This is a genomic window from Pseudomonas sp. IAC-BECa141, assembly GCF_020544405.1.
Classification (GTDB): domain Bacteria; phylum Pseudomonadota; class Gammaproteobacteria; order Pseudomonadales; family Pseudomonadaceae; genus Aquipseudomonas.
On the sequence record NZ_CP065410.1, the window covers coordinates 5272877 to 5329851 of the forward strand.

Below are 56975 nucleotides of genomic sequence, written 5' to 3' on the forward strand. Positions count from 1 at the left end.
CCACTCCCAACGCATGAACCGAGTCATCGAAAACGTCCTGCAACTGTCCCGCCGCCAGCAGAGCGCACCGCAACGGCTGGATCTCAAGCCGTGGCTGGAGCAGTTCGTCAACGAGAGCCGCGAACAGGCCGGCGAGCGCCAGCACATTCACCTGCACATCGGTCCGGGGGACTTTCGCACGCTGATGGATCCTGGCCAGCTCACACAGATTCTCGACAATCTGTTACGCAACGGCTGGCGCCATAGCGCCCTTTTGCACGATCCGGCCGAGGTCTGGCTGACGCTGCTGATCGACCCCGAAAGCACGCTGGCCGTGCTCGAGGTGCAGGACAATGGCCCTGGCGTGCCGCTGGATCAGCAGGCTCACCTGTTCGAACCGTTTTTTACCACCAGCAGCCAGGGCACCGGCCTTGGGCTTTATCTGTCCCGTGAGCTGTGCGAAAGCAATCAAGCGCGCCTAGACTTCAAATCACGCCAAGGCGGCGGCTGCTTTCGCATCACCTTTGCTCACGGACGGAAACAAAGTTGAACACGAGCCCACGGCAAAAAATCCTCATCGTCGACGACGAGCCGGATATCCGCGAACTCCTGGAAATCACCCTGGGACGGATGAAACTCGACACCTTCAGCGCACGCAATCTCGCAGAAGCTCAGGCGCTGCTGCATCGCGAAACCTTCGCTCTGTGCCTGACCGACATGCGCCTGCCCGACGGCACCGGCCTGGAGCTGGTGCAGCACATTCAGCAACGTTATCCACAACTGCCGGTCGCGATGATCACCGCCTACGGCAGCCTGGAAACGGCGATCAACGCTCTGAAGGCCGGGGCCTTCGACTTCCTGACCAAACCGGTGGACCTGACGCGCCTGCGCGAGCTGGTCGGCTCGGCGTTGCGCATGCCGGCGCCGGGCAATGTCTGCACTTCGATCGACCGGCGGTTGCTTGGCGACTCACCGCCGATGCGCAACTTGCGCAAACAGATCGACAAACTGGCCCGCAGCCAGGCACCGGTCTATATCAGCGGCGAGTCCGGCAGCGGCAAGGAGCTGGTGGCCCGTCTGATTCATGAACAGGGCCCGCGCGCCAGCCAGCCGTTTGTGCCGGTGAACTGTGGGGCGATTCCTTCAGAGTTGATGGAAAGCGAATTTTTCGGCCATCGCAAAGGCAGTTTCAGCGGCGCAGTGGAGGATAAACCGGGGCTGTTCCAGGCGGCCCATGGCGGCACGCTGTTTCTCGATGAAGTGGCGGATCTGCCGCTGCCGATGCAGGTCAAGCTGCTGCGGGCGATCCAGGAAAAAGCCGTGCGCAGCGTCGGCGGCCAGCAGGAAACCGTGGTCGATGTGCGCATCCTCTGTGCGACGCACAAGGACCTCGACGCGGAAGTGGCTGCCGAGCGTTTTCGTCAGGACCTGTATTACCGGCTGAACGTGATCGAGTTGCGTGTACCGTCTCTGCGCGAGCGTCGCGAGGACATCGAAGCGCTGGCCGGCCATATGCTCAAGCGCCTGGCCAGTGGCACCGGGCAACCGGCGGCACGGCTCCATCCTCATGCCCTTGAGGCGCTGAAAAACTACCGTTTCCCTGGCAACGTGAGGGAACTGGAGAACGTGCTTGAGCGGGCGCACACCCTGTGTGAAAACCGCATGATCGAGGCCGAAGATCTACGTCTGATCGAAGGCAACGGCACCGCCGAGGGCGGTATTGCCGATCTCACCCAGATCGACAACCTCGAAGACTATCTTGAGAGCGTAGAGCGCAAACTGATTTTGCAGGCGCTGGAGGAAACCCGCTGGAATCGCACGGCGGCGGCGCAGCGGTTGAGTCTGTCGTTTCGGTCGATGCGCTACAGGCTCAAGAAGCTGGGCCTGGACTGAAGCCCGCTCCCACAGGTGTGGGAGCGGGTTTGCCCGCGAAGGCGATTATCAGTCGCCGGAAGAAAAACCGACTAGATCCGTCCGGCCGGTGCATACGGCGCTGGATCAATGATCGGCGCACGGCCCAGCATTACGTCGGCAAACAACTGACAGGACGCCGGCGCCAGCACCAGCCCATTGCGGTAATGCCCGCAGTTCAGCCACAGACCGTCAAACCCCGGAACCCGGCCAATGTATGGAATCCCTTCGGGTGAACCCGGTCGCAGCCCGGCCCAATGCCCCACCACTTCAGCCTCCACCAGCGCCGGCAACAACTCGACTGCCGATGCCTTTAGGCTTTCCAGCGCGTTGTCAGTCGGGGTCTTGTCGAAGCCTTCGTGCTCCAGCGTGCTGCCGATCAGAATGTGTCCGTCACGGCGCGGAATCGCGTAGCGCCCCTTGGCCAGCACCATGCTCGGCAGGAAATCCGCCGCACACTTGTAGAGAATCATCTGGCCCTTGACCGGCTCCACTGGCAGCGAAAGATTCAGAGTCTTGAGCAATTCGCCGCTCCACGCGCCCGCCGTCAACACGATCTGATCGCCAGCGATCACACCGGTGGAAGTCTGCACGCCCACCACCCGTTCGCCTTCACGGACAAACCCGCTGACTTCGCACTGCTCGTGAATCGTTACATTCGGCAGCGCCTGCAACGCCGCTTTCAAAGACTTCACCAGTCGTGGATTGCGCACGTTGGCCACATCGGCCATATAGATCGCCCGGGAAAAACCACCACCGAGCACCGGCACCGCATCATGCGCCGCCGAGATATCCACAGCCCGCAACGGGCGGTTTTCCCGCGCAGCCCACGCCAACGCTTCGGCTTCGTCATCCAGATCCAGCCAGTACAGGCCGGTGGTGTGCACTTCGGGATCGACCCCGGTATCGGCAAAAAGGCGCTCGCCCAGCTGTGGATAAAAATCCTGCGACCAGTGCGCCAGTGCGGTGACGGCCGGGCTGTAGCGCCACGGGTACAGCGGAGACACGATACCGCCGCCGGCCCAGGACGATTCCTGGCCGACGTTCGAACGATCCAGCAGCACCACGCTGCCGACCTCGGAGGCGAGGTTGTACGCAGTGAGCAGGCCAATCACCCCGCCACCGACAATCACCACTTGCTGTTGCCTGGTCATGTTTGATCCAACCGTAAAAAAGACAGTGGGCGCAAAAGGCGCCCGAAATAATGCGGCTCAGCGGCCCCAGCAATCCTTGGTGGTCAGCCCGGTGGTCGCGTTGTTCATGCTTCTGACGCCAGTGTTGGTGAGGGTGAAATCCCCGCACTTGTCAGTGGCCATCGCCGTGCCGGTCTTGCGGGTCGCGGTCAGCAGGAAGGTCTGATCGGTGATCGTCGGCGTGATGGTGTAGAAATCGTTGCCGGTGCTCAACCCGGTGACACCGGTGTAGACGTTGTTCTTCGAATAGAAGCGCTCGAGGATCTGTGCCTGTTCCGACAAGTTGCTGACCACGTCGGCGCGGCGGCCCTTCTTCACATATTCGGTGAGGCTCGGATAGCCGATGGTGATGACGATACCGATGATCGCAATCACGATCATGATTTCGATCAGGGTGAAACCTCGGTTGGATCTGCGCATGCCTCGAACTCTCACTTACTGTATTTGTCGCCACATTATGCGACGGCTGCCGCCGCCGCCCTTTTCCACCAGGGTGGTGATGCCGCCACTGGAGTCGGTCTCGATCTTGCGTGTTGCACCGTTGACGATGGCGTTCAGGGTCGGGATACCGCCGGTGAACACCACGCCACTGGAGATCGTGTCGTTGCTGTCGACCACGCCATCGGCGTTGGTGTCGAGCACGGCGTAGTTGAGCATCTTACCGCTGAACGCATCGAGTTCGATCAGTTTGCCGGTACCGAAACTGGAACACGGGTCATTGGTATCGACACTGGCCGTGGTGAACACAATACGCCCAAGCACCAGACTGGCCTGATTGATCACCCGTTCGCCGGTCAATGCGTTGTTGTACACCAGTGGCAGGTACCAGCCCTTCTCCGCCGGATAAGTCGTGTCGTTCTGGCTGGTAGTGACAAACTGCCCGGAACTGCCGGAGAACACGCCGGTAATCGCCTGAGCCTGCAAACTGCTGACCGTGATCTGGCCCGATCCGCCATCGGCATCCCACACCGAATAGAACGCCTGCAAATCCTTGTTGGTCTTGTCGGCGGTTTCGTTGAATTTACCGGTGCCGACGAAAATCTGTTTGCCGCCCAGAGCGTTGTCCGCCAGCAACGGCTGCGCGGTGATCGGCTGAGTTGCCCCGCCGGCCGTGGTGAACAGCGGCTTGCCGGAAAACGCCACGCCCCAACTGTCGGAAGCAGTGGCGCTCAGGTCGAACTTCCACAACCGTCCCTTCAAGTCACCGCCATACGCGGCTTGCACCACGTTCTGCGAATTGACCCGCAGCTTCACCGAGGACAAGCCATTGTTGGTTTCCGTACTGTCGATGACGATTTTCCTGATCAGCGAACCATCGCGAACATCCAGCACATACAGCGCCGCCACCCCGGAGTTGCTGCCGTAACCGTTGGCAATGAACGCCGCCCAGCGACCATCGGCCAAGCGTGCCACTTCCGGACGGGCATAGGCGTAACCCAGATCATTGAAAGCGTTGGAAGTGCTGGCGGCTGCCGGCGCGCTGACCTCCCACAAGGCGCGGATCACGTTGCCCGCCGAGGCGTCGAACAGCTGAAGCCCGTAGAAAGTCTTGCCACCGGCACCCGTACCGCCTATGGCCAGGGTTTTCCAGACCGTGCCGAATTGGGCATCGAATACACCGAGCTGACCATCCACCAGAAACTTGTGGCTGACGCCGTTGACGTAGTTCGGATCGGCAATCAGACGCAACGAGGGCAATACGCTGGACGGCATGTAGGCATAGCGCCGGGTACCGTTGGCCGAGTTGATGACGCTGACAAAACCGTCGTTGGCGTTCACCACCAGGCTGGCGTTCATGTTCGCAGCCTTGGTGGTCAGATAGGTGCTGTAGGTGGTGTCGCCGGCCAGATCGGAAGCGGTTTTTTCCGTGGGCGAAGCCAGTACAAGTGGCGAGTTGATGATGTCCCCAAGCAACACACTGCGCACTTTGAGCCCGGTCTTGTTGGTGCCCTTGCTCCATTCGACCAGGTCGATACCGCTGATGCCGGTGGGCAAACCCTGACTGAGAACAGTCTGCTGGGCCGGGGAGAAGGTGCCATAGGCCAGCGTTATCGCCGTGTTGCTCAGGGAATTCCACGACTGGTAGGTCGGCGCGGTGGCGCCAGGCACGATGGCGGTATCGGTGGTCCACTGCACGGCCGAGGTATTGACCGCCCCGGCGGAGGTAAAGCCAAACGACTTGATCGTGCCGCGCCAATCCTTCGGGTCATAGGTGGTCTGGTAAAAACTGCTGCTACTGGTCAGCGTGGTGCCGCTGGTCACACCCGCACCGCCGGAACCCGCCTTGGAGGTGATATCACTCAACGCCGAAGACAATGCGGCATTCAAACCGGCGCTGTCGGTCGCCTGGTAGTAGCGGCCCTGTCCGTAATCGGCGGCGTCCGAGAGCATGTCGTTGGAAGCGGTAAAACCCACGGTGTAGGTATTCATGTACTGCCGGGGAAAATCCACCGCATTCCAGCTCTTGCCCGCCGCGTCGGTTCCGGAGAAACGCATATCGATGTCGAAGGCGAACTTGGCGATATCGTCCAGATACAGCGTATCGCCCTCCCCGTCCCCGTTCAGATTGTTCCCGTCATTGTTGATGCCGTCCCAGTTCGGCAGGCGACTGCCGCCGAGCGGGTCGTTGCTCGGAAAGGTGCGGTCGTAAGTCGGCAGGCCGTCGGTGATAACCACCCCGTAGTTTTTCTGGCAGCGGTACTGGATCGGGCTGGTGTAAGTGCTCGGCGTGCTGTTGTAGTACGGCGCCATCCCGCGCATGTAGCGGGTGATTTCGTAATAGGTCTCGGCCAGAGGCGTGTTGGCCACCGCGTTCAGGCCGTTGATCGAGGAAATCAGTGCGTTGTAGTTGGTGTCAGCCTGAGCCTGGGTCACGCTACCGCTGACCGGTGACAGGTCGCTGATGGAGCGCGCAATGAAACCACCATTGCCGGGGTTGTTGCTGGTGGCCGGGTTGAAGGTCGCCAGCCCCATGCGCAGGTTGCGGTTGCTGGTGACCAGTGCAGTGGAAACATTGCGCGCCACGTTGATCCGGTAATCGTTGGGAATCGCCCCGGTGGTGAAGTCGCGCGTGCCGTTGCTGATCGCCAGCCCGACCACATAGGAAATGTAATCGGCCGAATAGCGGGTGTTGCCGCTGCCTACCGGATCCGGCAATTTCAGGCAGAGTGGCGTCAGGCTGTTGTTGTAGAAGGCATAGGCGCCGCCGGAGCAGCCGGAGGTCGGCAGGCTCGACAGGAAGATCGTATCGCCGGTGATGGCAGTTGAGCTCAGGCACAGGCCGATGACCGCGTTGCACTGCCGGGCTGCCGTGCGATCCACGGTCGGATCAAAACCCGTCGCATAGATGATGCTGTTCATGCTGCCCGAGTCGTCGATCATCAACATCACGTTCGGTGGCACAGCCGCCGCGCTCAACAGCGGCGAATCGGACGGTGTAAAGGCATACGCCGGTGCAGTCAGATAAAGCCCGGTCAGCATGCCGAGCAACAGCGACAGCCATTTGAAGCGTCGCTCAGTACTTCGCATAGACACTCTCCACCACACTGCGCGAAGTGCCGGCGATGCCGACGGCCGTGACCCGGTACAAGGTCGCCGAAGTGTTGCTCGGCACGTTTACCGCCGTCAGGGTCGTGCCGATGTTCTGTACTCCGTAAAACCCGCTGCCAGCGGCGATCCAGGTCACGCCCGACGTGGAGTTGAGCCCCGCCGCAGTGACCACCGAGGATTCCGCCGGTGGCGCACATTGGGTGGTGCTGGCGCACACTGCGAGCGTGTAGCCGTCCAGTTGCACCGCACTTTCGCCGATGCGCAGCGCCGCCTCGGCAGTCTGGAACGATTGATTGCGCAGGCTTACGCTGCCGGCCATTTTTTCCTGCAGGTTGGCACTCTGCATCGATGACAGGCCGATCACCGTCAGGAGCAGCAGAAACACCAGGCTGACCAGCAACACCATGCCGTCCTGGGACCGTCGCCGATGGAGAGAAACGTTCATCGCTCGCCCCTCACTGCAACCGGTTGCGCAAGGCGGCAACCACGTTGAAGGTTTGATTGCGGACCCGATTGTTCGGATCAGTGAGGGTCAGGCTCAGGCGCACGCTGCGGATCCGCGCCGGATCACCGGGGTTGGCACTGTAGGTGGACGCCGCGACATCGGTTGCGGAACTTGCCAGACCGAACATCACAGTGAACGCACTGACGTTATTCACCAGCACTTGCTGGGCCGGATTACCGCTGCCGGTGCCCATCAGAATCTGGTTGTTGCTGAAGCTGTAGATCAACCGACGGATCGGAAACGCGATCTGCCCCGTCGCCGCAGCCCGTGCGCCGGTATAAGCGGTGGCGCTGTTGCGGCAATCGGACACCACGGTCCAGGTCGGCGTCCCGCCTGCACTGCCGACATCAGCCGTGACCAGGGTCAGCTTGAGATTGGCGTTGTCCCAGCTGATCGGCGCGATCTGGGCCGCCGTGAAATCCCCCGCCGAGCTGGAATCGGTAATCGTGCCCAGGCAACCGAACATGCCCACCATGCGCAGTTCCTGAATCATCTTGCTCAGCACGAACCGCGCATCTTCCTGCATGGCGGCCGCGCTGTTCTGGCTGACGTAGGTGTTTTTCGCCGCCAGAAAGATCTGCACCACGCCGAGCACCACGATCAGCCCCAGCGCCAGGGCCACCAGCATTTCGATCAGACCGAAACCCAGATTATGACGTTTCATGGCGCGCCCACCGGATCTACCGCGGCGCGACTGGTCAGGACAAAGCTGCGGGGCGCACTCGACGTATTGGCGGCGCGCGCGTCATTCCAGGTGATGGTGATGGTGTACACACGTTGATTGAGGGTGATGCTGCCGGTGGCGGTCGGGCCGCCGAAATTGACGATGTTGGTGGTGAAGTCGTAGAGATCCTGATCCCGGGCGACACTCAGGTTGCCCGTGGTGGGGGGTGTGACGGTGTAGTCGGCGCCCGAGTTGGCGCGGATCCGGTCCATCATGTCGTAGGCGATGAAACTCGCCTGGCTGGTCATCCGCGAGCTGTCGGTGTACTTCAGCGCATTGAGCTGAACCGCTGCCGCGCCCAGCAAACCGACCGTCAGAATCAACAACGCGACCAGCACTTCGATCAGCGTCATGCCCTCCTGTGCGTGCTTGCTCCCTGCCCTCATCCGCAACTTCCACCCAATTGAATTCTTCCGTTCAGACACACGTTCAGCGTCCTGCTTTGCGTTCCCAGCACGTAACTGATGACCACCGCCGTGGACGGCGCCGCCAGCCCGCCCAGATTGTTGAAATCCAGCGCGGTCACTCCAGAGGGTAGCGTCAGAGTCGCGCCGCTGCTCATCGCTGGAACAACCCGCAATACATTGGCCGAAGTGCCAGTACTGTCGTAGACCGCCAGCTCGCTGGTCCAGACGTTGCCGCCGGCACTCGGTCGCAAGCGGGTGGTGGTACCCCGGTTGATCGCCTCGAGCCTCGCGTAATTGAGGGCCCGTTGCAGGTCGCCGACTTCGGTGTCGGCCTTGCTGCCCTGCACCGAACGGGTGAACGCCGGCACCGCCATCGTGATCAGGATTACAAACACCGCGAGCGCCACCAGCAGCTCGATCAGCGTGAAACCTTTTGTACGATGATCCATCGATGCCCTCCGTTGCCGTCGGCTATACCTGTACAAACCTAGAACATTCGACCGGCATGCGCCGGTTGATTTACCGCGAACGACGCACGGATTGCGTCGCTGTGCACAATCCAGGGAGGACGCGCACATGCCGCAACAGGGTTTCAGTCTGGTCGAACTGCTTATGGGACTGGCGATCGGCGCAATTGTTCTGTCGCTGGTCGGTCCGGCGCTGGCGGACTTCACCGAATCAAACCGGCGCCAGCAGGCCGCACAGTCTTTGCTCGACGGCATCCGTAATGCCCGGACAATGGCCATCACGCGCAATCAGAGTGTGGTGATTCACGGCATCAACGGTGATTGGGGCCAGGGCTGGCGGATCATTCTGGATATCAGCGGAAAAGGGGCCGAAGACGCCGATAATCCATTGCTGATCGAGCAGGCGAGTGATGGAAAGATACCGATTGTCGGCAACTGGCTGGTGAGCCGGTACATACGTTTCAGTAGCCTGGGCCAGCCACTGGTGCCGGACCGGAAGTTTCAGGCGGGGACATTGCACCTGTGCTCGGCTCGCGAGCCGGTCAGCCAGCTCCAGGTGGTGCTGGCGGCAACCGGTCGCGTTCGCCTGACCAGCCAAAAGGCCGAACAGGCGCTGTGCCGAAAGGATAAAGCGATCAGATCGAGCGAACGCGCAGCTCTTTAGGCATCGAGAACGTGATGTTCTCCTCACGCCCGGCCAGCTCGTCGGCACCGGTGGCGCCCCAGGCCTGCAACTGCTGGATCACGCCACGCACCAGGACTTCCGGGGCAGAGGCGCCGGCGGTGATGCCGATGCGCTCGACACCGTCGAACCAGCTCTTTTGCAGGTCTTCGGCGCCATCGATCAGATAGGCCGGCGTGGCCATGCGTTCGGCCAGCTCACGCAGGCGGTTGGAGTTGGAGCTGTTCGGGCTGCCCACGACCAACACCACGTCGCATTCGTCAGCCAGTTGCTTGACTGCATCCTGACGGTTTTGAGTGGCGTAGCAGATATCGTCCTTGCGCGGCCCGCCAATGGCAGGGAAACGCGTACGCAATGCGTCGATCACTCGGCTGGTGTCATCCATGGACAGCGTGGTCTGGGTGACAAAGGCGAGTTTTTCGGGATTGCGCACCTGCAATTCGGCGACATCCTTCTCGTCTTCAACGAGGTAGATCGCGCCGCCATTGCTGGCGTCGTACTGGCCCATGGTGCCTTCGACTTCCGGGTGACCGGCGTGGCCGATCAGGATGCATTCACGGCCGTCGCGGCTGTATTTCGCGACTTCGATGTGCACCTTGGTCACCAGCGGACAGGTGGCGTCGAACACTTTCAGGCCACGGCCGGCAGCTTCGCTACGCACGGCTTGCGAGACGCCGTGGGCACTGAAGATCACGATGACGTCGTCCGGTACCTGATCCAGTTCCTCGACGAAGATCGCGCCACGACTGCGCAGGTCCTCGACCACAAACTTGTTGTGCACCACTTCATGACGCACATAGATCGGCGGCCCGAACACCTCAAGGGCGCGGTTGACGATTTCGATCGCCCGGTCCACGCCGGCGCAGAAGCCACGGGGGTTGGCGAGTTTGATTTGCATGCTGTGCCTCGTGTCTTGCGCGCAAGAAATAGCGAAAACGTTGAAAAGCTAATGGGGTAGCGACGATTCGATTTGCTCGCGAAAGCGGTGTTTCAGACAACGTTTATGTTGAATGTCAGTCAGCATTCGCGAGCAAGCCGGCCCCACAGGGATTCTGCTGTGTGACTCAGAGCGCTTTGACGTTGATGATCTCGACGTCAAAGGTCAGCTTCTTGCCAGCCAGCGGATGATTGAAGTCAACGGTCACTTGCGCGTCGTCGAACTCTTTCACCACACCCGGCAGCTCAGTATTGGCCGCATCGTTGAAGATCACCAGCAGCCCCGGCGACAGCTCCATGTCCACGAACTGCGAACGCGGGATGATCTGTACGTTTTGCGGGTTCGGCTGGCCGAAGGCGTTTTCCGGCTCGACGGTCAGCGTACGCTTGTCGCCGGCCTTGAAACCGAACAGCGCCGCCTCGAAGCCCGGCAGCAGGTTGCCATCGCCGACCTTGAAGGTCGCCGGAGCCTTGTCGAAGGTGCTGTCGACCGTGTCGCCGTTCTCCAGGCGCAATGCAAAGTGCAAAGTGACTTCCGTGTTCTGGCCGATGCGTTGCTCAGCCAATACCTGTTCAGTCATGAACGGCTTCTCCGGTTTTTTTACTTTTGAACATGTCCAGTGCCAGCATCACCGCGCCAACGGTAATCGCGCTGTCGGCGAAGTTGAACGCCGGGAAGTACCAGCGGTTCTGCCAATGCACCAGAATGAAGTCGATCACATGGCCCAGGGCAATGCGGTCATACAGGTTGCCCAGGGCGCCGCCCAGCACCAGCGCCAGCGCAATGGCCAGCCAGGTTTCGTTGCGGCCCAGGCGCTTGAGCCAGACCACCAGCACCGCACTGACCACCACCGCGATCAGGGCAAACAACCAGCGCTGCCAGCCGGAGCTGTCAGCCAGAAAGCTGAACGCAGCGCCGGTGTTGTAGGCCAGTGTCCAGCTGAAGTAATCAGGGATGATCACGATCTGCTGGAACATCTCGAGCTTGCCTTCGAAGTAAAACTTGCTGGCCTGGTCGATGACCAGAACCAGCAAGCTCAACCAGAGCCAGCTCAGCCGTCCGAAACGGCCAACGGCATTAGGCATAGTGACGAACCTCGCCGGCGCCATCGATGTTGTCCACGCAACGGCCGCAGATTTCCGGATGCTCCGGGTTCACGCCGACATCTTCACGGCAGTGCCAGCATCGGGCGCATTTCGGGAAGGCGGATTTGACAATCTTCAGTTTCAGGCCGCTGACTTCGGTGGCCACAGCATCGGCCGGAGCCTGCACGAACGGCGCGACAGTGGCCGTCGAGGTGATCAGGACAAAGCGCAGCTCGTTGCTCAGCTTGGCCAGGTCGGCGGTCAGCGCGTCTTCGGCGAACAGCGTCACTTCGGCTTGCAGGTTGCCACCGACGGCCTTGGCCGCGCGCTGGATTTCCATCTCTTTGTTGACCGCCACCTTCACTTCCATGATGCGATCCCAGTACTCGCGACCCAGCTCGAAGCCTTCCGGCAGCTCGGTCAGGCCTTCGTACCAGGTGTTGAGCATCACCGACTCGTTGCGCTCGCCCGGCAGGTATTGCCACAGTTCGTCGGCGGTGAAGGCCAGGATCGGTGCGATCCAGCGCACCAGCGCTTCGGAGATGTGGAACAGCGCGGTCTGGCAAGAACGACGGGCCTTGCTGTCGGCGCCGGTGGTGTACTGGCGGTCCTTGATGATGTCCAGATAGAAACCACCCAGCTCCTGCACGCAGAAGTTGTGGATCTTCGAGTAGACGTTCCAGAAACGGTATTCGCCGTAGTGCTCTTGCAGCTCGCGCTGCAGCAGCAGGGTACGGTCCACGGCCCAGCGATCCAGTGCCAGCATGTCTTCGGCCGGCAGCAGGTCAGTGGCCGGGTTGAACCCGGTCAGGTTGGAAAGCAGGAAACGCGCGGTGTTACGGATACGACGATAGGCGTCCGCGCTGCGCTGCAGGATCTGCTCGGACACGGCCATTTCGCCCGAGTAATCGGTCGAAGCGACCCACAGACGCATGATGTCGGCGCCCAGGGTGTCGTTGACTTTCTGCGGCGCGATCACGTTGCCCAGGGACTTGGACATCTTGCGACCGGACTCGTCCACGGTGAAGCCGTGGGTCAGCAGCTCGCGATACGGCGCGTGGTTGTCGATGGCGCAACCGGTCAGCAGGGACGAGTGGAACCAGCCACGGTGCTGGTCCGAACCTTCCAGATACAGGTCGGCACGCGGGCCGGTCTCGTGGCCCATCGGGTGTGAACCGCGCAGGACGTGCCAGTGCGTGGTGCCCGAGTCGAACCAGACGTCGAGGGTGTCGCTGATCTTGTCGTACTGCGGCGCTTCATCGCCCAGCAGTTCGGCAGCGTCGAGTTTGAACCAGGCTTCGATGCCTTCGACTTCAACGCGCTTGGCGACCTCTTCCATCAGTTCGACGGTGCGTGGGTGCAGCTCGCCGCTTTCCTTGTTCAGGAAGAACGGGATCGGCACACCCCAGTTACGCTGACGGGAGATGCACCAGTCCGGACGGTTGGCGATCATCGAGTGCAGGCGCGCCTGGCCCCAGGCCGGCACGAACTTGGTGTCTTCGATGGCTTTGAGCGAGCGTTGGCGCAGGGTGTCGCCGGACACCGGCTCCTTGTCCATGCCGATGAACCACTGCGCGGTGGCGCGGTAGATCAGCGGGGTCTTGTGACGCCAGCAGTGCATGTAGCTGTGTTCGATGACGGTGGTGTGCATCAGCGCGCCGACTTCGGTCAGTTTGTCGACGATGGCCGGGTTGGCCTTCCAGATGAACTGACCGCCGAAGAACTCCAGCGACGGCACGTAAACGCCGTTGCTCTGTACCGGGTTGAGGATTTCGTCGTTGACCATGCCGTATTTCTTGCAAGTCACGAAGTCGTCCACACCGTAAGCCGGAGCGGAGTGAACCACGCCGGTGCCGGCGCCCAGTTCCACGTAGTCGGCCAGATACACTGGCGACAGACGGTCGTAGAACGGGTGACGGAAGTTGATCAGTTCCAACGCCGAACCCGGCGCAGTGGCCAGAATGGTGCCTTCGACGCCGTAACGGGTCAGGCAGGACTCGACCAGCTCTTCAGCCAGCACCAGCAGCTTGTCGCCGATGTCGACCAGCGCGTAGGTGAATTCCGGGTGAACGTTGAGTGCCTGGTTGGCCGGGATGGTCCACGGGGTGGTGGTCCAGATCACGATCGAGGCAGGTTTGCTCAGCGATGGCAGACCGAATGCGGCGGCCAGCTTGGCTTCGTCAGCGATCGGAAACGCCACGTCGATGGTCGAGGATTTCTTGTTCTCGTACTCGACTTCCGCTTCGGCCAGGGCCGATCCGCAATCGAAGCACCAGTTCACCGGCTTCAGACCCTTGAACACGAAACCGCCCTTGACGATTTCGGCGAGGGCACGGATTTCACCGGCCTCGTTCTTGAAGTCCATGGTCTTGTACGGGTTGGCGAAGTCGCCCAGCACGCCGAGACGGATGAATTCGGACTTTTGCCCTTCGATCTGCTCGGTGGCATAGGCACGGCACAGTTCGCGGGTCTTGTCCGCGCCCAGGTTCTTGCCGTGGGTCACTTCAACCTTGTGCTCGATCGGCAGGCCATGGCAGTCCCAGCCAGGGACATACGGCGCATCGAAGCCCGACAGGGTCTTCGAGCGGATGATCATGTCCTTGAGAATCTTGTTCAGTGCGTGACCGATATGGATCGTACCGTTGGCGTACGGAGGGCCGTCGTGCAGGACGAACTTCGGACGATCCTTGCCAATCTCGCGCAACTTTCCGTACAGGCCAATACTGTCCCAGCGCTGCAGGATCTGCGGTTCGCGCTGTGGCAGGCCGGCCTTCATTGGGAAGGCGGTGTCCGGAAGGTTTAACGTGGCTTTATAGTCGGTCATTTAAGGCTCTTCATTAGCGATGGGCGCTAGGTGCGGCTAGTGCACGGGCGGCGGCGACATCCGCGCTGATCGCCGTTTTCAATGCCTCCAGGGAGGCGAAACGCTGCTCTTCACGCAGCTTCTGGTGGAAAACCACCGTCAGACGCCGGTCATACAGATCGCCGGCAAAATCTAAAAGATGGACTTCAAGGTGGGCCTTGCCATCACCTTGCACCGTGGGCCGTACGCCGATATTGGCGACGCCGGGCCAGGTCTTGCCGTCGATATCCACATCGACCAGGTAAACCCCGGTGATCGGCACGCGACGGCGCTTCAGTTGAATGTTCGCCGTGGGCGTACCCAACTGGCGGGCCAGTTTCTGGCCATGCAGCACGCGACCGGCAATCCGGTACGGGCGGCCAAGCAAGCGTTCGGCCAGAGCAAAATCGGCGGCGGCCAACGCGTTGCGCACCTGGGTGCTGCTGACACGAATCCCGTCCAGCTCGACGGTTTGCGCGGCTTCCACGGTAAAACCGTGAACCTGCCCGGCCTGCAGCAGAAAATCGAAATCGCCGAGGCGGTCGCAACCGAAGCGGAAATCGTCGCCGACTTCCAGATGCTGCACGCCGAGACCATCAACGAGGATGGTGTCGACGAATTCACTGGCGCTGAGCTTGCTCAAGCGCTGGTTGAAAGCCAGGCACAAGACCCGGTCGACACCCTCGGCGGCCAGCAATTGCAGCTTGTCGCGCAACCGGGCCAGACGCGCCGGTGCGGTCTCCGGAGCAAAGAATTCCCGTGGCTGTGGCTCGAAAATCACCACGCAGCTGGGCACGCCCAACTCAAGCGCACGCTCACGCAGTCGGGCCAGAATGGCCTGGTGACCACGGTGAACACCGTCAAAGTTGCCAATAGTGGCGACGCAGCCCCGATGCTGGGGGCGCAGATTGTGGAGGCCTCGAACCAGCTGCATAACGCGCTTCTTGCTCATAAAGTGGCCGATTATAACCACACCCGACGGCCGACGACAGGCAACACCGTAACCCAAAGTGATCGAGCCGACAAAACTGCCGGCTCACGCCCGTCTTTCAAGGGTGCAACCTCAGCTCAACGCCTTGCGATTGAAGTCGCGCAGGCGGAAACCGAGCAGCAGCAACATGCCGAAATAAGCCACCACACCGGCAACCACCAAGGCACCCAGGCGCAGAAAGCGCTCCAGCATGTGGCCCTGATCCCACGCAGGCATGAAATGCATGCCGATCAACAGCACCACCGACATCACTGCCACCGCGACCAACAGCTTGAAACCGAATTTCAGCCAGCCCGGTTGCGGTAGATACATCTGCTGCTTACGCAGTTGATAGAACAGCAGCCCGGCGTTCAGGCAGGCACCGGCGCTGATCGCCAGTGCCAGACCGGCATGGGCCAGCGGACCGATCAGCACCAGGTTGAACAGTTGAGTAACGACCAGGGTGAAGATTGCGATTTTTACCGGGGTACGGATGTTCTGTTGCGCATAAAAGCCCGGCGCCAGAACTTTGATCACGATAATCCCCAACAGACCGACAGAATAGGCAATGAGCGCCCGCTGGGTCATCTCCGCGTCAAACCCGCTGAACTGGCCGTACTGGAACAGCGAAACGGTCAACGGCTCGGCCAGAATCCCCAGCGCCAGCGCGCAAGGCAGCACCAGCACGAAGCACAGGCGCAGGCCCCAGTCGAGAATCCGCGAATATTCGTGGCGATCCTTGCTGGCGTAGGTCTTGGCCAGTGTCGGCAGCAGGATCGTGCCCAGCGCCACACCGAGCACACCGGACGGCAATTCCATCAAACGGTCGGCGTAATACATCCACGATACCGAGCCGGCTACCAGGAAAGAGGCGAAGATGGTGTTGATGATCAGTGAAATCTGGCTGACCGAGACGCCGATGATCGCCGGCAACATCTGTTTCATCACCCGCCAGACGCCGGTATCACGCAGGTTCAGGCGCGGCAGCACCAACATGCCGATTTTTTTCAGGTGCGGCAGTTGATAGAGCAACTGCGCCAGACCACCGACCAGCACCGCCCAGCCAAGGGCCATGACCGGCGGATCGAAATAAGGTGTCAGAAACAGCGAAAACACGATCATGCTGACGTTGAGCAGGGTCGGCACGAACGCCGGCACCGAGAAACGGTTCCAGGTATTGAGGATCGCCCCCGCCAGCGAAGACAGGGAGATCAGCAATATATAAGGGAAGGTCACTCGCAGCAGGTCGGAGGTCAGCTGGAATTTCTCCGGTGTATCGGTGAAACCCGGCGCCGTGGCCCAGATCACCCAGGGCGCGGCAATCATGCCCAGCGCGGTGACCAGCGCCAGTACGAGTGTCAGCAGGCCGGAAACGTAAGCAATAAAGGTGCGGGTCGCCTCTTCGCCCTTCTGGCTTTTGTATTCGGCCAGGATCGGCACAAAAGCCTGGGAAAACGCCCCCTCGGCGAAAATCCTGCGCAGCAGATTGGGCAGTTTGAAGGCGATGAAGAAGGCATCGGTCGCCATTCCGGCGCCGAAGGTGCGGGCGATGAGCGTGTCGCGAACAAACCCGAGAATCCGGGAAAGCATCGTGATAGAGCTGACGGCGGCCAACGATTTGAGCAGATTCATTGAAGGAATGTGTGCCTGTCGATAAACAGCAGGCGAATAACGCGCCCACTTGTGCGATACTCCGCGCCGCAACAGCACAGAGCCAAAGCTCGCGAGTTTACAGGTCACACGCCGGAAAGAAATATCCCGTCGCACCACGCCTACCACTTAGCGGAACGTTTCAAGCGCCCTTGACAAGACTTCAACTCATCGGCATGATTCGCGGCCTATTTTGTTTGCTATTTCCTAAAAAGTCTTTCGAGGAGCTCGACGGTGGCCAACTCACCTTCCGCCAAAAAACGTGCAAAACAGGCTGAGAAGCGTCGCAGCCACAACGCCAGCCTGCGTTCCATGGTTCGTACCTACATCAAGAATGTAGTTAAAGCCATCGACGCAAAAGACGCTGAAAAAGCTCAAGCTGCATACGTTCTGGCTGTGCCAGTTATCGACCGCATGGCCGATAAAGGCATCATCCACAAGAACAAGGCTGCTCGTCATAAGAGCCGTCTGAATGGCCACGTCAAGGCACTGAAAGAAGCTGCCTAAGCGACGTAGTCATTAAAAAACCGACCTCAGGGTCGGTTTTTTATTGCCTGCGATTTGCCCCCACTCCAGCAAAACACAGGCAAAAAAAGAGGAGCCAGCCGGCTCCTCTTTGTTTACGCGCGATTAATGAGCCGCCGCCCACGGCAGAATCGGGATCGCCGTCACCGCATTCTGCGGACTGCCTTCGATCAGACGATCGCTGTAGACCAGATACACCAGCGTGTTGCGCTTCTTGTCGAGGAAACGCACCACCTGCATGGTCTTGAACACCAGCGAAGTGCGCTCCTTGAACACCTCTTCACCATCCTTCAACTCACCCTTGAAGTTGATCGGACCGACCTGACGGCAGGCAATGGACGCCTCGGCACGATCCTCGGCCAGACCCAACCCACCCTTCACACCACCGGTCTTGGCGCGCGACAGGTAGCAGGTCACACCCTCAACCTTCGGATCATCGAATGCCTCGACCACGATCCGGTCGTTCGGCCCGACAAATTTGAACACCGTCGACACCTGACCGATTTCCTCGGCCGAGGCCAGCAATGGCAGCACCATCAACAAGCCCAACAATCCTTTTGCCATGCGCATCGCGTTTTCCTTACACCAGAATCAGATTGTCACGGTGAACCAGTTCCGGCTCAGCCATGTAACCCAGCAAACCGACAATCGCATCCGACGACTGACCGATGATTTTTTGTGCTTCCAGCGCGCTGTAGTTGGCCAGGCCACGGGCAATCTCACGCCCGTCCGGCGCCACGCAAACCACCATTTCGCCACGACGGAAGCTGCCCTGAACCAGCTTGACACCGACCGGCAGCAAACTTTTATTGCCTTGGGACAAAGCGGAAACCGCGCCATCATCCAGCACCAGCGTGCCGCGGGTTTGCAGATGACCGGCCAGCCACTGCTTGCGCGCCGCGAGCATGCCGCGCTCGGGCGACAGCAACGTACCAATCCGCTCACCCGCCTTCAGACGGTCAAGCACACGCTCCAGACGCCCGCCAACAATGATGGTGTGTGCCCCGGAACGCGCCGCCAGCCGCGCCGCACGCAGCTTGGTCTGCATGCCGCCACGACCCAGCGCACCGCCAGTGCCGCCCGCCACTGCATCCAGCGTCGGATCATCGGCGCGCGCTTCGTAGATCAGCTGGGCGTCCGGATTATTGCGCGGATCGGCGTCAAACATGCCGTCGCGATCCGTCAGGATCACCAGCAGATCAGCCTCGACCAGGTTTGCCACCAGCGCTGCGAGCGTGTCGTTATCACCGAAGCGAATTTCATCGGTAACCACGGTGTCGTTCTCGTTGATCACCGGAATGACTTTCAGCTCGACCAGCGCACGCAAGGTGCTGCGGGCGTTCAGGTAGCGCTTGCGATCGGACAGGTCGTCGTGAGTCAGGAGAATCTGCGCAGTGTGCCGACCATGCTCGGCAAAGCTCGACTCCCAGGCCTGCACCAGACCCATCTGACCGATGGCTGCAGCAGCCTGGAGCTCGTGCATCGCACTGGGTCGAGCGGTCCAGCCGAGGCGACTCATGCCCGCCGCCACAGCCCCGGAGGACACCAGCACCAGTTCGACGCCAGCCTCATGCAGAGCCACCATCTGCTCGACCCAGACACCCATTGCTGCGCGATCCAGCCCCTTGCCATCCGCCGTCAGCAAAGCGCTGCCGATCTTCACGACCCAACGCTGCGCACCTGTCACCTTGCTCCGCATCATCTTCAACCTTAGCTTGAGGGCAGCGCGACCTGACACTGCCCGTAACGTTATTCGTGGTTCTTCGTGACCAACAATCGATTTCCGGATACTAAAACGCCGCTCGATTGAGCGGCGCTTAAGTTTACTGCAACGAATCAGTCACGCACGTAAATGATTTCCGGACCGTCTTCGTCATCCACATCTTCTTCGTCCCAATCATCCTCGCCGATGTCATGGACCGACTTCACGCCGCTGCGACGCAGGGCACGCTTGTCATCCAGCGCCTGCAACTGGGCACGGGCCTCGTCTTCGATGCGCTGATCGAGATCAGCCAGCTCTTCCTTGTAGGCCGGGTCATTGGCCAGGCGATCGGCACGATCTTCCAGGTAACGCATGATGTCGCGCGTCAGGCGCTCGGTGCCTTCTTTGGCGATGGCCGAGATCACGTAGACCGGACCTTCCCATTGCAGGCGCTCAACGATTTCCTTGACGCGCTCTTCGTGCTCCTCCTCGAGGATCTGGTCGCACTTGTTCAGCACCAGCCAGCGATCACGCTCCGCCAGGGACGGGCTGAACTTGATCAGCTCGTTGACGATCACTTCAGCAGCGTCCGGCGCACTGCTTTCATCCAGCGGAGCCATGTCCACGAGATGCAGCAACAGACGGGTACGCGCCAGGTGCTTGAGGAAACGGATCCCCAGGCCGGCACCATCGGAAGCGCCTTCGATCAGCCCCGGGATATCGGCGATGACGAAGCTTTTCCAGCGATCGACACTGACCACACCCAGGTTTGGCACCAGCGTAGTGAACGGGTAATCGGCAACTTTCGGCTTGGCAGCCGAAACCGAACGGATAAAGGTACTTTTACCGGCATTCGGCAGACCCAGCAGGCCGACGTCAGCCAGAACTTTCATTTCCAGTTTCAGGTCGCGCTGCTCGCCCGGCTTGCCCGGGGTCGTCTGACGCGGCGCACGGTTGGTACTGGATTTGAAACGGGTATTGCCCAGACCGTGCCAGCCACCCTGAACCACCATCAGCTTCTGACCGGATTTGGTCAGGTCGCCGATGACTTCCTGGGTAGCCGAGTCGATGATCGTGGTGCCAACCGGCACGCGCAGGATCAGGTCTTCGCCCTTCTTGCCGGTGCAGTCGGTGCTGCCACCGTTGGAACCGCGCTCAGCCTCGAAGTGACGGGTGTAACGGTAATCCACCAAGGTGTTGAGGTTTTCGTCGGCCATCATGAAGATGGAACCGCCGTCGCCACCGTCACCACCGTTCGGGCCACCATTTTCAATGAATTTTTCCCGACGGAAACTCATGCAACCATTGCCGCCGTCGCCAGCCTTTACGCGGATCGATACTTCATCAACAAACTTCATAACCAACGCCTCTCGCCGCACGGACGAGCCGAAAAACAATCAAGACATAAGACTCTTGCAAAAATGAGCGCAGCGACCCCAAACCACGACCTGCATCGCACGCCGGCAGCCCATACAAACAGCTTTGCAAGAGACTCACCCCACAAACGAAAAAGCCCCGTCGCAAGACAGGGCTTCTCCAGCACTCTCGCAGTTAGGCTGCGACAACGCTCACGTAACGACGACCGAAGGCGCCTTTTACTTCAAACTTGATCACGCCTTCGATTTTCGCGAAGAGGGTGTGATCTTTACCCATGCCAACGCCGTAGCCAGCGTGGAATTGGGTGCCGCGCTGACGAACGATGATGTTGCCGGCCTTGATGACCTGGCCGCCATACATCTTCACGCCAAGGCGTTTGGCTTCTGAGTCGCGACCGTTACGGGTACTACCACCAGCTTTTTTGTGTGCCATGAGTTCAATTCTCCTAGTGAGGAATTAGGCTGTATTAAGCCTGAATACCGGTGATTTTGATCTCGGTGAACCACTGGCGGTGGCCCATACGCTTCATGTGGTGCTTACGGCGACGGAACTTGATGATGCGGACTTTATCGTGACGACCTTGGGAGATCACTTCAGCCTTGACGGTTGCGCCAGCAACAACAGGTGCGCCGATGTTCACGTCGTCGCCATTGGCGACCAACAGAACGCGGTCAAAAGTCACGGATTCGCCAGTAGCGACTTCCAGTTTTTCGATCTTCAGGTATTCACCTTCAGCGACCTTGTATTGCTTACCGCCGGTAACGATTACTGCGTACATGGTATTTCTCCGATAATCCTGCTCACCCAGCTCTTTATAAGAAGAGGTATTGGCTGGCATGGCTGCATGGGGCTGGAACGGCCCAAGTGCAATTGCGTAAGGCAGGTGCTGCCCAGGAAGTTCAGGGTGCGCGATTGTACGCAAGCCTTCGAAGTCATGCAAGGGGCCGTCCATCGCGCCTTGACAGGCCCGGACGTGGGTCCTAGCATGCCGCGCAACCCTTCTGGAGCACCTGTCGCTGATGCAACCCCAAGCTTTCTACCGCGCGGTGGCGGACGATTTTAGCGCCGTCGACGGCATCATCAAGAAGCAGCTGACTTCCCGAGTGCCGCTGGTATCGAAAATCGGCGATTACATCACGTCGGCCGGCGGCAAACGCCTGCGTCCTTTATTGGTGCTGCTGTGTGGCAAGGCCCTGGGTCGCGAAGGCGACGACATGCGCCTGCTGGCTGCCACCATTGAATTCCTGCACACCGCCACCCTGCTGCATGACGACGTGGTCGACATGTCCGGCATGCGCCGTGGCCGCTCCACCGCCAACGCCATGTGGGGCAACGCCCCGAGCGTACTGGTCGGCGACTTCCTGTACTCGCGCTCGTTCGAAATGATGGTCGAACTGGGCTCGATGCCGGTGATGAAGATCCTGTCCCAGGCCACGCGCATCATCGCCGAAGGCGAAGTGCTGCAGCTGTCCAAGGTTCGCGATGCCAGCACCACCGAAGAAACCTACATGGAAGTCATCCGCGGCAAGACCGCGATGCTCTTCGAAGCCTCGACCCACAGCGCCGCGGCGCTGGCAGGTGCCACCGCCGAGCAGAGCGAAGCCCTGCGCACCTTCGGCGATCACCTGGGCGTGGCGTTCCAGCTGGTAGATGACCTGCTCGACTACAAGGGCGACGCCGAAACCCTGGGCAAGAACGTCGGTGACGATCTGGCGGAAGGCAAGCCGACCCTGCCGCTGATCTACACCATGCGCGAAGGCACGCCAGAGCAAGCCGCACTGGTACGCCAGGCGATCCAGAAAGGTGGGATCGAAGACCTGGAAAGCATCCGCATCGCCGTGGAAGCGTCCGGTTCGCTGGAATACACCGCGCAACTGGCCCGCGATTACGTGGCCCGTGCGATCAAGTGCCTCGACGCGCTGCCGGCCAGCGAATACCGCGATGCACTGGTTGAACTGAGCGAGTTCTCGGTCGCCCGCACGCACTGATCAGCATCGCGTCATCAAAAAACCGCAGCCTCCGATGGAGCCTGCGGTTTTTTGTTGCCTGCCATCGGCGGCTAAAACCCTATACAATGTGCGACTTTTAGCGATCCCCTCTCCAAGGAGCCTTAGTGAGCACGTTGCCACCCTGCCCGAAATGCAATTCCGAATACACCTACGAAGACGGCACCCAACTGGTGTGCCCGGAGTGCGCCCACGAGTGGTCTGCCGGCGGTGAAGCCGAAGTGGCGTCCGATGATGCCGTGAAGAAAGATTCGGTCGGTAACGTCCTGCAGGACGGCGACACCATCACCGTGATCAAGGACCTGAAGGTCAAGGGTACCTCCCTGGTGGTCAAGGTCGGCACCAAGGTCAAGAACATCCGCCTGTGCGATGGCGATCACGACATCGACTGCAAGATCGACGGCATCGGCCCGATGAAACTCAAATCCGAGTTTGTCAGAAAAGTCTGAGTCTGCTGTCTTCCATCCCGCGCCCGCCGTGGGATGGAGCTTCACCCTCCCCCACGATCCCCAACAAATCCTCGCAACAGCCAAACGCCAGCCGTTTTGACCTTACGCAATCTTTACCCGCAAAAAATCACAAACCGCCAATAGGCGCTTGCTATTTGACGAATAAGAATTATTCTCATTGAAACCTTTTCAATGGAGATGAGACCCATGACTTATTTGATCGACGCCTGGCTGGATCGCCCGCACCCGTACCTCAGGATCCTGCATAGGGAAACCGGTGAGGTCTGCGCCGTACTGGAAGAAGAAGCCCTGCACGAATTGCAGGATCAAGGGGATCTGGACGTCAACGGCCTGAGTTCCAGCGAGCCATTGGTGCTCAAGGAGCTGGTGCGCAATCTGTTCCTGTTCTGCTATGCCCGGGCCTTGCGCCCGACCAGTGAACTGCACAACAAGATCGAAGTATGAGAACGGCGAAGCAACCCTGCACAAGCCACGCTTGTGCAGGGTAACGGGGTTACAGAACGTCGAGCAACTCGACGTCGAACACCAGAACGCTGTGCGGCGGGATGCTGCCAACGCCTTGAGCGCCGTAAGCCAGTTCGCTCGGCACGTACAGACGCCATTTGCTGCCGGCATTCATCAGTTGCAGGGCTTCGGTCCAGCCAGCGATAACGCCACCCACCGGAAATTCAGCCGGCTGGCCACGCTCGTAGGAGCTGTCGAATACAGTGCCGTCGATCAGCGTGCCGTGGTAGTGAGTACGTACGGTGTCTTCACGGGATGGCTTGGCGCCTTCGCCCTGAGTCAGCACTTCGAATTGCAGACCGGAAGCCAGCGTGGTGATGCCGTCTTTCTTGGCGTTTTCAGCCAGGAACGCACGGCCTTCACCAGCGGCGGCTTCAGCCTTGGCAGCGGCTTCGGCTTGCATGATCTCGCGGATCACTTTGAAGCTGGCGGACAGCTCTTCCTGACCCACGCGGCTTGGCTTGCCGGCGAATGCGTCAGTCAGACCGGCCAGGATGGCGTCCAGGCTGACACCCGGTGGCGGGTTGTCGCGCAGCTGGTCACCCAGTTGACGGCCGATGCCGTAGCTGACGCGGGTTTCGTCGGTGGACAGATTTACTTCGGACATGACACTGCTCCGCTGTGCGGACGGCCTCAGGACATGCCGTGCGTACACAGCGCGTCCCGGCGCGCCCGGAACCAAAAGGGCGAGCAGACTAGCACAGATGTTCCGGCATTGATCAGGCCCCAGGGCCTACAGCGCGGATCGCCAGGCCAGCGGCACCTTCAGGCTTTCTTCGGCACTGGCGCCAAGACCGCACATTTCATCGTGCACCGAGGTGTGCACCAGGTTGAACGGCAGCACCGGCAAGTCATGCAGCACATCCCGGGCATGCTCGACCGAACGCAGCGTCAGCATTTTCCCCTGTGCATCGCTCAGCGGGTACGCCGCGCCATGCATCCGGGCTTCGAGCAGATAGATTCCGCCTTCCATGGAGATCAGATTCAGTTCGTCGACCTTTCTGGCGACGGCAAACGCATTCAACTCTTGCAGGTTCATGAACGCACCTCATGCGGTGGCGAGCCTTGAGACCTACAGGGATATGCCTCGGCGCCACAAAGCACAAGCCACAAACGACACCGCCCGTCTGTTTCGCAACAAACGGGCGGTTTTGTTACAGCAATCGTCAGCTCATCAGTGCTTGGTGAGCTTGTCCAGGTAACCCATGGCAAACGCCGAGACCACGAAGGTCATGTGGATGATCACGTACCACATCAGGTGCTCGGGATCGACGTTCTTGGCGTCCATGAAGATCCGCAGCAGGTGGATCGAGGAGATTGCCACGATCGACGCCGCCACTTTCATCTTCAGCGACGAGGAGTCCATGGTGCCCAGCCAGCTGAGCTTCTCTTTGCCTTCATCGATGTTCAGTTCGGACACGAAGTTCTCGTAGCCGGAAATCATCACCATCACCAGCAAGCCGCCGACCAGCGCCATGTCGATCAACGACAGCAGCACCAGAATCAGCTCGGACTCGGCCATGGAGAAAACGTTGGGAATGACATGAAACACTTCCTGGAAGAATTTCAATGCCAGCGCCAGCAGCCCGAGGGACAGCCCGATGTAGATCGGCGCCAGCAGCCAGCGCGTGGCGTACATTGCATTTTCGATAAAGCGTTCCATTGACTCTCACACAAGAAGGGTTGAAATCGGCGGCGAGTATACCAGCCGCCCATGACAGCCAGAAACCGCCCGGAAATCCGCCACCTGCGTGTGTGTGTCAAAGTTTTTCTGCTAGTGTCCAAACCATTGACAGCCCAGCGACAGTGGACAGGACGACTGGAAAATGGATGTGCGATTGCCGATAACGACTGCCGGAATTTGCTTCGCCCTGTGGCTTGGCGGATGTTCGCCCGGCGATGAAAAGCATGCCGTCAGCCTTGAAGAAAAGACCGTCCAGTTCGAGCAATCGCTGGACGCCATCACCGATCCGAAACTCAAGGACGCCGTGACCGAACTCGGCGGTTCGCTGTTGCTGCTCGAACGCGCACAACAGAAGCTCGACAACAAACCGCCCCGGACCGAATACGGCGAAGACGCCCTCGGCGTACTCCGGCACTACCCGACACCCCAGGCACTGGTCGACACGTTCATCAATGGCCTGTTTGTGTTGCACAAGGATTCCAGCTCCGATTACCTCACCGATCTGCAACCGGTGTTCCCTTTCGTGCTCAACATCCCCGGCGGCTTTCTGTTCCCCCATGGCGTGGAATGGCAATCGGTAACCCTGAGCAACAAACGGGTCATTGCCTATCAGCCTGAATGGTCGGAAACCGATCCTGGCATTCAGCTGAGCCCGTCCAGCTCCAACGTCACCAATCCCGATGACCTGACCGTTACCTACCCGTTTATCGAAGGGTTGAATGTCGACAAGAAGAATCTGCCGCGCCCGGTCAGCCTGCAAGGCCAGGTGGAAGTCATCGCCCCGAAACGCCTGCACAGTTTCAATCTGGATAAAAAGGACGTCGGCCAGACCCGCTCCGACGGCAACCTCAGCGTGACCTTGCTGAAACTGGACACGCACTACGCCGAACTGGAGTTCAGCAACCAATTGCCGCTCGCCCCGGAAGTCGCCAACACCCGGCTCAATCCGTTGATCGTCCAGGCCCGCGACTCGACGGGCCAGTATCTGGTGCGTGCCGGCGCCATCAACGAAAACCCCGAACAGGTGGCGTTCTACCAAAAGCAGCTGGCTTATCTGCAACAGCAGAAAGCCTGGAGCGAGGCGCTGGAAAAAAAACTGGACGATGAACAACGGGCCTTTGAGCAACAGCACCCGCGCCACTACAACAAGGTGTACTTCAACGGCCCGATCGACACCCTTGAAGTCAGCCTGCTGGATTTTTCCGAAGCGACCGTCACCCGCAAGGCGCTGGATCTGCCCGTGCGCGAGTTCGATCCGCACACCACGGAAAAAACCGTGCAGCCGCTCGACCTGCCGATCACCGTTTACGACGACCAGGCGCCCGACTGGCTCAAGGGCGCATCCCTGACAGAAGAACAGCTGAAAAGCGGCGTTCATATCCGCCAATCGGTCGAAGAACCAAGCGCCGCGCGCATCGAGTTCGACCACCGCAAAACCTTCAATGATGAAATGCTCGGCGACGACTTCAGCCCCGGCGAAAGCCCGGTGACGTTTTTCACTGAAAAACACAACGGCAAACTCGACGAGCCCATCGAACTGCCGCCCGAGGCATACCAGGTCGATCCGCTACAGGCGACCATCACCTACGACCTGAATCTGTTCCCGGAAACCCCGGCGATTGCCGTCGGCTCGATGCCGTTGTTCCTGGCCACAGTGGACAAAAAGGCTTATGAAGCCAAGGCCCTGCCCAAAGGTCTGGAAATCAGGAACAACGCCTTGGTGGTGGATTTGAAGCGATTCCCCGCCAACGAATGGCGATTCTTCGTCAAGGACGACAGCGGACATTACCTGAAGCAGATTCTGTCGGTCAGTCACGACGCGAGCGCGGAAGGGCCGGCGTTATTCGGCGTGCATTATTTCTACGGCCATCCGACGCACGTGGAAACCTACCAGCGAACCGACCTCACCACCGTGCAATACGGCTTCGAGGTCAAACTCGACAAAGCGCAGACCCAGGGCGCAGCGCCCTGATCGGCACCGTTGATCGACGCTAATGGTCGAAAGTGCCGATGCTGCGTCCGCGTCCACCATTGATCTGTCGCAACTGCGCCTGCAGATGCAACGACCAGATCTGTGGATCATTGGCCAGTTCATAGCCGTGCATCGTCAGGCTTTCAACGATGGTGTCGAGAATCGACTCGGCGGCGATCGGCCCGTGAAACGGGCCCTGAGCCTTGATGGCGGAAGGTTGTTCACCGGCCATGCCGGCGGCGAAGAGCAGCGTCCACATGCCGTTATCGCCGGCCAACGGCTTGATGGCGCATTCGATACGGGTCACAAGACCCAGGCATTGACGGGTGAGGCAGAGGTTGCGCGACATGGCGGCGACCCTCGGTAAAGCCGGTGTTCAGCCCTTGCTGAAGAGCTGTTTCGATCCAGTGATACTGTCGATGTCCTTGAGCAGAGAATAGAAGAAAAGTCCGGCGCGCAAGCCGCACAGAACCAGAAGGCGCCGAATGGTCATTGTGTGAATATTGACGCCAGAGTGATGGCACTTTTGCCGACGTTCGCGACAAAACAAAAACGGGAGCACAAGGCTCCCGTTTTATGATCGCCGCCTGACTCAAGCCGGTTTGGCCTCAGCCAGCGCCTCCTGCGCCAGTTCCTTCTCGGCCTCTTTCAAATCGTCTTCGCTGATCATCTCGGCAATCACTCGCAGGCGCTCCACCACCCGCGCATTGACGCTGCCTTCGGGGAATTCGCCTTCCTCGTTCGGCTCACCGGCCGGCTCGCCCACCAGCAGGCTCAACGCTTCATCGGCCTGACGCACCGCGTAAACGTGGAACTGCCCGGCACGCACTGCCGCCAACACCTTCTCGTCGAGCATCAGCGTGGCGACGTTGGCCTGCGGAATGATCGCACCCTGCTCGCCCGTCAAACCGCGCGCTTCGCAGAGACGGAAGAAGCCTTCGATCTTCTCGTTGACCCCGCCCACCGCCTGCACCTCACCGAACTGGTTGATCGACCCGGTGATCGCGAAGCACTGCTTGAGCGGGGTTTTCGACAACGCCGAAATCAGCGTACACGCCTCGCCCAGCGACGCACTGTCGCCATCGACGTAGCCGTAGGATTGCTCCAGCGCGATGCTCGCGGAAATCGCCAGCGGGAATTCCTGTGCATAACGGCTGCCCAGATACCCGGTGAGAATCATCACGCCCTTGGAGTGGATCGGCTGACCGAGGTTGACCTCGCGCTCGATGTCGACGATGCCGCTGCCGCCCGGGTACACCGTGGCGGAAATCCGCGCCGGCACACCGAACGCCGAGTCGCCGACTTCAAGCACAGTCAAACCGTTGCATTTGCCGACCGCCGCGCCGTCGGTGTCGATCAGAATGATCCCCGCCAGCATGTCGTCGAGAATCCGCGCCGAGACACGACCGGTGCGGGTGGCCTTGGCCTTGAGCGCACGCTCGATGTGGCCGGCGTCGGTCATTTCATCGTTGGCCAGATGCCGGATGAAATCCGCCTCGCTGACCAGCTGGAACAGATCGCCGATCCGCGCCGACAAACGCCCCTGATGCTCGGCCAGGCGCGCACTGTAGGTCGCCAGACGCGCCACCGCGTCGGCGGTCAGCGGCGCCATGCCTTCTTCCGAAGTACGGGTTTTCAGCAACTGGGCGAACTGCTCCAGGCTTTCGTCGACCATCGGGATGTCTTCGTCGAAGTCCACCAGAACGCGGAACATCTCCTGGAAGTCCGGATCGAGGTCTTGCAGCGTGTAATACAGCTGGCGCGCACCGATGATGATCACTTTGACCTGCAACGGAATGTGCTGCGGGTTGAGCGTCATGGTGGCGAAACGGCCCATTTCGCCCAGCGGCGACTCCATCTTCAGCTTGCGCGATTGCAGGGCGCGCTTGAGCGCATCCCATACGAACGGCTCGCCGAGCATTTTTTCTGCTTCAAGGATCAGGAAACCGCCATTGGCGCGGTGCAACGCACCCGGACGCAACTGGCGATAGGTGGTGTAGAGCGCGCCCTGATCGGTGGTGTATTCGATGCGACCGAACAGGTTTTCGTAGGTCGGATGCGGTTCGAACACCACCGGCGCACCGCCGCTGGCCGGATGACCGACCACCAGACTCGGCGCGTATTGCTCTTCCAGCAGCTTGCGCGCGACCGCGTCGGTCTTGCTGTCATCGACCAGTTGCTCGACCACGGTTTTCAGCAGATACACCTGCATCGCTTGCAGGTAACCACAGACGGCAGCGTTTTCCGCGTACTTTTCCGACAGCGGTGCGAGCAAGGGCTGCAAGGCCAGGGTGATGGTTTCTTCGTTGAGCTGACGCAGCTGGTTGTTCGACTCGCGCTTCCATTGCGGCAGGCTGGCGAGTTCTTCGTTCAGACGCTCTTCAAGGCTGGAAATATCATCGTGAAAGCGTTCGCGCTCGGCTTCCGGCAACTGGGCGAATTCAGCTTCATCCAGCGCCTTGCCTTCGAGCATCGGGGTAAAGGCGATGTTGCTGCTGTCGCGATACAGGGCGACGTCTTTTTCCAGGGCCAGGCGCTCGATGACGTCCAGTGCCTTGTCGTAGCGCTGGTTGAAGGCGCGATCGATGGCGCTCTTCTTCTGCTGGTAGGACGGGTGCTCGAAAACCGCAGGAAAGGTCGCCAGCAGGTTGTCGATCAGGCCGTTGATATCGCCGATGAACGCAGCGGCGCTGCCGGACGGCAACTCCAGGGCGCGAGGTTCGCGCGGCTCATCGAAATTGTTGACGTAGACCCAGTCCGCCGGGGTCTGCAGGCGTTTGCCTTCGGCTTTCAGGTAGCGTTTGACGAACGAGAAACGGCCGGTGCCGGGCTCGCCCATGACGAATACGTTGTAACCGGGGCGTGGCATGGCCACACCGAACTGCAAGGCTTCGACCGCACGTTCCTGGCCAAGCACACCGCGAAAGGGCTCCAGATCATTGGTGGTAGTGAAGCTGAACTGTTCAGCGGAAAACGGACGGGTCAGCGCTTCGGGCGCTAGACGCAAGCTGGCAGCAACAGGATCAGGCATCGGGCTTCCTTAACAATCAGGCGGGGCAGATAGCGGCATTCTGGCGCTGCCCGTGCCCCACTGGCAAGGCGCGCCACACCACAAAGCATAGACAACCGGCCTGCCTGCACTCGGGCCCCGCCAAACCGGGGTTTATTCCAAATATTGTGCAAAAACTCACGGAACCCTCGGAACGTGCCTAAACTCCAAACTGCGCGGCTGGAACTAATACCGGCCCACTGGCTTCGTCTGGATCTGTTTCGTACAGAGCTTGGGGGCCAGAACCCTGTCCATTGGTATGCACATAAAGAGAACAAAGCTATGAAACGGATTCTTCTCGGTACTCTCTTCACCGCTGTATCCATCAACGCGATGGCGCAAGCTCCAGGGGGCCCGGATTGCGGTTGGGGCAACATGCTGTTCGAAGGTCAGCGTGGCACCCCGGCTCACTTCCTGGCATCCACCACCAACGGCACCTCCGGCAATGCCACCTTCGGCATGACGTCCGGCACCAACGGTTGCTCCACCAACGCTTCGCTGACCTACGGCGGCAAATCCTGGTTTGCCATGAATGGCATGATGAACGAGCTGTCCGAAGACATGGCAAAAGGCAACGGCGAAGCGCTGACGACCTATGCCGTGGTACTGGGCGTGGCGCCGGAAGACCGTGCGCACTTCGCCGCCGTCACTCACGAGCACTTCCAGCAGATCTTCAGCAAGGCTGACGTGACCGCCGAAGACGTGCATACCAACACCCTGGCCGTCCTGAAGGCAGACCCACGTCTGGCCAAGTACGCGACTCAGGCTTAAGCTCGACCCACCCGCTTCCTTCGGGAAGCGGGTTTTATTTTTTCGGCCCGCCCTCCTTGGGTCTTTGTTTCTTTCGACTTAAGTTGCCATTTATGCTCAAACGCCTTGCCTGGCTGGCGCTGTGTGTCTGCGCCCCGCTGTCCGCCGCGCCCCACATCGACCCTCAACGTTTGCAGCAACTGGCCAACGACCGTTTCTGGATTTCCCTCGGTCATTACGAAACCGCCAAACTCGGTGGCTGGCGCAGCTACGTCAGCGACAAAAAATTCTTCCTCGCCCCCGATGGCAACAAACACCCCGACCATGAACTGGCGGCCACCGTACAAGCGCTGTACGCCCCCGCCAGTCTCGGTGAGCAACACGCCCAGTGCGTCTACCCGGCGCGCACGCGCTGGCTGAAAGACCAGCTCAACCTGACCGACCTGCCGACGCCGGACTGCGCCGAATTCAAGAAGTGGTTCAAGGACGTCTCGCCCCACAGCGCGGTGATGATTTTCCCGGCGGCCTACCTCAACAGCCCGTCGTCGATGTTCGGCCACACCCTGCTGCGCATCGACCAGGCCGATGTGCAAAGCGACAAGACCTCGCTGCTCAGCTACGCGATCAACTTCGGCGCCTACATCGAAGGCTCGGACAACAGCATTCTTTACGCCTGGAAAGGCTTGATGGGTGGTTATCCGGGGCTGTTCGCGCTGGTGCCCTATCAGGAAAAACTCTCGGAATACCGCAGCCTGGAAAACCGCGACTTGTGGGAATACCGGCTGAATCTGACGCAAGCCGAAACCGCGCGGATGGTCGAACACGTGTGGGAGTTGAAGCAGATCCAGTTCGACTATTTCTTCTTCGATGAAAACTGCTCCTATCGCCTGCTCGAACTGTTGCAGGTGGCGCGCCCGAGTCTGCGCCTGACCGAACAATTCCCGCTGACCGCGATCCCCACCGACACCGTCAAAGCGGTGAAGGAAGCCGGGCTGGTCGAGCACATCGAATATCGTCCGTCCCGCGAGCGCGAACTGCTCAGCCGTGCCGCCCCCTGAGCGGCGACGAACAGGAATGGGTGCTGAAAGTCAGCGCCGATCAACAGCAATTGCAGGATCCGACCTTCAAGGCCCTGCCCCGGGATCGCCAAGCGCTGATCATCGACGCGGCGTATCGGCTGGAACGCTACCGCGCCAACGGCCAGGAACGTGATCCGCAGCGGGCGCAGCGCAGTTTCGAATTGCTGCGGGCGATCAACAAAAACCCGGCGCCGGAGCTGCAAATTCCGCAACCGGGCCTGCCCGAAGACGGCCACGAATCGCGCACCTGGCAGGCAGGTCTCGGCACTCGCGGTGACCGCGCGTTCGGCGAGTACGGCTTGCGCATGGCCTATCACGACCTCAACGACAACGCCGAGAGTTTCCCCCTCGGCGCGCAGATCGAAATCCTGCAAATGAAGCTGCGCCAGTACGAAGGCAATCACTGGCAATTCCAGCAACTGGATCTGGCGACCATCCGCTCGCTGACGCCGCGCAACGCGCTGCTGCAGCCGCTGTCGTGGCAAGTCACCGGGGGTCTTGAACGTGTGCCGGGCAAGCATGACGACGAAACCCTGGTCAGCCACGTCAACGGTGGCGGTGGCGGAACCTGGGCGCTGGGTGACGATGTGCTGGGGTTCGCCCTCGGCACCGTGCGCGTCGAACACAACAATGATTTCGCCGAGTTCGTTTCTCCCGCAGGCGGTTTCAATACCGGCGTGTTGTGGAAGAACCCGCTGGGCAATCTCAGCGTGGAGGCCAAAGGCGATTACTTCTTCAATGGTGAAGTGCGCCGTAGCCTGAGTCTGAATCAGCAATGGGAGTTGTCGCGCAACCTCGGCCTGCGCCTGAGTGCCCAGCGTGAATTCAGCCACCTGGCCACACCGGAGACCGAGGTGATGCTGGAAGTGAAGTGGTATCACTACTGATCCTGAACATTTCCCTGAACCTGTGGGAGCGGGCTTGCCCGCGATAGCGAATGATCAGTCAACAGAGATGTTGAGTCTGATGGCCTCATCGCGGGCAAGCCCGCTCCCACAGGGATCTCCACTGGTTAACGAATTACTTACAGGCCTTTCACCAAAGCCCGACGAATCATCTTCTAGACTTTCCCCATAAGCCGGAAAACCGGCCCGGGAGAGTGTGATGTGGCGGTGTGCGGTTTTTGCGGGTGTGTTGCTGTTGTTGGGTGGCTGTCAGAGCACCCGCGAAGATTTGATTGCCAAGGGTTATCCACCGGCGTTCGCCGACGGTTTCGATGACGGTTGCATCAGCGGTCGTCAGGCGGCCGGTTCGATCAGCGGCGAGTTTCGCAAGAACGTGCCGCGTTATCTCAAGGACAAGCAATACGCCGAAGGCTGGAGCGACGGCTTCCGGCAGTGTCAGGCAATGCTGGAAAACAAGGATCGCGAACAGTATCGCAACGAGCACTGGGACGAACGCGAGCGCGCCTGGCAGCAGGAAAAGGATCAGGGTGCCGCGCGGGCTTATCGTTCGCAGTAGGTCGTTTCCAGACATCCGGCGAAACCTTTTGCCTGCGACCATGGCCCAACGGCTATAACAGGAGCCCATCATGAGTCGCGCTTTCGTCAACGAAGAGAACGCCGCTGCGCAAGCCGATCAGCCGGTCGAACGGCAGGTCAGCACCCAGCCCAATTACGTCACGCCGCAAGGGTTTGCCCAGTTGCAGGCCAAGGTCGCCGAACTGCAAACCCTGCACGCCGAAGAGGCCGCCAGGGGCGAACAGGCCGACAAGCAGCGACTGGCCGACCTCGAACGGGATTTGCGTTATTTCAATCAACGGGTCGCCAGCGCACAGGTCGCGCCCGTCCCGACCTCGACCGACAAAGTGCAGATCGGCAGTTGGGTGACCTACGCCGACGAACACAACACCGAGCGTCGGGTGCAATTGGTCGGCGAAGATCAGGCCGATGCGGCCAACGGCCTGATCAACTGGGCCTCACCGCTGGGCCGTGCGTTGCTTGGCGCTCGGCTCAACGACGAAGTGCTGTGGCAGCGCCCGGCCGGCGATCAACTGATTGAAGTGATCCGCATCGAGCGCTCGTGAACCCCGTTGCTTAAACCACGCCCTGGGCGAGCATCGCGTCGGCGACTTTGACGAAGCCGGCGATGTTCGCGCCTTTGACGTAGTTGATCCGGCCGTTTTCCTCACCGTAATGCACGCAGGCGTGGTGGATCGACTGCATGATCCCGTGCAGCTTGCTGTCCACTTCGCCGCCCGTCCACAGCAGGCGCATGGCGTTCTGCGACATCTCCAGCCCACTGACCGCCACGCCGCCGGCATTGGAGGCCTTGCCCGGCGCGAACAGAATGCCGGCCTCGATAAAGATATCCACAGCCTCAAGAGTGGTCGGCATGTTCGCGCCTTCGGCCACGCAGACGCAGCCGTTGCGCAACAATGTGCGGGCGGATTCGGCGTCGAGTTCGTTCTGGGTGGCGCAAGGCAGCGCGATGTCGCACGGCAGCGACCATGGCAGCTGACCGGCACGGAACTCCAGGCCGAAGGCGCAAGCCAGTTCGCTGATCCGCCCGCGCTTGACGTTCTTCAGTTCCAGCAGCGCCAGCCATTGCTCTTCGCTCAGGCCGGCCTCGCAGTACAGCGTGCCCTCGGAGTCGGACAGGGAAATCACTTTGCCGCCCAGATCCATCACTTTGCGAGCCGCGTACTGCGCAACGTTGCCGGAACCGGAGATCGCCACGCGCTTGCCTTCAACGGTTTGCTCGCGGCGCTTGAGCATTTCCTCGGCGAAGTACACGCAACCGAAACCGGTGGCTTCAGGGCGAATCAGGCTTCCGCCATAGGTCATGCCTTTGCCGGTCAGCACGCTGGTGAACTGATTGCTCAGGCGCTTGTACTGACCGAACAGAAAACCGATCTCCCGCGCACCGACACCGATGTCGCCGGCCGGCACGTCCACGTCGGCACCGATGTGGCGATACAGCTCGCTCATGAACGCCTGGCAAAAACGCATGACCTCGGCGTCGCTTTTGCCCTTCGGATCGAAGTCCGAACCGCCCTTGCCACCACCCATCGGCAGCGAGGTCAGGGAGTTCTTGAAGGTCTGTTCGAAGGCGAGGAATTTCAGTACGCCCAGGTTCACCGAAGGATGGAAGCGCAAGCCGCCCTTATACGGGCCGATGGCGCTGTTCATCTGGATGCGGAAACCGCGATTGACCTGGACCTTGCCTTGATCGTCGACCCACGACACCCGGAATACCACCGCCCGCTCCGGCTCGCAGATGCGTTCCAGAATTCCCGAGGTCAGATAGTGCGGATTGGCTTCGAGAAACGGCCACAGGCTGCGCAGGACTTCTTCGACAGCCTGGTGGAATTCGGGTTGATCCGGATCGCGTTTTTTCAGACGGGCGAGGAAGGATTCGACGGATTCGATCATGGGAAAAGTCTCGGCAAATTTGTTGTCGTTGGAGGAGATTGAGCCGGACTGTAACAAACGACATGTACACAGCAACAGACAATAATGTCGCATTTATGAAAACAAATAGTACACACGCTATAAAACAGTCTGCATTGCAGGCAAAAAAAAGCGGAGCCCGAAGGCTCCGCTTTTTCATGCAACCAACCTGTAATCAGGCCAGTTTCTTGTGGCGTACCCGGTGTGGCTGGGCCGCTGCTTCGCCGAGGCGCTTTTTGCGATCGGCTTCGTACTCGGTGTAGTTGCCTTCGAAGAACACCGCTTGCGAGTCGTCTTCGTACGCCAGGATGTGAGTCGCGACGCGGTCAAGGAACCACCGATCGTGAGAGATCACAATGGCGGCGCCCGGGAAGTCCAGCAGGGCTTCTTCCAGGGAACGCAGGGTTTCAACGTCGAGGTCGTTGGACGGTTCGTCGAGCAGCAGGACGTTGCCGCCCTCCTTCAGGGTCAGCGCCAGGTGCAGACGACCGCGCTCACCACCGGACAGGTCCTTGACGAACTTCTGCTGGTCGCCGCCCTTGAAGTTGAAGCGACCGACGTAAGTACGCGACGGGATCTCGTAGTTGCCGATGCGAATCTGGTCGGAACCGTCGGAGATCTGCTGGAACACGGTCTTGCTGCCGTCCAGGTCTTCGCGGCTCTGATCCACGCAGGCCAGTTGTACGGTTTCGCCGATCTCGATGCTGCCGGAGTCCGGCGTTTCCTTGCCCATCAGCATGCGGAACAGGGTCGACTTACCGGCACCGTTACCGCCGATCACGCCAACGATGGCGCCTTTAGGCATCGAAAACGACAGGTTGTCGATCAACACGCGATCGCCGTAGCCCTTGGTGACGTTCTTGAATTCGATGACCTTGTCACCCAGGCGCGGACCGGCAGGGATGTAGATCTCGTTGGTTTCCGAACGCTTCTGGAATTCCTGCGACTGCATTTCTTCGAAGCGTTGCAGACGAGCCTTGGATTTGGACTGACGGGCCTTGGCGCCTTTGCGCACCCACTCCAGTTCTTCCTTCATGGCTTTTTCGTGAGCCGATTGCTGCTTGGATTCCTGGGCCAGACGCTCGGACTTGGCTTCCAGCCAACCCGAGTAGTTGCCCTCGTAAGGAATGCCCGCGCCGCGGTCGAGTTCCAGAATCCAGCCGGCGACGTTGTCCAGGAAGTAACGGTCGTGCGTGATCGCGACCACAGTGCCCGGGAAGTCGTGCAGGAAGTGTTCGAGCCACGCAACGGAGTCGGCATCCAGGTGGTTGGTCGGTTCGTCGAGCAGGAGCATGTCCGGAGCGGACAGCAGCAGACGGCACAGGGCCACACGACGCTTTTCACCACCGGACAGGTGCTCGACCCTGGCGTCCCAGGCCGGCAGACGCAGCGCATCGGCGGCGACTTCCAGTTGACGCTCCAGGTTGTGACCATCGCTGGCCTGCAGGATCGCTTCGAGCTTGGCCTGTTCGGCGGCCAGCTTGTCGAAGTCGGCATCCGGGTCGGCGTAGGCAGCGTAGACCTCGTCCAGACGCGCTTGCGCATCCTTGATCACGCTGACCGCTTCCTCGACCACTTCACGTACGGTCTTGGTCGGATCCAGTTGCGGCTCTTGCGGCAGGTAACCGATGTTCAGTTCCGGCATCGGGCGCGCTTCGCCTTCGAACTCGGTGTCGACGCCGGCCATGATTTTCAGCAGCGTGGATTTACCCGAACCGTTGAGGCCGAGTACGCCGATCTTGGCGCCGGGGAAAAAAGACAGCGAAATGTTTTTCAGGATTTCCCGCTTCGGCGGAACAACTTTGCCCAGCCGATGCATGGTGAAGACGTATTGAGCCATGGAGAACCTTGGGTCAGTGACTGATGAATGATTGGAGCGCAGGCGATGCCCGGCCAGACCGATGCGCGTCGTTCACTTGACCACTTGATGGCCATCAATGCGTGCGCGCGGAAAAAGTCTGAGTCTAGGAGCTGGGCCAGACGCTGTTAAAACGTAACGAGCGAAGGAAAGACAAGGCGGAAACAGGCGAGGACGCGGAGTTTACGGGTTGTAAATGAGCAGTCCGAGCCTGTTTTCAACGCAGTATTTCCGAGCGCAGTAGTTTTAACAGTGTCTGGGCTCCCGCGTAACCGGCAAAGCTACCTTAATGACAGAAGGCAGTCCAGCCGAGTGGGGCTGGCACTTCGCCACAACTCAAGGCATGCTAGCCGCCCCTTGGGCGTCCGGCTTATAGTGCACGTCGCGCCAGTCCAGCCAGACCGCAGGATTACAGCTTGTCCAACGTCACTCCGCCAGCCTCTGTGAGCAGCACCCAACCGGCGCCCGGCTCGCCCCTGCGCGGAACATTGAAAGGCGCGCTGGCGACACTGGTGCTGATGCTGCTGGCGCTGCTGTTCTGGCAGTTGCTCGATCAACTGCACGAAACCCAGAAAAACCAGCGCCAGTACACCATCGACTACACCGCCGACCTCGCCGCTCAGGTCAGCCTGAACATGGCGCTGAACGCGCAGATCGCCCTCAATCTGCTACCGATCGTCGAACAGCCCCAGTCGGCCGACGAACAGCAGGCGCTGCTGCGCAAGCTTCAGCAATCGTTGCCCGACCTGCGCAGCCTCGCGCTGCTCACCCCGTCCGGAAAAATCCTCAGCGACAGCGCCACCGACAGCCACGACGCCGATTACCTAAGCGATCTGGTGCGCCGCAGCCGCGCTCAAGCCCATTATTTCAGTAACGCCGACGACGGTTCGGTAGTGCATCTGTTACTGCATCAGGCCAGCGGCAGCACGCGCGGTTACTGGGCGCTGCGCCTGACGCCGACCTTCTTCGACGCGCTGACCAAACAGGGCGACAGCGGTATCCGCCCGTTGTGGCTGGTGGAAAACCGCGTCAATCATCAGATCATCAGCCGTGACAAAGCCCTGCCGTCCACCAAGACCAGCACCCTGACCCCGGACGATCTGGCCAACAGCGTGCTGACCGTGCCGCTGAGCAGCAGCGACTGGCAACTGCGTGGCCTGTTCGACCGCCAGCATGTGCTCGAACAACTGCTGCCGGCGTTCATCGGCAAATGCCTGCTGGGCCTGGCGCTCTCGCTGCTGCCGTTTATCGCATTGCTCAACATGCGTCGCCGCCAGCGCCAGGTGCATGAAGGGCGTCGGCGTTATCAGGATATTTTCGAAGGCACCGGCGTGGCGTTGTGCGTGCTCGATCTTTCGGGGCTCAAGCAGGTTTTCGAGAAAGCCCAGATCCAGACCAGCGACCAGCTCAAGGCCTGGCTCGACCAGCCGGCGCAGCGCCAGCAATTGCTCCACGAATTGCGGGTCACCGAGGTCAACCAGGTCGCGTTGCAACTGCTCAACGTCAATTCTTGCGATCACGCCTGGCAACTGTTGATCGACGGCCAGCCGCACAGTCAGTGCGCCATCGGCAATCAGGTACTCGACGCCGTGCTTCAGCAGCAAAAGCAGCTGGAACTGGAAATCAAACTGCCGGACATCAATGGCCGCGACCAGCACCTGTGGCTGGTGCTGCGCCTGCCTGAGGAGCAGCACGATTACAAAGCCGTGATCCTGAGCATCAACGACATTACCAGCCGCAAGCTGATCGAGCTGTCGCTGCTGGAGCGCGAAGGTTTCTGGTCGGACGTGGTGCGCACCGTGCCGGATCATCTGTACGTGCAGGATGTGATCAGCCAGCGGATGATTTTCAGCAATCACCACCTCGGCCAGACCCTCGGTTACAACCGCACCGAACTGCATCAGATGGGCGAGTACTTCTGGGAAATCCTCCTGCACCCGGAAGACGCCGACTATTACCACCGCTCGCGGCAGATGCAGCGTCACGCCGGTTACAGCCAGTTGTTGCAATGCCAGCTGCGTTTCCGTCATCGCGACGGCAAGTGGCGGCGTTTCGACATTCGCGAACAGGCGCTGGCGCGGGACAAGCACGATCAGGTCACGCGGATCATCGGCGTGGCCAAGGACATCACCGAGCAGATCGAAGCCAGCGAATCGTTGCGCGACAGCGAGCAGCGCTACCGGATGCTCGCCGAAAGCATCAGCGACGTGATTTTCTCCACCGACAGCAAACTCTCGCTGAATTACGTCAGCCCGTCGGTGCAGGCGGTGCTGGGCTATGACGCCGAATGGATTTTCCAGAACGGCTGGCAATCGACCATCGCTAACCCGCAGCAATTGAGCGGCATCTATCTCCTGATGGATCGGGTCAGCAAAGCCTTGGGCAAACCCGAGCAACTGGTGATTTTGCGTAGCCAGGTGCAGACCCAGTTGTTCCTGTTCGACTGCCTGCGCGCCGATGGCCGCAAGATCCCGATCGAACTGCGTCTGGTGCTGGTGTGGGACGAGCACGGTGCGTTCGAAGGCGTGCTCGGGGTCGGTCGCGACATCAGCCAGCAGCGCCGTGCCGAAAAAGACCTGCGCATGGCGGCCACGGTATTCGAGCACTCGACCTCGGCGATCCTGATCACCGACCCGGCCGGCTATATCGTCCAGGCCAACGAGGCGTTCAGTCGGGTCAGCGGTTACGCGGTGAGCGAGGTGCTCGACCAGTTGCCGAACATGCTGACCGTCGACGAACAGCAGGACGCGCACCTGCGCTACGTGCTCAAGCAGTTGCATCAGCACAGCACCTGGGAAGGCGAAGTCTGGCTCAAGCGCCGCAACGGCGAGCATTACCCGGCATGGGTGGGCATCACCGCCGTGCTCGACGACGAGGGCGACCTGGCCAGTTACGTGTGCTTCTTCAGCGACATCAGCGAGCGCAAGGCCAGCGAGCAGCGGATTCACCGCCTCGCCTACTACGACGCCCTGACCCACCTGCCGAACCGCACGCTGTTCCAGGATCGGCTGCACACCGCGCTGCAATCGGCCGAACGGCAGAAGTCGTGGGTGGTGCTGATGTTCCTCGACCTCGACCGTTTCAAACCGATCAACGACTCCCTCGGTCACGCGGCCGGCGACCGCATGCTCAAGGACATGGCGACACGGTTGCTGGCCTGTGTCGACGATGACGACACCGTGGCGCGGATGGGTGGCGACGAATTCACCCTGCTGCTGCAACATCGTTCCAGCCGCGAGATGGCGCTGAACCGTGCGATCCACGTGGCCGAGCAGATCCTCGCCAGCCTCGTTCGGCCATTCGTGCTCGAAGGTCGCGAATTCTTCGTCACCGCCAGTATCGGCATCGCCCTGAGCCCGCAGGACGGCAACGAACTCAGCCAGCTCATGAAGAACGCCGACACCGCGATGTATCACGCCAAGGAGCGCGGCAAGAACAACTTCCAGTTCTATCAGGCCGACATGAACGCCAGTGCGCTGGAGCGTCTGGAACTGGAAAGCGATCTGCGCCACGCCCTCGAGCAAAACGAATTCGTGCTGTATTACCAGCCGCAGTTCAGCGGCGACGGCAAACGCCTGACCGGTGCCGAAGCCCTGCTGCGCTGGCGTCATCCGCGTCGCGGACTGGTGCCGCCGGGAGATTTCATTCCGGTGCTCGAAGAACTCGGGCTGGTGGTGGACGTCGGCGACTGGGTGATCAGCGAGGCCTGCCGCCAGCTCAAGACCTGGCACCAGAGCCGCGTGCGCGTGCCGAAGGTTTCGGTGAACATTTCCGCCCGGCAGTTCTCCGACGGCCAGCTCGGTACGCGGATCGCCACGATTCTCAAGGAAACCGGCCTGCCGCCGGCGTGCCTTGAACTGGAGCTGACCGAAAGTATCCTGATGCGCGAAGTCAGCGAGGCGATGCAGATCCTTGCCGGTCTGAAGAACCTCGGCCTGAGCATCGCGGTCGACGACTTCGGCACCGGTTACTCGTCGCTGAACTACCTCAAGCAATTCCCGATCGACGTGCTGAAGATCGACCGCACCTTCGTCGACGGACTGCCGTCCGGCGAGCAGGACGCGCAGATTGCCCGGGCGATCATCGCCATGGCTCACAGCCTGAATCTGGCGGTGATCGCCGAGGGTGTGGAAACCCATGAACAACTGGACTTCCTGCGCGAGCATGGCTGCGACGAGGTTCAGGGCTATCTGTTCGGACGGCCGATGCCGGCGGGACGGTTCGAGGCGCAGTTCAGCAATGATGCGCTGTTCATGTTCGACTGAAGATCAGCGGCGCGACCTTCGCGAGCAAGCTCGCTTCCACAGGGATTGATGTCGATCACAAAATCGCGGGCCGGCCTCGGTTACTGTGCGACCCGGCTGGTCAGCGAAAAGGCCGGCACGGACGCCACATATCTGGTCATGAACGCCACTTGTCTGCGACATGATGTCGTTTCATATGCCATCCAAAACCCGTTGGGTTAGAATGCCCCCCTTTTCTGCCCCCGATCCTTGAGGACCGCCATGTTCAGCCGTGATTTGACTATTGCCAAGTACGACGCCGATCTTTTTGCCGCCATGGAGCAAGAAGCCCGGCGCCAGGAAGAACACATCGAGCTGATCGCTTCGGAGAACTACACCAGCCCAGCGGTGATGGAAGCTCAAGGCTCGGTTTTGACCAACAAATACGCCGAAGGCTACCCGGGCAAGCGCTACTACGGTGGTTGCGAGTACGTCGACGTTGTCGAGCAACTGGCCATCGACCGCGCCAAGGAACTGTTCGGCGCCGACTACGCCAACGTTCAGCCGCACGCGGGTTCCCAGGCCAACGCCGCTGTTTACCTGGCCCTGCTGTCGGCCGGCGACACCATCCTGGGCATGAGCCTGGCGCACGGCGGTCACCTGACCCACGGCGCCAGCGTTTCCTCCTCCGGCAAGCTGTACAACGCCATCCAGTACGGCATCGACGCCAACGGCCTGATCGACTATGACGAAGTCGAACGCCTGGCTGTAGAACACAAGCCAAAAATGATCGTGGCCGGTTTCTCTGCCTACTCCCAGGTTCTGGACTTCCCGCGCTTCCGCGCCATCGCCGACAAGGTTGGCGCCTACCTGTTCGTCGACATGGCTCACGTGGCCGGTCTGGTCGCCGCTGGCGTCTACCCGAACCCGGTTCCGTTCGCTGACGTCGTGACCACCACCACCCACAAGACCCTGCGCGGTCCACGTGGTGGCCTGATCCTGGCCAAGGCCAACGCCGACATCGAGAAGAAGCTGAACTCCGCGGTTTTCCCGGGCGCCCAGGGTGGCCCGCTGGAGCACGTGATCGCCGCCAAAGCGATCTGCTTCAAGGAAGCACTGCAGCCTGAGTTCAAGGCTTACCAGCAACAAGTGGTGAAAAACGCCCAGGCCATGGCCGGCGTGTTCATCGAGCGCGGTTTCGACGTGGTTTCCGGTGGTACTGAAAACCACCTGTTCCTGCTGTCGCTGATCAAGCAGGAAATCTCCGGTAAAGACGCCGACGCCGCTCTGGGCAAAGCGTTCATCACCGTGAACAAGAACTCCGTGCCAAACGACCCACGCTCCCCGTTCGTCACTTCCGGCCTGCGCTTCGGTACTCCGGCTGTGACCACTCGCGGCTTCAAGGAAGCTGAGTGCAAAGAGCTGGCTGGCTGGATCTGCGACATCCTGGCTGACCTGAACAACGAAGCGGTGATCGACGCCGTTCGTGAGAAAGTCAAAGCCATCTGCAAGAAACTGCCGGTATACGGCGCTTAATCGCGACGTTAAACCCGCAGCATGAAAAACCGGCCATCACTGGCCGGTTTTTTTTCGTCTGCGAAAAAGTTTTCCACACCAAACGGCTCAAGGTCGGGGCCTGGCGCCTAACTGGTCAGACCGGTCATGCCAATTCGTCATTTTTCACTTGCGATCCGCAAAAAACAGCGCCTAGACTGCACCCGCACTGGACATACCGGTAAGACCACAATAATTAAGTCCTGAATCCGATGCGCCCCGCGCAAGGCAGCCAGGACACCGACCAGGATTCCTCCCATGCTCAGATGGTGCTCGCGTTCAATCTTTCTTCAAGTGGTTCTCGGACTGGTGCTCGGCATCGTCTGCGGGCTGACCCTCCCTGAATACTCGGCCCAGCTCAAACCGCTCGGCGACGGCTTCATCAAACTGATCAAGATGCTCATCGGCCTGATCGTGTTCTGCGTGGTGGTCAGTGGCATCAGCGGCGCCGGCGACCTGAAGAAGGTCGGGCGCATCGGCCTCAAGTCGGTGATCTACTTCGAAGTGCTGACCACCATCGCTCTGGTGATCGGTCTGGTGTTCGCCTTCAGCACCGGGATCGGCAGCGGCGCCAACATCCATCTGGAGCAACTTTCCGCCGCCGACATGGGTGACATCGCCGAGCGCGGCCAGCACATGCACACCACCACTCAGTTCCTGATGGACCTGATCCCGACTTCGGTGCTCGGCGCTTTCGCCGATAACAACATCCTGCAAGTGCTGCTGTTTTCGGTGCTGTTCGGCAGCGCGTTGAATCTGGTGGGCGAAGCGGCTTCCGGGATCTCGCGGCTGATCAACGAACTGAGCCATGTGATCTTCCGGATCATGGGCATGATCGTACGTCTGGCACCGATCGGCGTGTTCGGCGCCATCGCCTTCACCACCAGCAAATATGGCCTCGATTCGCTGCAACACCTGGGCAGTCTGGTCGGTTTGTTCTACCTGACCTGCATCGCCTTCGTCGCGTTGATTCTCGGTCTGGTGATGCGTCTGTCAGGCCTGCGCATGTGGCCGTTGCTCAAGTACCTGCGTGAAGAGTTGCTGATCGTCATGGGCACCGCGTCCTCCGACGCCGTGCTGCCGCAGATCATGCGCAAGCTTGAACATCTGGGCATCGGCAGCTCGACTGTCGGGCTGGTGATTCCTACCGGTTACTCATTCAACCTCGACGGTTTTTCGATCTACCTGACCCTGGCCATCGTGTTCATTGCCAACGCCACCGGCACGCCGCTGGCCATGACCGACCTGCTGACGATTTTGCTGGTGTCGCTGATTACCTCCAAAGGCGCCCACGGCATTCCCGGTTCGGCGCTGGTGATTCTCGCCGCCACGCTGACGGCCATCCCGGCAATTCCGGTGGTCGGTCTGGTGCTGGTACTGGCGGTGGACTGGTTCATGGGCATCGGCCGGGCACTGACCAACCTGATCGGCAACTGCGTCGCCACCGTGGCCATCGCCCGCTGGGAAAAGGACATCGACGTGCAACGGGCGAACAAGGTGCTCAACGGCGAGCAGGGCTATAACTTTCAGCCGAGAAAAACGGTCGCTCAAGCGGCGGCCAAAGAATTCTGAATGAGCGCCGTGCCTGCGCCAATGCAGGCACGGCTCATGGAGCGAACACGTGATTACTACATCAACCGTCGTCAACTCAGTGGTCGAAAAACTCCGGGCCGCCCTCGCCCGGGGTCAGTGGCGCTCCGGCGAGATGCTGCCGGGCCAGCGTGAACTGGCCGAACAACTGGGCATCAGCCGCCCGAGCCTGCGCGAAGCAGTGATCGTGCTGGAAACCCTCGGCCTGGTGCGCTCGATGCCGGGCAAAGGCGTGGTCGTGCTGGACGCTCAGGCCGGTGACAGTCAAAGCCACGACAGCGCTGTGGCCGGCGCCAGCCTCGAAGACGTGCTGCAACTGCGCTACACCCTTGAACCGTTCATTGTCGGCCTGGTGGCGCAGTCGATCAGCAGCAAGGAAGTCGGGCAATTGCGCCTGACCCTGATGGACATGCGCGAAGCCCTCGAAGCGGGCGACAGCGAAGCCGGGGTCAGTGCCTACATCGCCTTCCACGAAGAACTGTTCACCCTGACCTCGAACCCGATTTTCCAGAGCGTGGTGCAACAGACCAGCAACGCCCTCAAGCAAAGTGCCGAAGTGCTGCGCAATTCACCGGAGCACCTGGCCGAACGCCTTGAAGAAAACGAAGCCGTGGTGCGCGCGATCCGCAGCAAGAACAGCGCACAGGCCAGTGCCGAAATGCGCCGGCACATCCTGCGTGAAGGCCAGCGGATGGGCATCGCGCTGAATATTCCGGATGACAACCTGAGCCACTGAAACGCCTCACACTGGAGACCGGCCATGAACAGTCTTGCCACGCCGTCGAACCCTCGCCCGACCTCGGCGCCCCTGCCCTTCTCCCGCCTGCACGCGCCGGTGGACGACCTTTATCCGCGCCTGCTCGACGCGATCCTCGAACAGCGCCTCGATACCGCCAGCCGTTTCACCGAAGAAAGCCTGAAGCAGATGTTCGGTGTCAGCCGCGCTGATGTGCGTCGGGCGCTGACCCAGCTGTCCCACGAACAGATCATCGTGCTGCGGGCCAACCATCGACCGCGAGTGGCCGCGCCGGACGCCGAGCAGACACGTCAGGCGCTGCACGCCCGGCGTCTGACTGAAAACACACTGGTGCGATTGGCTTGTCAGCATGCGCAGGCTGAAGACCTGAAACGCCTGCGCGCCCTGATCGAGCGTGAGCGCCAGGCTGTGGATAACGATCGACGCGGTGCGGCGATTCGTCTGTCCGGGGAGTTCCATTTGCAACTGGCGAAGATGGCCGGGAATGCACCGCTGGCGCATTTTCTCGGCACACTGGTGCCGCTGACCTCACTGGCGATTGCGCGATGCGGCAAGCAGACGCACAGATGTTGCGCGTGGGAGGAACATCTGGCGTTGGTTGAGGCGGTGGAACGCAGAGATCTTTCCAAAGCCGACAGGTTGATGAATCGACATCTGGATCATCTTGAGCAGACCTTACTAGGCTCATCCCTCGAACATTGTGTTGCCGGTTGAACTGCCATCGCTGGCAAGCCAGCTCCAACAGGGTTTGAGGCGACCAAAAACATTGTGCCCGCCGCTTGACCTGTGGGAGCGGGTTTGCCCGCGATGACTGCGTCACAGGCACCGAACAGCCTTCAGCCTGCCGCCACCCTGGCAAACCCCGCGCGGATTTTCTCTTCCGGCAAATCATCGGCGATAAACACGATCACGCTTTCCCGCGCCTCGCCCTCGGCCCACTCGGTGTCCCAGTCGAAGCCGTAGAGTTTCAGCACGCCCTGAAACACCAGCCGACGATCTTCGCCCGCTATGTTCAACACGCCTTTGTAGCGCAGCAATTGCTTGCCGTGCTCTTCCAGCAGTTCATTCATGAATTCGCTGAGCTGATCGATATCCAGCGGCTGATCGGTACGCAGCACCAGACTGGAAATCCGGTCGATGGACGGCGCCTTGCTCACCGGCCGCAGACTCACCCCGCCGCCGAGATCGGCATTCAGATTGAAACCGCGCACATCGAGCAATTCAGCCAGATCGATGTTGCCGTGTTCGACCACGCGAATCGGCGCACGACGGTTGATGCGGGTCAGGCGTTCGCTGAGCGCAGTGAACGCTGCCTCGTCCACCAGATCGGTCTTGCTCACCAGCAAGCGGTCGGCAAAACCGATCTGCGCCTGGGCGATGGTCTGGGTCAGGTGCAACTCGGCATGAGCTGCGTCGACGAGAGTGATGATGCCGTCGAGCAAATAGCGCTCGCGCAAGTCTTCGTCGATGAAAAAGGTCTGTGCCACTGGCGCCGGGTCAGCCAGGCCGGTGCATTCAATGACCAGGCGATCGAAAGCGATTTCGCCGCTGTCCAGTCGTTCGAGCAGCAGGTACAGGGCCTTGGTCAGATCGGTGTGAATGGTGCAGCAGACGCAGCCGTTGGCCAGCGTCATGACTTGCACCGGCTCGTCGCCGAGCAATTGGGCGTCGATGCCGGCGTCGCTGAATTCGTTTTCGATCACGGCGATTTTCAGGCCGTGTTCGGCTTTCAACAGGTGGCGCAGCAAGGTGGTCTTGCCGGCGCCGAGGAAACCGCTGAGCACCGTTACAGGTATTGGAGAAGACAACATCGATCCCCTTCACAAAATTGATGAACAACACAAAACAAATGTGGGAGCGGGCTTGCTCGCGAAGGGGTCGTGTCAGTCGACATCAATGCTCAATGACACACCGCTTTCGCGGGCAAGCCCGCTCCCACAGTTGGGGACTACATCAACCGAAGGCTGTCAGATCAACAGCACTTCGGCCCACCCTTGCCACCGTAACGGGCTTCCTGACGTTCACGAAAGAACATCTCGTAGCTCATCACCGGCTTGTCCGGGTGTTTGGTCTGCATATGCTCGACGTAGGTGTCGTAGTCGGGCATGCCGACCATCAGGCGCGCGGCCTGACCGAGGTATTTACCGAGGCGACTCAGGTCATTGAACATGCTGCAATCCTCTGGTTACGCGTCCGGCAGGGCCTGGAATGGCGATTCTTTGTCCGTACGCTCTTTTTTGCCCCAGGCGGCGATGCCGACCTTGAGCGCATAGAACAGGATGCTGAATACCACGAACAGGAACAGCGCGGTCAGTGTTGCGTTGGTGTAGGCGTTGAAGATCACGTGCTGCATCTGCTCGACGCTCTTGGCTGGTGCGAGCACCTGGCCTGCGGCCAGCGCATCGTTGTACTTCTTGGCCAGCGACAGGAAGCCGATCGCCGGGTTGGCGTCGAACAGCTTGATGAAGCCCGCCGTCGTGGTGCAGATCAGCAGCCAGGTGGCCGGCAACAGGGTGACCCAGATGTAGCGCTGGCGCTTCATCTTGATCAGAACCACGGTGCCGAGCATCAGCGCGATACCGGCCAGCATCTGATTGGAGATACCGAACAGCGGCCACAGGGTGTTGATACCACCCAGCGGATCGATCACCCCCTGATACAGCAACCAGCCCCACATCGCCACACAACCGGCGGTGGCGATCAGGTTGGCAGTCCAGGATTCGGTACGTTTCAGTGCGGGTACGAAGGAACCGAGCAGGTCCTGCAGCATGAAGCGACCGGCGCGGGTACCGGCATCGACAGCGGTCAGGATGAACAGCGCTTCGAACAGGATCGCGAAGTGGTACCAGAACGCCATGGTGTTTTCACCCGGCAGGACACTGTGCAGGATCTGCGCGATACCGACCGCCAGGGTCGGCGCACCACCGGCACGGGCCAGAATGGTGGTTTCGCCGATGTCATGCGCTACGGCTTGCAGGGCATCCGGGGTAATCGCGAAGCCCCAGTTGCTGACTGCAGTCGCTACAGCCACCACATCACCGCCGACCACGGCAGCCGGGCTGTTCATGGCAAAGTAAACGCCTGGCTCGATCACCGAGGCCGCGACCATGGCCATGATGGCCACGAACGATTCCATCAGCATGCCGCCGTAACCGATGTAACGGGCGTTGGTTTCGTTATCCAGCAGCTTCGGCGTGGTGCCGGACGAGATCAGCGCGTGGAAACCCGATACCGCACCGCACGCGATGGTGATGAACAGGAACGGGAACAGGCCGCCCTTCCATACCGGGCCGGTGCCGTCGACGAACTGGGTCAGGGCCGGCATTTTCAGCTCGGGCATGGTCACCAGGATGCCGATCGCCAGGGCGACGATGGTACCGATCTTGAGGAAGGTGGAGAGGTAGTCACGCGGGGCAAGGATCAGCCACACCGGAAGAACGGCGGCGACGAAGCCATAACCGATCAGCATCCAGGTGATTTGCACGCCGGTGAAGCTGAAGGCCTTGGCCCAGACCGGATCGGCGGCAATCTGCCCGCCCAGCCAGATAGAACCGAGCAGCAGCAAAACACCGATGACCGAAATCTCGCCGATGCGGCCCGGACGGATGTAGCGCATGTAGATGCCCATGAACATCGCGATCGGGATGGTCGCCATCACGGTGAAGATGCCCCACGGGCTCTCCGCCAAGGCTTTCACCACGATCAGCGCCAGCACCGCGAGGATGATGATCATGATCAGGAAGCAGCCGAACAGGGCGATGGTACCGGGGATGCGGCCCATTTCTTCACGCACCATGTCGCCCAGGGAACGGCCGTTGCGACGGGTGGACATGAACAGGACCATGAAGTCCTGCACCGCGCCCGCCAGCACCACGCCGGCGATCAGCCACAGCGTACCGGGCAGATAGCCCATCTGCGCCGCCAGTACCGGGCCGACCAGCGGCCCCGCGCCGGCGATGGCCGCAAAGTGGTGACCGAAGAGAATGTGTTTGTTGGTCGGAACGTAGTCCAGACCGTCATTGTTGAGCACGGCGGGGGTGGCCCGACGCGGATCGAGCTGCATCACATTGTTAGCGATGAACAGACTGTAGTAACGATACGCAACCAGATAGATGGCCACGGCGGCGACCACAATCCACAAGGCGTTGATCGCCTCGCCTCGGCGCAATGCCACTACGCCCAGGGCGCACGCTCCTACGATTGCCAGCAGCAGCCAGGGTAAGTGGCGTAGCAGGCTATTATTATTTTTCATTTTATTATTCCAGCCAGGGTGGACAAGAAAGACAGCCACCCCGAGTTTAGCGCTACTGGCGGCAAAGGCCATACCCCGACATTGGTCTGACGCCCCGCCGTACTGGCAGCGCTCGATGAGGCGGGTCTATAGTCAGCGTACTTTCAAGAGGATTGCGCCATGAGCGAGCGTCGCCGCTTCAAACGTATTGCGTTCGATGCCAAGACCGAATTGAGCCAGGGCGAGTACATCTGGCCGGTGAAATTGATCGACCTGTCGCTCAAGGGCCTATTGATCGAAAAACCGGAACCGTGGCTGGGGGATGAAACGCAGGACTTTAACGTCGACATTCATTTGAGCAACGACATCGACATTCAGATGGATGTGCAACTGGCGCACGACGATCATGGCCAACTGGGTTTCCAGTGCCGGCACATCAGCCTGGAATCGATCCAGCGCCTGCGACGCCTGATCGAACTCAACCTCGGGGATGAGGCCGAGCTCGAACGGGAGCTTGGCGCGTTGATGGAGCTCTGATTACTCGAACAACGAGTCCAGCGCCTGCTCCAGCCGCGTCACCGCTATGATCTGCAACCCTGCCGGCGCTTCCTTCGGCGCGTTGCCCTTGGGCACGATCGCGCGCTTGAAACCGTGCTTGGCGGCCTCCTTCAGACGCTCCTGACCGCTCGGCACCGGGCGCACTTCGCCGGACAGACCGACTTCACCGAACACCAGCAAGTCGTGGGGCAGCGGACGATTACGCAGGCTCGACATGACGGCGGCCATCAACGCCAGGTCGGAGGCGGTTTCCAGTACTTTCACCCCGCCGACCACGTTGAGGAACACGTCCTGATCGTGGGTCGGAATGCCGCCATGACGATGCAGAACAGCCAACAACATCGCCAGACGATTCTGGTCCAGACCCAGGGTGACTCGACGCGGGTTGGCCAAGTGACTGTCATCCACCAGCGCCTGGACTTCCACCAGCATCGGCCGGGTGCCTTCCCACGTCGCCATGACCACGCTGCCCGGGACTTCTTCCTGAGCACGTGTGAGAAAAATCGCCGAAGGGTTGGAGACTTCTTTCAGGCCCTTGTCGGTCATGCCGAATACGCCGAGTTCATTGACCGCGCCGAAACGGTTTTTCACCGCCCGCAGCAAACGCAACCGACCGTCGGATTCGCCTTCGAAATACAGCACGGTGTCGACCATATGCTCCAGAACGCGCGGCCCTGCGAGCGCGCCTTCCTTGGTCACGTGGCCGACCAGGAAAATCGCCGTACCGCTTTGCTTGGCGTACCGCACCAGCAGTGCCGCACTTTCGCGCACCTGGGACACGCCACCCGGTGCCGATTGCAGTTGTTCGGTGAAGATCGTCTGGATCGAGTCGATCACCATCACCTTGGGCTTTTCCTGGCGGGCGGTGGCGATGATGGTTTCGATGCAGGTTTCGGTCATGACCCGCAATTGATCCTGGGGCAGGCCCAGGCGACGGGCGCGCATGGCAACCTGTTGTTGGGATTCTTCGCCGGTGACATACAGCGCCGGCATGTTCTTGGCGAGGTTGCACAGGGTCTGTAACAGAATCGTCGATTTGCCGATGCCAGGATCACCGCCGATCAGTACCACCGAACCGTCCACCAGGCCACCGCCGAGCACTCGGTCGAGTTCGCCGGAGGCTGTGGAAAAACGTGGAATTTCTTCGATGCTGACTTCGGCCAGGGTCTTGATCTGGGCCTGCTGCCCGGCCCAGCCGGTGCGCCCGCTCGGAGCGGCGGCACCGCCGCTCTCGACCATGGTTTCGGTCAGGGTATTCCAGGCGCCGCATTCGCCGCACTGCCCGGCCCACTTGGGAAAGGTTGCGCCGCACTCGGTGCAGCCGTACATGCGCTTGGCCTTGGCCATCTGAACCCCCGGCAAAAACCGCGATGATAACGCAGCCATCACCCATCAGCGCGGCGCACCGGGACAGATTTCTCCGCCGGCCAGACGCGCGACGGTGCTGCCGGTCAATTGCCGGAAATTGAAAGATCTCGCCGTCACTCGACCAACTCAAGAGAATCGAAATCAAACTTGGACAAATCTTGCGAATTCAAAAATTGAATGTACAAGTTCTATTTGAAAGTTTTCCTTGTAAATATTTGTTACCAATTGTCAGTCACACTTCTGTAATTCCGGCCCTCAACTTGCACAACTTGTTGCGGATGCCCTGCAAACTTTTCCAGTGAAACTTCAAATAGTGTAAATCGCCTTTGTTATTGACCAACCTGTAGGCATGCACACTGTTCCCGTCCACCTCCCGATAACGGGCTGGTGCCCCTGAGTTGGAATACAACTGGATCAATGTGCGGGTGGTTTCGGTACATGGGAGAAGAAGTCGCCGACCGCCAGACCGTTGTCACGGGCAGCGGTGTAGCGTTCACGGAAAAGGTCAATAAGCTGGCGACCAATACACCAACGCTGCGCGGAATAAACCCCTGAATAAAGTGTGGAATTAACTTCAGATTCCTTTGTTTTTGAGGCGCATCCAGGTTCGCCAGACACAGGCCAGGAGCTCGGTTCGCCACACCTGAGAAAGATCGCTACGCCGTGATTGAACGTTTTTTCTTCAGGATCAGCCGCTTGCAGCGTATTCCGCGCGCGATTGGTGGCACTTTGCAAACTAATCGAGAATTGATGTGTCGATAAAAACGGGCTTTGTAAGAAGGTGTTACGCGCAGGACGCGTTATGCTGATTTACACTGCGTACACCAAACTCATCTGTAACAAGGAAATAACTATGGGCGTGCTCAGCGAGTTCAAGGCCTTCGCGGTCAAAGGCAATGTGGTCGACATGGCCGTTGGTATCATCATCGGCGCAGCCTTTGGCAAGATCGTTTCGTCGTTCGTCGGCGATGTAATCATGCCGCCAATCGGCCTGCTGATCGGCGGGGTGGATTTCAGTGACCTGGCCATTACGCTGAAAGCCGCCGAGGGCAGTGCCCCTGCGGTGGTGCTGGCTTACGGTAAATTCATCCAGAGCGTTCTTGATTTCGTGATCGTCGCCTTCGCGATTTTCATGGGCGTCAAAGTCATCAATCGCTTGAAGCGCGAAGAAGCCGTGGCGCCTACCTTGCCGCCGGTACCGACCAAGGAAGAAGAACTGCTGGGCGAGATCCGCGATCTGCTGAAGGCCCAGAACAACCGGCCTTGAAGACTGAAACGGCGCCTGAGGGCGCCGTTTTCTTTACCAGTAGTTTTCCACCGCTACCTGCCCCGGTCGCCGAGTCAGGCTCAAGGCCATGCCGCGTTGCTTGAGCAGGGCCCGGGTGTCATCGATCATCTGTGGATTACCGCAGAGCATGACTCGCGAATGCGCCGGCGTCAGCTCGACGCCTGCCATCCTCTCCAGCTCGCCATTTTCGATCAGCGTGGTGATGCGCCCGTTTAGAGCGCCGGCATACGGTTCACGGGTGACCACCGGAATAAACTGGAATTTATGAGCATATTCAGTCAGATAGTCGCGCTGCGTCAGCTCGGCAATCAGCTGCTGATAGGCCAGTTCCCGAGCTTCTCGCACGCTGTAGACCAGGATGATTCGTTCAAACTTCTCCCACACCTCAAAGTCCTGAAGGATCGACAGAAACGGCGCCACCCCCGTTCCTGTGGATAACAACCAGAGATCGCGGCCATCAATGAAGCGATCCAGCGTCAGATATCCAAAGGCCTGGCGCTCGATCAGCAAGCTGTCGCCCGCCTTCAGCCGGCTCAGTTCGCTGGTGAATTCGCCGCCTGGTACCACGATGGAGAAAAATTCAAGAAACTCGTCGAACGGCGAAGACACCATCGAGTAGGCGCGCCACACCGTGCTGCCGTCCTCACGAGTGACTCCGATCCGCGCGAATTGCCCGGCGCGGAAACGGAAACCGACATCCCGCGTGGTACGAAGGGTAAACAGGTTCGGGGTCAGCGGTTGAACATCGAGCAATGTCTGACGGCTGTATTTTTCGCTGCTGGCTGTCATTGGGTCACTCCATCAACAAGGACCCGATTGTCACGCATTAATCAATATTGAAACACTGACAGTTTGTAATGGCATGCAATAGTGTCACTGCTCTAAAAAATCTAATTAACTCAAAAATCAAAGATGATTAAATGATTTCTGACATATAGATATTTTTTAGATATTCCAATTAGACACCCCGCCCAAGAACAAAAAAAACTAAACGGCTACGTAGGAAGCGTCCTACACTCCAATCCGTGCTGAATAAATTGGATCCAACAACCAGCACCCCAGCGTTTTTTGGAGAAGAGCCAAAATGGAAAGGTGGAAGGAATTTCAGATTGAACAACTGACGCGCGCGAAGGAAATCGAGAATGCTTTCCCGATTTTGAAAAATTTTGCCAACAATATTGGCTTCCAGTTTTGTGGCATTACAATATCGCGGCCTGCCTCTCAATCTTTTAAACCGTTTTGCATCAATAACTTCACGCCTGAATGGAACGCAGAATACGAAGAAATTTACAGCATTGATGATCCAATAACAGCATATTGCTATCAGTCTATGTTGCCATTTCTCTGGAGCAGAAAAGCGTTCTCAAAGGCACCCCTCATGTGGAGCGCGCTTCAAAATCATGGAATGGGACATGGCTGGTCGCAGTCGTATCACAACGAAGAACATGGCGTGTGCTGCACAATCAGCCTGGCAAGAACCCATTGCGAAATTTATGCCCTTGAGTTGTATAACGAATACGGAGTGTTGCAATACGTCTTGCAGCATTTGAGTGAGTTGTTCGTCACTGCCCTCCCGCCAATGCCGGCCAAACCACCACCCGTGCGATTGTCCATACGCGAGATCGAGATCGTCAGGCTGTGTGCCTTGGGCAAGACCGCCTGGGAAATCGGCCAGATTCTGAATGTAGCCGAACGAACCGTGAACTATCACATCAAAAACCTGATCATCAAGTTCAATACCTGCAACAAGATTTCAGCCGTCATCGCCGCCGCCAAGGCCGGATATCTCTAGTTCAATCTCCAACACCGCCCTGAAATCAGACGAGTATTACCAACAAAAAAAACGTACCATTTGCAGCCTTCCTGAGTGATGTCGCAGGTCTTTCGCGCCGCTGTCCACTCGGTCGGTTCCGCCGCACGATACCCTGAGCCGCGGGACACCCCTCGATTACCCAGAGTCCCCGCCCCATGCCTTTGCTCGATACGCCCTTCGCCCAGCTTGATCTGATCCGCCAGCCCGAACAGCAGAACGAACCGCTGCAAGCTTTCGATGCGGCTGACGAATACCTGCTCAATCATCTGGCCGAACAGAATCTGCCGGCGGATACCCGAGTATTGGTGCTCAACGACAGTTTCGGCGCGCTGGCCATAAGCCTCGCAGGCAAAGTGCAGATCAGCACCAGCGGTGATTCGTTCCTGGCGTTTCAGGGGCTGGAAAAAAACCTGCTGCGCAATGGCCAGGTGTTTGATGCTCTCCGAGGCGTTCCCGCCAGCGAACCATTGGTCGGGCCGTTCGACCGGGTACTGATCCGCGTACCGAAAACCCTGGCGCTGCTGGAAGAGCAATTGATTCGCCTGCAAGGCCAATTGGCACCCGGTGCGCAAGTGGTAGCAGCGGCGATGGTCAAGCATTTGCCCCGCGCCGCCGGTGATCTTCTGGAGCGCTACATCGGGCCGGTCCAGGCTTCGCTGGCAGTGAAAAAGGCGCGCTTGCTGATTGCCACGCCCGAGGCCAAGGCACCCGCCGTCTCGCCCTACCCGACCCGTTATCGCCTCGACGAGCCGGCCATCGAACTGCTCAACCACGCCAACGTGTTCTGCCGTGAAGGGCTGGACATCGGCACCCGCGCCTTCCTTCCGCATCTACCAAAAAACCTCGGCTCGGCACGAGTTGCCGACCTAGGCTGCGGCAACGGCGTACTGGCCATCGCCAGCGCCCTGCAAAACCCCGAGGCGCATTACACGCTGGTGGACGAATCGTTCATGGCCGTGCAATCCGCCGCCGAAAACTGGCGTGCGGCGCTGGGCGAACGTGAAGTGATCGTGCGCGCCGGCGACGGTCTGGCCGGGCAGCAAGCGCAATCGCTGGACGTAGTACTGTGCAACCCGCCATTCCATCAGCAACAGGTGGTTGGCGACTTCCTCGCCTGGCGCATGTTCCAGCAGGCCCGCGAAGCGCTGGTGGTTGGCGGTGCGCTGTACATCGTCGGCAACCGTCATTTGGGTTATCACAGCAAACTGGCGCGGCTGTTCCGGGGCGTCGAGCAAGTCGCGGCCACACCAAAGTTCGTGATCCTCAAGGCGCGCAAATAATCCGGGCAAAAAAAACCCTCCGGTCGGAGGGTCGAGAATCCGTGCCGCAAGGCAACGGGATGGGAAGTCTCAGTGCGTGGTCAGGCCTGCTGCATTCATGAACATGCGCATCAGGCTGGCGACGATGAACAATGCGCCGACGCTGCCGACCCAAATCATGGCCAACCAGCCAAGCCGCTGCCACAGCGGCTTTTTTTCGGCTTCTTCAATGTCGTGCAGGGAATGTTTGCCGGTCATGCTTGCATCCTCCGGTTGAGGGGAGATGGCGCCGCTCTCGGCGCCATCGTGATCACGCCTAGTGATAACCGTCTTCGTGGGTGACCTTGCCGCGGAACACGTAGTAGCTCCAGAAGGTGTAACCCAGGATGAACGGGATGATGAACAGCGTGCCCACCAGCATGAATCCCTGGCTTTGCGGCGGTGCGGCGGCGTCCCAGATCGAGATCGACGGCGGCACGATGTTCGGCCACAGGCTGATGCCCAGACCGCTGTAGCCGAGGAAGATCAGCACCAGGGTCAGCAGGAACGGCATGTAGTTGGCATTGCGTGCCACCGCGCGAATCAGACCGTACATCGTCACCAGCACCAGAATCGGCACCGGCATGAACCAGAACAGGTTCGGCATGCTGAACCAGCGCGTCGCAATTTCCGGGTGGGCCAGCGGCGTCCACAGACTGACGATGCCAATTACCGCCAACAGCACGAAGGCCAGCGGACGCGCCAGGTCATGCATCTGTTCCTGCAGCTTGCCTTCGGTCTTCATGATGAGCCAGGTGCAGCCGAGCAACGCGTACGCCACCACCAGCGCGGCGCCGCAGAACAGCGTGAACGGCGTCAGCCAGTCCAGTGAGCCGCCGGCGTATTGCCGGTTGACCACGGGCAAGCCATCGATGAACGCGCCCAGCGCCACGCCCTGGAAGAACGTCGCCGCCACCGAACCACCGATGAATGCCTTGTCCCACAAATGACGCTTGTCGTCCTTGGCCTTGAAGCGGAACTCGAACGCCACGCCGCGGAAAATCAGCCCGATCAGCATGAAGATCA

The 56975-nt window shown here is 60.0% G+C and carries 52 protein-coding genes and 2 pseudogenes (2 of these 54 running past the window's edge); 21 read left to right on the forward strand and 33 right to left on the reverse strand.

Annotation, left to right across the window (positions count from 1 at the left end):
* Positions 1-529, forward strand: the end of a protein-coding gene (locus I5961_RS24145) for an ATP-binding protein (protein ID WP_085697521.1). The gene continues 1061 nt to the left of window position 1, outside the view; only the last 529 of its 1590 coding nucleotides appear in the window; the start codon falls outside the window, past its left edge; the stop codon is at positions 527-529.
* A complete protein-coding gene (locus I5961_RS24150; protein WP_085697522.1) occupies positions 526-1872 on the forward strand; it encodes a sigma-54-dependent transcriptional regulator in 1347 nt (448 codons plus the stop codon). The genes I5961_RS24145 and I5961_RS24150 overlap by 4 nt, the downstream gene beginning before the upstream one ends.
* A 71-nt stretch (positions 1873-1943) precedes the next feature.
* Here the strand turns inward: I5961_RS24150 and thiO are convergent, their stop codons facing one another.
* From thiO to I5961_RS24185, 7 genes are read right to left on the reverse strand one after another with little or no spacing between them, the layout of a single operon-like run.
* Entirely contained in the window at positions 1944-3044 is a 1101-nt protein-coding gene (gene thiO, locus I5961_RS24155; protein ID WP_085703166.1) for a glycine oxidase ThiO, read from the reverse strand.
* Between the two features lie 57 nt (positions 3045-3101).
* Entirely contained in the window at positions 3102-3503 is a 402-nt protein-coding gene (locus tag I5961_RS24160) for a type IV pilin protein (protein ID WP_039771691.1), read from the reverse strand.
* Between the two features lie 15 nt (positions 3504-3518).
* Entirely contained in the window at positions 3519-6611 is a 3093-nt protein-coding gene (locus I5961_RS24165; RefSeq protein WP_227233578.1) for a pilus assembly protein, read from the reverse strand.
* Entirely contained in the window at positions 6598-7077 is a 480-nt protein-coding gene (locus I5961_RS24170) for a PilX N-terminal domain-containing pilus assembly protein (protein ID WP_085703164.1), read from the reverse strand. The genes I5961_RS24165 and I5961_RS24170 overlap by 14 nt, the downstream gene beginning before the upstream one ends.
* A gap of 10 nt (positions 7078-7087) precedes the next feature.
* Positions 7088-7801, reverse strand: a complete 714-nt coding sequence (locus I5961_RS24175; protein WP_085703163.1) for a PilW family protein — start codon at positions 7799-7801, stop codon at positions 7088-7090.
* The gene (gene pilV / locus I5961_RS24180; RefSeq protein ID WP_085697527.1) at positions 7798-8247 is read right to left on the reverse strand and encodes a type IV pilus modification protein PilV; all 450 of its coding nucleotides are present in this window, start codon (positions 8245-8247) and stop codon (positions 7798-7800) included. Before pilV ends, I5961_RS24175 begins: the two co-directional genes overlap by 4 nt.
* A complete protein-coding gene (locus I5961_RS24185) occupies positions 8244-8717 on the reverse strand; it encodes a GspH/FimT family pseudopilin (RefSeq protein WP_227233579.1) in 474 nt (157 codons plus the stop codon). The genes pilV and I5961_RS24185 overlap by 4 nt, the downstream gene beginning before the upstream one ends.
* A 127-nt stretch (positions 8718-8844) precedes the next feature.
* Between I5961_RS24185 and I5961_RS24190 the strand changes: the two genes are divergently transcribed.
* On the forward strand, positions 8845-9399 hold the full coding sequence (locus I5961_RS24190; protein ID WP_085697529.1) for a GspH/FimT family pseudopilin: 555 nt from the start codon (positions 8845-8847) through the stop codon (positions 9397-9399).
* Here I5961_RS24190 and ispH read toward each other — a convergent pair.
* The 6 genes from ispH to murJ form a co-directional block, all read right to left on the reverse strand.
* On the reverse strand, positions 9371-10315 hold the full coding sequence (gene ispH / locus I5961_RS24195) for a 4-hydroxy-3-methylbut-2-enyl diphosphate reductase (protein ID WP_007963828.1): 945 nt from the start codon (positions 10313-10315) through the stop codon (positions 9371-9373). The two genes, I5961_RS24190 and ispH, sit on opposite strands and share 29 nt — an antisense overlap.
* A gap of 166 nt (positions 10316-10481) precedes the next feature.
* The gene (gene fkpB, locus I5961_RS24200) at positions 10482-10919 is read right to left on the reverse strand and encodes an FKBP-type peptidyl-prolyl cis-trans isomerase (RefSeq protein WP_176247739.1); all 438 of its coding nucleotides are present in this window, start codon (positions 10917-10919) and stop codon (positions 10482-10484) included.
* Positions 10920-10926: 7 nt separating this feature from the next.
* Complete coding sequence (lspA, locus tag I5961_RS24205) at positions 10927-11439, reverse strand: signal peptidase II (protein ID WP_085697531.1); 513 nt, start codon at positions 11437-11439, stop codon at positions 10927-10929.
* Entirely contained in the window at positions 11432-14263 is a 2832-nt protein-coding gene (gene ileS / locus I5961_RS24210) for an isoleucine--tRNA ligase (RefSeq protein WP_227233581.1), read from the reverse strand. Before ileS ends, lspA begins: the two co-directional genes overlap by 8 nt.
* Before the next feature lie 13 nt (positions 14264-14276).
* Positions 14277-15215 (reverse strand): bifunctional riboflavin kinase/FAD synthetase, encoded by a 939-nt coding sequence (gene ribF / locus I5961_RS24215; protein WP_085697533.1) that lies wholly within the window; start codon positions 15213-15215, stop codon positions 14277-14279.
* A gap of 129 nt (positions 15216-15344) precedes the next feature.
* Entirely contained in the window at positions 15345-16883 is a 1539-nt protein-coding gene (murJ, locus tag I5961_RS24220; RefSeq protein WP_085697534.1) for a murein biosynthesis integral membrane protein MurJ, read from the reverse strand.
* A 252-nt stretch (positions 16884-17135) separates the two neighbouring features.
* On the opposite strand from murJ, the gene rpsT reads away from it, so the two are divergent.
* Positions 17136-17408 (forward strand): 30S ribosomal protein S20, encoded by a 273-nt coding sequence (rpsT, locus tag I5961_RS24225; RefSeq protein WP_003228351.1) that lies wholly within the window; start codon positions 17136-17138, stop codon positions 17406-17408.
* 123 nt (positions 17409-17531) lie between these two features.
* Here the strand turns inward: rpsT and I5961_RS24230 are convergent, their stop codons facing one another.
* The 5 genes from I5961_RS24230 to rplU form a co-directional block, all read right to left on the reverse strand.
* On the reverse strand, positions 17532-17996 hold the full coding sequence (locus tag I5961_RS24230) for a CreA family protein (RefSeq protein WP_085703158.1): 465 nt from the start codon (positions 17994-17996) through the stop codon (positions 17532-17534).
* A gap of 10 nt (positions 17997-18006) precedes the next feature.
* Positions 18007-19125, reverse strand: a complete 1119-nt coding sequence (proB, locus tag I5961_RS24235; RefSeq protein WP_045121906.1) for a glutamate 5-kinase — start codon at positions 19123-19125, stop codon at positions 18007-18009.
* 137 nt (positions 19126-19262) lie between these two features.
* The gene (gene cgtA / locus I5961_RS24240; RefSeq protein WP_085697536.1) at positions 19263-20486 is read right to left on the reverse strand and encodes an Obg family GTPase CgtA; all 1224 of its coding nucleotides are present in this window, start codon (positions 20484-20486) and stop codon (positions 19263-19265) included.
* Between the two features lie 193 nt (positions 20487-20679).
* Positions 20680-20937 carry a 50S ribosomal protein L27 gene (gene rpmA, locus I5961_RS24245; RefSeq protein WP_003228360.1) on the reverse strand — a complete coding sequence of 86 codons (258 nt, stop codon included), beginning with the start codon at positions 20935-20937 and terminating at the stop codon, positions 20680-20682.
* Positions 20938-20971: 34 nt separating this feature from the next.
* Entirely contained in the window at positions 20972-21283 is a 312-nt protein-coding gene (rplU, locus tag I5961_RS24250; protein WP_003228361.1) for a 50S ribosomal protein L21, read from the reverse strand.
* Between the two features lie 241 nt (positions 21284-21524).
* On the opposite strand from rplU, the gene I5961_RS24255 reads away from it, so the two are divergent.
* The 3 genes from I5961_RS24255 to I5961_RS24265 all read left to right on the forward strand — a co-directional run bounded on the left by I5961_RS24255 (position 21525) and on the right by I5961_RS24265 (position 23425).
* Complete coding sequence (locus I5961_RS24255) at positions 21525-22493, forward strand: polyprenyl synthetase family protein (protein WP_085703157.1); 969 nt, start codon at positions 21525-21527, stop codon at positions 22491-22493.
* 125 nt (positions 22494-22618) lie between these two features.
* The gene (locus tag I5961_RS24260; RefSeq protein WP_007950963.1) at positions 22619-22960 is read left to right on the forward strand and encodes a zinc ribbon domain-containing protein YjdM; all 342 of its coding nucleotides are present in this window, start codon (positions 22619-22621) and stop codon (positions 22958-22960) included.
* Positions 22961-23167: 207 nt separating this feature from the next.
* Complete coding sequence (locus tag I5961_RS24265; protein ID WP_085697537.1) at positions 23168-23425, forward strand: hypothetical protein; 258 nt, start codon at positions 23168-23170, stop codon at positions 23423-23425.
* Between the two features lie 49 nt (positions 23426-23474).
* Here the strand turns inward: I5961_RS24265 and I5961_RS24270 are convergent, their stop codons facing one another.
* From I5961_RS24270 to I5961_RS24280, 3 genes are all read right to left on the reverse strand, one after another.
* A complete protein-coding gene (locus tag I5961_RS24270) occupies positions 23475-24092 on the reverse strand; it encodes an FKBP-type peptidyl-prolyl cis-trans isomerase (RefSeq protein WP_085689724.1) in 618 nt (205 codons plus the stop codon).
* Between the two features lie 126 nt (positions 24093-24218).
* A complete protein-coding gene (locus I5961_RS24275; protein ID WP_085689722.1) occupies positions 24219-24524 on the reverse strand; it encodes a DUF6482 family protein in 306 nt (101 codons plus the stop codon).
* A 135-nt stretch (positions 24525-24659) separates the two neighbouring features.
* The gene (locus tag I5961_RS24280) at positions 24660-25148 is read right to left on the reverse strand and encodes a TIGR00645 family protein (RefSeq protein WP_085689720.1); all 489 of its coding nucleotides are present in this window, start codon (positions 25146-25148) and stop codon (positions 24660-24662) included.
* 163 nt (positions 25149-25311) lie between these two features.
* Here I5961_RS24280 and I5961_RS24285 point away from each other — a divergent pair, with 163 nt between their 5' ends.
* Positions 25312-27141, forward strand: coding sequence for a hypothetical protein (locus I5961_RS24285; RefSeq protein WP_227233583.1), 1830 nt, complete (start codon positions 25312-25314; stop codon positions 27139-27141).
* Between the two features lie 19 nt (positions 27142-27160).
* On the opposite strand, the gene I5961_RS24290 is transcribed toward I5961_RS24285, so the two are convergent.
* Together I5961_RS24290 and I5961_RS24295 are read right to left on the reverse strand one after the other, a co-directional pair.
* A complete protein-coding gene (locus tag I5961_RS24290; RefSeq protein ID WP_007950969.1) occupies positions 27161-27490 on the reverse strand; it encodes a hypothetical protein in 330 nt (109 codons plus the stop codon).
* Positions 27491-27733: 243 nt separating this feature from the next.
* Positions 27734-30172 carry a Lon protease family protein gene (locus I5961_RS24295; protein ID WP_085697539.1) on the reverse strand — a complete coding sequence of 813 codons (2439 nt, stop codon included), beginning with the start codon at positions 30170-30172 and terminating at the stop codon, positions 27734-27736.
* Positions 30173-30472: 300 nt separating this feature from the next.
* Between I5961_RS24295 and I5961_RS24300 the strand changes: the two genes are divergently transcribed.
* The 4 genes and pseudogenes from I5961_RS24300 to I5961_RS24315 all read left to right on the forward strand — a co-directional run bounded on the left by I5961_RS24300 (position 30473) and on the right by I5961_RS24315 (position 34045).
* Positions 30473-30961, forward strand: coding sequence for a DUF3015 domain-containing protein (locus I5961_RS24300; RefSeq protein WP_007950971.1), 489 nt, complete (start codon positions 30473-30475; stop codon positions 30959-30961).
* A gap of 92 nt (positions 30962-31053) precedes the next feature.
* Positions 31054-32906 (forward strand): annotated as a pseudogene (locus I5961_RS24305) (DUF4105 domain-containing protein).
* A 217-nt stretch (positions 32907-33123) separates the two neighbouring features.
* The gene (locus I5961_RS24310) at positions 33124-33480 is read left to right on the forward strand and encodes a hypothetical protein (RefSeq protein ID WP_227233585.1); all 357 of its coding nucleotides are present in this window, start codon (positions 33124-33126) and stop codon (positions 33478-33480) included.
* 70 nt (positions 33481-33550) lie between these two features.
* Positions 33551-34045: a GreA/GreB family elongation factor gene (locus I5961_RS24315; protein WP_227233587.1), complete on the forward strand. Its 495-nt coding sequence runs from the start codon at positions 33551-33553 to the stop codon at positions 34043-34045.
* Between the two features lie 10 nt (positions 34046-34055).
* Here I5961_RS24315 and gdhA read toward each other — a convergent pair whose 3' ends face one another.
* Positions 34056-35393: an NADP-specific glutamate dehydrogenase gene (gdhA, locus tag I5961_RS24320; RefSeq protein ID WP_227233589.1), complete on the reverse strand. Its 1338-nt coding sequence runs from the start codon at positions 35391-35393 to the stop codon at positions 34056-34058.
* Positions 35394-35586: 193 nt separating this feature from the next.
* On the reverse strand, positions 35587-37251 hold the full coding sequence (gene ettA, locus I5961_RS24325) for an energy-dependent translational throttle protein EttA (RefSeq protein WP_085697543.1): 1665 nt from the start codon (positions 37249-37251) through the stop codon (positions 35587-35589).
* Positions 37252-37685: 434 nt separating this feature from the next.
* Between ettA and morA the strand changes: the two genes are divergently transcribed.
* From morA to I5961_RS24350, 5 genes are all read left to right on the forward strand, one after another.
* Positions 37686-41534: a cyclic di-GMP receptor MorA gene (gene morA, locus I5961_RS24330; protein WP_085697544.1), complete on the forward strand. Its 3849-nt coding sequence runs from the start codon at positions 37686-37688 to the stop codon at positions 41532-41534.
* 240 nt (positions 41535-41774) lie between these two features.
* Positions 41775-43028: a serine hydroxymethyltransferase gene (glyA, locus tag I5961_RS24335; RefSeq protein ID WP_085697545.1), complete on the forward strand. Its 1254-nt coding sequence runs from the start codon at positions 41775-41777 to the stop codon at positions 43026-43028.
* Between the two features lie 276 nt (positions 43029-43304).
* Complete coding sequence (locus I5961_RS24340; protein WP_085608708.1) at positions 43305-44618, forward strand: C4-dicarboxylate transporter DctA; 1314 nt, start codon at positions 43305-43307, stop codon at positions 44616-44618.
* Between the two features lie 49 nt (positions 44619-44667).
* A complete protein-coding gene (locus I5961_RS24345) occupies positions 44668-45372 on the forward strand; it encodes a FadR/GntR family transcriptional regulator (RefSeq protein WP_085697546.1) in 705 nt (234 codons plus the stop codon).
* Between the two features lie 24 nt (positions 45373-45396).
* Positions 45397-46107 carry a GntR family transcriptional regulator gene (locus tag I5961_RS24350; RefSeq protein WP_227233590.1) on the forward strand — a complete coding sequence of 237 codons (711 nt, stop codon included), beginning with the start codon at positions 45397-45399 and terminating at the stop codon, positions 46105-46107.
* Between the two features lie 122 nt (positions 46108-46229).
* Here the strand turns inward: I5961_RS24350 and yjiA are convergent, their stop codons facing one another.
* From yjiA to I5961_RS24370, 3 genes are all read right to left on the reverse strand, one after another.
* Entirely contained in the window at positions 46230-47204 is a 975-nt protein-coding gene (gene yjiA, locus I5961_RS24355; RefSeq protein WP_227233592.1) for a GTPase, read from the reverse strand.
* A gap of 161 nt (positions 47205-47365) precedes the next feature.
* Positions 47366-47563: a YbdD/YjiX family protein gene (locus tag I5961_RS24365; RefSeq protein WP_003228401.1), complete on the reverse strand. Its 198-nt coding sequence runs from the start codon at positions 47561-47563 to the stop codon at positions 47366-47368.
* A 15-nt stretch (positions 47564-47578) separates the two neighbouring features.
* Positions 47579-49645, reverse strand: a complete 2067-nt coding sequence (locus I5961_RS24370; RefSeq protein ID WP_085697548.1) for a carbon starvation CstA family protein — start codon at positions 49643-49645, stop codon at positions 47579-47581.
* A gap of 159 nt (positions 49646-49804) precedes the next feature.
* Between I5961_RS24370 and I5961_RS24375 the strand changes: the two genes are divergently transcribed.
* Positions 49805-50161 (forward strand): PilZ domain-containing protein, encoded by a 357-nt coding sequence (locus I5961_RS24375; protein WP_085697549.1) that lies wholly within the window; start codon positions 49805-49807, stop codon positions 50159-50161.
* On the opposite strand, the gene radA is transcribed toward I5961_RS24375, so the two are convergent.
* The gene (gene radA / locus I5961_RS24380; RefSeq protein WP_085689697.1) at positions 50162-51529 is read right to left on the reverse strand and encodes a DNA repair protein RadA; all 1368 of its coding nucleotides are present in this window, start codon (positions 51527-51529) and stop codon (positions 50162-50164) included. It abuts the gene before it with no gap.
* 146 nt (positions 51530-51675) lie between these two features.
* Positions 51676-52003: pseudogene (locus tag I5961_RS24385) on the reverse strand (catalase); the annotation flags it as partial.
* Between the two features lie 400 nt (positions 52004-52403).
* On the opposite strand from I5961_RS24385, the gene mscL reads away from it, so the two are divergent.
* Positions 52404-52817 carry a large-conductance mechanosensitive channel protein MscL gene (gene mscL / locus I5961_RS24390; RefSeq protein WP_085697550.1) on the forward strand — a complete coding sequence of 138 codons (414 nt, stop codon included), beginning with the start codon at positions 52404-52406 and terminating at the stop codon, positions 52815-52817.
* A gap of 33 nt (positions 52818-52850) precedes the next feature.
* On the opposite strand, the gene I5961_RS24395 is transcribed toward mscL, so the two are convergent.
* Positions 52851-53627, reverse strand: coding sequence for a ferredoxin--NADP reductase (locus I5961_RS24395; protein WP_227233594.1), 777 nt, complete (start codon positions 53625-53627; stop codon positions 52851-52853).
* A gap of 295 nt (positions 53628-53922) precedes the next feature.
* Here I5961_RS24395 and I5961_RS24400 point away from each other — a divergent pair, with 295 nt between their 5' ends.
* Positions 53923-54630: an autoinducer binding domain-containing protein gene (locus tag I5961_RS24400; protein WP_085697552.1), complete on the forward strand. Its 708-nt coding sequence runs from the start codon at positions 53923-53925 to the stop codon at positions 54628-54630.
* Between the two features lie 176 nt (positions 54631-54806).
* Positions 54807-55931 carry a methyltransferase gene (locus I5961_RS24405; RefSeq protein WP_227233596.1) on the forward strand — a complete coding sequence of 375 codons (1125 nt, stop codon included), beginning with the start codon at positions 54807-54809 and terminating at the stop codon, positions 55929-55931.
* 69 nt (positions 55932-56000) lie between these two features.
* Here I5961_RS24405 and I5961_RS24410 read toward each other — a convergent pair whose 3' ends face one another.
* Together I5961_RS24410 and cydB are read right to left on the reverse strand one after the other, a co-directional pair.
* Positions 56001-56168, reverse strand: coding sequence for a DUF2474 domain-containing protein (locus I5961_RS24410; RefSeq protein ID WP_007950992.1), 168 nt, complete (start codon positions 56166-56168; stop codon positions 56001-56003).
* Between the two features lie 58 nt (positions 56169-56226).
* Positions 56227-56975 carry the 3' portion of a cytochrome d ubiquinol oxidase subunit II gene (gene cydB, locus I5961_RS24415; protein WP_085697554.1) on the reverse strand. 259 nt of this gene lie beyond the right edge of the window, so only the last 749 of its 1008 coding nucleotides appear in the window; its start codon lies off the right edge, out of view; the stop codon is at positions 56227-56229.

Excerpts from the sequence above, each read along its gene's own strand:
- thiO (WP_085703166.1), bottom strand. The coding sequence starts at position 3,044 with ATGACCAGGCAACAGCAAGTGGTGATTGTCGGTGGCGGGGTGATTGGC.
- I5961_RS24160 (WP_039771691.1), bottom strand. The coding sequence starts at position 3,503 with ATGCGCAGATCCAACCGAGGTTTCACCCTGATCGAAATCATGATCGTG.
- I5961_RS24165 (WP_227233578.1), bottom strand. The coding sequence starts at position 6,611 with ATGCGAAGTACTGAGCGACGCTTCAAATGGCTGTCGCTGTTGCTCGGC.
- I5961_RS24170 (WP_085703164.1), bottom strand. The coding sequence starts at position 7,077 with ATGAACGTTTCTCTCCATCGGCGACGGTCCCAGGACGGCATGGTGTTG.
- I5961_RS24175 (WP_085703163.1), bottom strand. The coding sequence starts at position 7,801 with ATGAAACGTCATAATCTGGGTTTCGGTCTGATCGAAATGCTGGTGGCC.
- pilV (WP_085697527.1), bottom strand. The coding sequence starts at position 8,247 with ATGAGGGCAGGGAGCAAGCACGCACAGGAGGGCATGACGCTGATCGAA.
- I5961_RS24185 (WP_227233579.1), bottom strand. The coding sequence starts at position 8,717 with ATGGATCATCGTACAAAAGGTTTCACGCTGATCGAGCTGCTGGTGGCG.
- I5961_RS24190 (WP_085697529.1), top strand. The coding sequence starts at position 8,845 with ATGCCGCAACAGGGTTTCAGTCTGGTCGAACTGCTTATGGGACTGGCG.
- ispH (WP_007963828.1), bottom strand. The coding sequence starts at position 10,315 with ATGCAAATCAAACTCGCCAACCCCCGTGGCTTCTGCGCCGGCGTGGAC.
- lspA (WP_085697531.1), bottom strand. The coding sequence starts at position 11,439 with ATGCCTAATGCCGTTGGCCGTTTCGGACGGCTGAGCTGGCTCTGGTTG.
- ileS (WP_227233581.1), bottom strand. The coding sequence starts at position 14,263 with ATGACCGACTATAAAGCCACGTTAAACCTTCCGGACACCGCCTTCCCA.
- ribF (WP_085697533.1), bottom strand. The coding sequence starts at position 15,215 with ATGCAGCTGGTTCGAGGCCTCCACAATCTGCGCCCCCAGCATCGGGGC.
- murJ (WP_085697534.1), bottom strand. The coding sequence starts at position 16,883 with ATGAATCTGCTCAAATCGTTGGCCGCCGTCAGCTCTATCACGATGCTT.
- I5961_RS24230 (WP_085703158.1), bottom strand. The coding sequence starts at position 17,996 with ATGCGCATGGCAAAAGGATTGTTGGGCTTGTTGATGGTGCTGCCATTG.
- proB (WP_045121906.1), bottom strand. The coding sequence starts at position 19,125 with ATGCGGAGCAAGGTGACAGGTGCGCAGCGTTGGGTCGTGAAGATCGGC.
- cgtA (WP_085697536.1), bottom strand. The coding sequence starts at position 20,486 with ATGAAGTTTGTTGATGAAGTATCGATCCGCGTAAAGGCTGGCGACGGC.
- rpmA (WP_003228360.1), bottom strand. The coding sequence starts at position 20,937 with ATGGCACACAAAAAAGCTGGTGGTAGTACCCGTAACGGTCGCGACTCA.
- rplU (WP_003228361.1), bottom strand. The coding sequence starts at position 21,283 with ATGTACGCAGTAATCGTTACCGGCGGTAAGCAATACAAGGTCGCTGAA.
- I5961_RS24255 (WP_085703157.1), top strand. The coding sequence starts at position 21,525 with ATGCAACCCCAAGCTTTCTACCGCGCGGTGGCGGACGATTTTAGCGCC.
- I5961_RS24265 (WP_085697537.1), top strand. The coding sequence starts at position 23,168 with ATGACTTATTTGATCGACGCCTGGCTGGATCGCCCGCACCCGTACCTC.
- I5961_RS24270 (WP_085689724.1), bottom strand. The coding sequence starts at position 24,092 with ATGTCCGAAGTAAATCTGTCCACCGACGAAACCCGCGTCAGCTACGGC.
- I5961_RS24275 (WP_085689722.1), bottom strand. The coding sequence starts at position 24,524 with ATGAACCTGCAAGAGTTGAATGCGTTTGCCGTCGCCAGAAAGGTCGAC.
- I5961_RS24280 (WP_085689720.1), bottom strand. The coding sequence starts at position 25,148 with ATGGAACGCTTTATCGAAAATGCAATGTACGCCACGCGCTGGCTGCTG.
- I5961_RS24285 (WP_227233583.1), top strand. The coding sequence starts at position 25,312 with ATGGATGTGCGATTGCCGATAACGACTGCCGGAATTTGCTTCGCCCTG.
- I5961_RS24290 (WP_007950969.1), bottom strand. The coding sequence starts at position 27,490 with ATGTCGCGCAACCTCTGCCTCACCCGTCAATGCCTGGGTCTTGTGACC.
- I5961_RS24295 (WP_085697539.1), bottom strand. The coding sequence starts at position 30,172 with ATGCCTGATCCTGTTGCTGCCAGCTTGCGTCTAGCGCCCGAAGCGCTG.
- I5961_RS24300 (WP_007950971.1), top strand. The coding sequence starts at position 30,473 with ATGAAACGGATTCTTCTCGGTACTCTCTTCACCGCTGTATCCATCAAC.
- I5961_RS24310 (WP_227233585.1), top strand. The coding sequence starts at position 33,124 with ATGTGGCGGTGTGCGGTTTTTGCGGGTGTGTTGCTGTTGTTGGGTGGC.
- I5961_RS24315 (WP_227233587.1), top strand. The coding sequence starts at position 33,551 with ATGAGTCGCGCTTTCGTCAACGAAGAGAACGCCGCTGCGCAAGCCGAT.
- gdhA (WP_227233589.1), bottom strand. The coding sequence starts at position 35,393 with ATGATCGAATCCGTCGAATCCTTCCTCGCCCGTCTGAAAAAACGCGAT.
- ettA (WP_085697543.1), bottom strand. The coding sequence starts at position 37,251 with ATGGCTCAATACGTCTTCACCATGCATCGGCTGGGCAAAGTTGTTCCG.
- glyA (WP_085697545.1), top strand. The coding sequence starts at position 41,775 with ATGTTCAGCCGTGATTTGACTATTGCCAAGTACGACGCCGATCTTTTT.
- I5961_RS24340 (WP_085608708.1), top strand. The coding sequence starts at position 43,305 with ATGCTCAGATGGTGCTCGCGTTCAATCTTTCTTCAAGTGGTTCTCGGA.
- I5961_RS24350 (WP_227233590.1), top strand. The coding sequence starts at position 45,397 with ATGAACAGTCTTGCCACGCCGTCGAACCCTCGCCCGACCTCGGCGCCC.
- yjiA (WP_227233592.1), bottom strand. The coding sequence starts at position 47,204 with ATGTTGTCTTCTCCAATACCTGTAACGGTGCTCAGCGGTTTCCTCGGC.
- I5961_RS24365 (WP_003228401.1), bottom strand. The coding sequence starts at position 47,563 with ATGTTCAATGACCTGAGTCGCCTCGGTAAATACCTCGGTCAGGCCGCG.
- I5961_RS24370 (WP_085697548.1), bottom strand. The coding sequence starts at position 49,645 with ATGAAAAATAATAATAGCCTGCTACGCCACTTACCCTGGCTGCTGCTG.
- I5961_RS24375 (WP_085697549.1), top strand. The coding sequence starts at position 49,805 with ATGAGCGAGCGTCGCCGCTTCAAACGTATTGCGTTCGATGCCAAGACC.
- radA (WP_085689697.1), bottom strand. The coding sequence starts at position 51,529 with ATGGCCAAGGCCAAGCGCATGTACGGCTGCACCGAGTGCGGCGCAACC.
- mscL (WP_085697550.1), top strand. The coding sequence starts at position 52,404 with ATGGGCGTGCTCAGCGAGTTCAAGGCCTTCGCGGTCAAAGGCAATGTG.
- I5961_RS24395 (WP_227233594.1), bottom strand. The coding sequence starts at position 53,627 with ATGACAGCCAGCAGCGAAAAATACAGCCGTCAGACATTGCTCGATGTT.
- I5961_RS24400 (WP_085697552.1), top strand. The coding sequence starts at position 53,923 with ATGGAAAGGTGGAAGGAATTTCAGATTGAACAACTGACGCGCGCGAAG.
- I5961_RS24405 (WP_227233596.1), top strand. The coding sequence starts at position 54,807 with ATGCCTTTGCTCGATACGCCCTTCGCCCAGCTTGATCTGATCCGCCAG.
- I5961_RS24410 (WP_007950992.1), bottom strand. The coding sequence starts at position 56,168 with ATGACCGGCAAACATTCCCTGCACGACATTGAAGAAGCCGAAAAAAAG.